This window comes from Streptomyces sp. NPDC005566, from assembly GCF_040605575.1.
GTDB lineage: Bacteria > Actinomycetota > Actinomycetes > Streptomycetales > Streptomycetaceae > Streptomyces.
Genome location: NZ_JBEXDB010000014.1, coordinates 1 through 56,719 on the forward strand (window position 1 = coordinate 1; position 56,719 = coordinate 56,719).

The 56,719-nt window shown below is 69.4% G+C and carries 54 protein-coding genes, 1 tRNA gene and 3 pseudogenes; 39 read left to right on the forward strand and 19 right to left on the reverse strand.

Translation table 11 applies throughout. From position 1 onward, the window contains the following. The 3 genes and pseudogenes from ABZS61_RS22075 to ABZS61_RS22085 form a co-directional block, all read left to right on the forward strand. Positions 1-228: pseudogene (locus ABZS61_RS22075) on the forward strand (2-oxoacid:ferredoxin oxidoreductase subunit beta); the annotation flags it as partial. Between the two features lie 100 nt (positions 229-328). Next, entirely contained in the window at positions 329-976 is a 648-nt protein-coding gene (locus tag ABZS61_RS22080) for an SUMF1/EgtB/PvdO family nonheme iron enzyme (protein WP_356424311.1), read from the forward strand. A 216-nt stretch (positions 977-1,192) separates the two neighbouring features. After that, on the forward strand, positions 1,193-1,924 hold the full coding sequence (locus tag ABZS61_RS22085) for a hypothetical protein (protein WP_356423743.1): 732 nt from the start codon (positions 1,193-1,195) through the stop codon (positions 1,922-1,924). Positions 1,925-2,386: 462 nt separating this feature from the next. Here the strand turns inward: ABZS61_RS22085 and ABZS61_RS22090 are convergent, their stop codons facing one another. The 5 genes and pseudogenes from ABZS61_RS22090 to ABZS61_RS22110 all read right to left on the reverse strand — a co-directional run. Next, positions 2,387-3,376 carry an esterase family protein gene (locus tag ABZS61_RS22090; RefSeq protein WP_356423746.1) on the reverse strand — a complete coding sequence of 330 codons (990 nt, stop codon included), beginning with the start codon at positions 3,374-3,376 and terminating at the stop codon, positions 2,387-2,389. A 45-nt stretch (positions 3,377-3,421) separates the two neighbouring features. Beyond that, on the reverse strand, positions 3,422-4,135 hold the full coding sequence (locus ABZS61_RS22095) for a C39 family peptidase (RefSeq protein WP_356423749.1): 714 nt from the start codon (positions 4,133-4,135) through the stop codon (positions 3,422-3,424). A 157-nt stretch (positions 4,136-4,292) separates the two neighbouring features. Next, positions 4,293-5,294, reverse strand: coding sequence for a winged helix-turn-helix domain-containing protein (locus tag ABZS61_RS22100; protein WP_356423752.1), 1,002 nt, complete (start codon positions 5,292-5,294; stop codon positions 4,293-4,295). Between the two features lie 205 nt (positions 5,295-5,499). Continuing rightward, entirely contained in the window at positions 5,500-5,886 is a 387-nt protein-coding gene (locus ABZS61_RS22105; protein WP_356423755.1) for a hypothetical protein, read from the reverse strand. Positions 5,887-6,368: 482 nt separating this feature from the next. Continuing rightward, positions 6,369-6,627, reverse strand: a pseudogene (locus ABZS61_RS22110) (helix-turn-helix transcriptional regulator); the annotation flags it as partial. Positions 6,628-6,848: 221 nt separating this feature from the next. Between ABZS61_RS22110 and ABZS61_RS22115 the strand changes: the two are divergent. Next, positions 6,849-7,706: a hypothetical protein gene (locus tag ABZS61_RS22115; protein ID WP_356423758.1), complete on the forward strand. Its 858-nt coding sequence runs from the start codon at positions 6,849-6,851 to the stop codon at positions 7,704-7,706. A gap of 185 nt (positions 7,707-7,891) precedes the next feature. Here ABZS61_RS22115 and ABZS61_RS22120 read toward each other — a convergent pair whose 3' ends face one another. The 4 genes from ABZS61_RS22120 to ABZS61_RS22135 all read right to left on the reverse strand — a co-directional run bounded on the left by ABZS61_RS22120 (position 7,892) and on the right by ABZS61_RS22135 (position 10,378). Continuing rightward, positions 7,892-8,548 carry a contact-dependent growth inhibition system immunity protein gene (locus ABZS61_RS22120; protein WP_356423761.1) on the reverse strand — a complete coding sequence of 219 codons (657 nt, stop codon included), beginning with the start codon at positions 8,546-8,548 and terminating at the stop codon, positions 7,892-7,894. Between the two features lie 14 nt (positions 8,549-8,562). Next, entirely contained in the window at positions 8,563-8,862 is a 300-nt protein-coding gene (locus ABZS61_RS22125) for an RNase A-like domain-containing protein (RefSeq protein ID WP_356423764.1), read from the reverse strand. A 58-nt stretch (positions 8,863-8,920) separates the two neighbouring features. Then, on the reverse strand, positions 8,921-10,195 hold the full coding sequence (locus ABZS61_RS22130; protein WP_356423767.1) for an RNase A-like domain-containing protein: 1,275 nt from the start codon (positions 10,193-10,195) through the stop codon (positions 8,921-8,923). A 111-nt stretch (positions 10,196-10,306) separates the two neighbouring features. Beyond that, positions 10,307-10,378 (reverse strand) — tRNA-Arg (locus ABZS61_RS22135). Between the two features lie 254 nt (positions 10,379-10,632). Between ABZS61_RS22135 and ABZS61_RS22140 the strand changes: the two genes are divergently transcribed. From ABZS61_RS22140 to ABZS61_RS22275, 28 genes and pseudogenes are all read left to right on the forward strand, one after another. Continuing rightward, positions 10,633-11,067 (forward strand): response regulator, encoded by a 435-nt coding sequence (locus ABZS61_RS22140; RefSeq protein WP_356423770.1) that lies wholly within the window; start codon positions 10,633-10,635, stop codon positions 11,065-11,067. A gap of 102 nt (positions 11,068-11,169) precedes the next feature. Beyond that, a complete protein-coding gene (nrtL, locus tag ABZS61_RS22145; protein ID WP_356423773.1) occupies positions 11,170-12,231 on the forward strand; it encodes an ArgS-related anticodon-binding protein NrtL in 1,062 nt (353 codons plus the stop codon). A gap of 19 nt (positions 12,232-12,250) precedes the next feature. Beyond that, a complete protein-coding gene (lysA, locus tag ABZS61_RS22150) occupies positions 12,251-13,642 on the forward strand; it encodes a diaminopimelate decarboxylase (RefSeq protein WP_356423776.1) in 1,392 nt (463 codons plus the stop codon). A gap of 95 nt (positions 13,643-13,737) precedes the next feature. Next, complete coding sequence (locus ABZS61_RS22155; protein ID WP_356423779.1) at positions 13,738-15,093, forward strand: homoserine dehydrogenase; 1,356 nt, start codon at positions 13,738-13,740, stop codon at positions 15,091-15,093. Positions 15,094-15,099: 6 nt separating this feature from the next. Beyond that, a complete protein-coding gene (gene thrC, locus ABZS61_RS22160) occupies positions 15,100-16,170 on the forward strand; it encodes a threonine synthase (protein WP_356423782.1) in 1,071 nt (356 codons plus the stop codon). Positions 16,171-16,458: 288 nt separating this feature from the next. After that, positions 16,459-17,376 carry a homoserine kinase gene (gene thrB / locus ABZS61_RS22165; RefSeq protein ID WP_356423786.1) on the forward strand — a complete coding sequence of 306 codons (918 nt, stop codon included), beginning with the start codon at positions 16,459-16,461 and terminating at the stop codon, positions 17,374-17,376. 390 nt (positions 17,377-17,766) lie between these two features. After that, positions 17,767-19,857: a transcription termination factor Rho gene (gene rho / locus ABZS61_RS22170; RefSeq protein ID WP_356423789.1), complete on the forward strand. Its 2,091-nt coding sequence runs from the start codon at positions 17,767-17,769 to the stop codon at positions 19,855-19,857. Positions 19,858-20,066: 209 nt separating this feature from the next. After that, positions 20,067-21,830, forward strand: a complete 1,764-nt coding sequence (locus ABZS61_RS22175; RefSeq protein WP_356423792.1) for a trypsin-like serine protease — start codon at positions 20,067-20,069, stop codon at positions 21,828-21,830. 249 nt (positions 21,831-22,079) lie between these two features. After that, a complete protein-coding gene (locus ABZS61_RS22180; RefSeq protein ID WP_356423795.1) occupies positions 22,080-23,183 on the forward strand; it encodes an LCP family protein in 1,104 nt (367 codons plus the stop codon). Between the two features lie 179 nt (positions 23,184-23,362). Further along, positions 23,363-23,584, forward strand: a complete 222-nt coding sequence (rpmE, locus tag ABZS61_RS22185; RefSeq protein ID WP_356423798.1) for a 50S ribosomal protein L31 — start codon at positions 23,363-23,365, stop codon at positions 23,582-23,584. A gap of 156 nt (positions 23,585-23,740) precedes the next feature. Next, positions 23,741-24,817, forward strand: a complete 1,077-nt coding sequence (gene prfA, locus ABZS61_RS22190) for a peptide chain release factor 1 (RefSeq protein ID WP_356423801.1) — start codon at positions 23,741-23,743, stop codon at positions 24,815-24,817. A 42-nt stretch (positions 24,818-24,859) separates the two neighbouring features. Next, positions 24,860-25,705 carry a peptide chain release factor N(5)-glutamine methyltransferase gene (gene prmC / locus ABZS61_RS22195; protein WP_356423804.1) on the forward strand — a complete coding sequence of 282 codons (846 nt, stop codon included), beginning with the start codon at positions 24,860-24,862 and terminating at the stop codon, positions 25,703-25,705. Positions 25,706-25,772: 67 nt separating this feature from the next. Next, complete coding sequence (locus ABZS61_RS22200; RefSeq protein WP_329207325.1) at positions 25,773-26,420, forward strand: L-threonylcarbamoyladenylate synthase; 648 nt, start codon at positions 25,773-25,775, stop codon at positions 26,418-26,420. Then, the gene (locus ABZS61_RS22205; protein ID WP_356423808.1) at positions 26,417-27,058 is read left to right on the forward strand and encodes a protein-tyrosine-phosphatase; all 642 of its coding nucleotides are present in this window, start codon (positions 26,417-26,419) and stop codon (positions 27,056-27,058) included. Before ABZS61_RS22200 ends, ABZS61_RS22205 begins: the two co-directional genes overlap by 4 nt. A 171-nt stretch (positions 27,059-27,229) precedes the next feature. Beyond that, positions 27,230-28,510 carry a serine hydroxymethyltransferase gene (glyA, locus tag ABZS61_RS22210; RefSeq protein ID WP_356423811.1) on the forward strand — a complete coding sequence of 427 codons (1,281 nt, stop codon included), beginning with the start codon at positions 27,230-27,232 and terminating at the stop codon, positions 28,508-28,510. 96 nt (positions 28,511-28,606) lie between these two features. After that, a complete protein-coding gene (locus ABZS61_RS22215) occupies positions 28,607-29,980 on the forward strand; it encodes an MraY family glycosyltransferase (RefSeq protein ID WP_356423814.1) in 1,374 nt (457 codons plus the stop codon). 265 nt (positions 29,981-30,245) lie between these two features. Beyond that, positions 30,246-30,683, forward strand: coding sequence for a hypothetical protein (locus ABZS61_RS22220; RefSeq protein WP_356423817.1), 438 nt, complete (start codon positions 30,246-30,248; stop codon positions 30,681-30,683). 225 nt (positions 30,684-30,908) lie between these two features. After that, positions 30,909-31,736 (forward strand): F0F1 ATP synthase subunit A, encoded by an 828-nt coding sequence (gene atpB, locus ABZS61_RS22225; RefSeq protein ID WP_356423820.1) that lies wholly within the window; start codon positions 30,909-30,911, stop codon positions 31,734-31,736. Positions 31,737-31,808: 72 nt separating this feature from the next. Then, on the forward strand, positions 31,809-32,039 hold the full coding sequence (atpE, locus tag ABZS61_RS22230; RefSeq protein ID WP_250967599.1) for an ATP synthase F0 subunit C: 231 nt from the start codon (positions 31,809-31,811) through the stop codon (positions 32,037-32,039). Positions 32,040-32,084: 45 nt separating this feature from the next. Next, complete coding sequence (locus tag ABZS61_RS22235; RefSeq protein ID WP_356423824.1) at positions 32,085-32,630, forward strand: F0F1 ATP synthase subunit B; 546 nt, start codon at positions 32,085-32,087, stop codon at positions 32,628-32,630. Next, the gene (locus ABZS61_RS22240; RefSeq protein ID WP_356423827.1) at positions 32,627-33,442 is read left to right on the forward strand and encodes a F0F1 ATP synthase subunit delta; all 816 of its coding nucleotides are present in this window, start codon (positions 32,627-32,629) and stop codon (positions 33,440-33,442) included. Before ABZS61_RS22235 ends, ABZS61_RS22240 begins: the two co-directional genes overlap by 4 nt. Positions 33,443-33,585: 143 nt before the next feature. Beyond that, positions 33,586-35,157, forward strand: a complete 1,572-nt coding sequence (atpA, locus tag ABZS61_RS22245; RefSeq protein WP_329207311.1) for a F0F1 ATP synthase subunit alpha — start codon at positions 33,586-33,588, stop codon at positions 35,155-35,157. A 3-nt stretch (positions 35,158-35,160) separates the two neighbouring features. Further along, the gene (locus ABZS61_RS22250; protein ID WP_329207309.1) at positions 35,161-36,078 is read left to right on the forward strand and encodes a F0F1 ATP synthase subunit gamma; all 918 of its coding nucleotides are present in this window, start codon (positions 35,161-35,163) and stop codon (positions 36,076-36,078) included. Beyond that, positions 36,078-37,520, forward strand: a complete 1,443-nt coding sequence (gene atpD / locus ABZS61_RS22255; RefSeq protein ID WP_356423832.1) for a F0F1 ATP synthase subunit beta — start codon at positions 36,078-36,080, stop codon at positions 37,518-37,520. Before ABZS61_RS22250 ends, atpD begins: the two co-directional genes overlap by 1 nt. A gap of 109 nt (positions 37,521-37,629) precedes the next feature. After that, entirely contained in the window at positions 37,630-38,004 is a 375-nt protein-coding gene (locus ABZS61_RS22260) for a F0F1 ATP synthase subunit epsilon (protein WP_329207305.1), read from the forward strand. A 140-nt stretch (positions 38,005-38,144) separates the two neighbouring features. Beyond that, positions 38,145-38,591, forward strand: coding sequence for a DUF2550 domain-containing protein (locus ABZS61_RS22265; protein ID WP_351165883.1), 447 nt, complete (start codon positions 38,145-38,147; stop codon positions 38,589-38,591). Between the two features lie 95 nt (positions 38,592-38,686). Then, a complete protein-coding gene (locus ABZS61_RS22270) occupies positions 38,687-39,214 on the forward strand; it encodes a DinB family protein (protein ID WP_356423836.1) in 528 nt (175 codons plus the stop codon). A 2-nt stretch (positions 39,215-39,216) separates the two neighbouring features. Next, positions 39,217-39,351: pseudogene (locus tag ABZS61_RS22275) on the forward strand (IS5/IS1182 family transposase); the annotation flags it as partial. 176 nt (positions 39,352-39,527) lie between these two features. On the opposite strand, the gene ABZS61_RS22280 reads toward ABZS61_RS22275, so the two are convergent. The 3 genes from ABZS61_RS22280 to ABZS61_RS22290 all read right to left on the reverse strand — a co-directional run bounded on the left by ABZS61_RS22280 (position 39,528) and on the right by ABZS61_RS22290 (position 43,430). Then, positions 39,528-41,414: a glycoside hydrolase family 18 chitinase gene (locus ABZS61_RS22280; RefSeq protein WP_356423838.1), complete on the reverse strand. Its 1,887-nt coding sequence runs from the start codon at positions 41,412-41,414 to the stop codon at positions 39,528-39,530. Positions 41,415-41,586: 172 nt separating this feature from the next. Further along, a complete protein-coding gene (locus tag ABZS61_RS22285) occupies positions 41,587-42,237 on the reverse strand; it encodes a response regulator transcription factor (protein WP_356423841.1) in 651 nt (216 codons plus the stop codon). Further along, positions 42,234-43,430, reverse strand: a complete 1,197-nt coding sequence (locus tag ABZS61_RS22290; protein ID WP_356423844.1) for a histidine kinase — start codon at positions 43,428-43,430, stop codon at positions 42,234-42,236. The genes ABZS61_RS22285 and ABZS61_RS22290 overlap by 4 nt, the downstream gene beginning before the upstream one ends. Positions 43,431-43,581: 151 nt before the next feature. Here ABZS61_RS22290 and ABZS61_RS22295 point away from each other — a divergent pair, with 151 nt between their 5' ends. Then, positions 43,582-44,148, forward strand: coding sequence for a hypothetical protein (locus tag ABZS61_RS22295; RefSeq protein WP_356423847.1), 567 nt, complete (start codon positions 43,582-43,584; stop codon positions 44,146-44,148). Between the two features lie 28 nt (positions 44,149-44,176). Here the strand turns inward: ABZS61_RS22295 and ABZS61_RS22300 are convergent, their stop codons facing one another. Continuing rightward, positions 44,177-44,749 (reverse strand): cob(I)yrinic acid a,c-diamide adenosyltransferase, encoded by a 573-nt coding sequence (locus ABZS61_RS22300; RefSeq protein ID WP_356423850.1) that lies wholly within the window; start codon positions 44,747-44,749, stop codon positions 44,177-44,179. A 41-nt stretch (positions 44,750-44,790) separates the two neighbouring features. Here ABZS61_RS22300 and ABZS61_RS22305 point away from each other — a divergent pair, with 41 nt between their 5' ends. The 4 genes from ABZS61_RS22305 to ABZS61_RS22320 all read left to right on the forward strand — a co-directional run bounded on the left by ABZS61_RS22305 (position 44,791) and on the right by ABZS61_RS22320 (position 49,411). After that, complete coding sequence (locus ABZS61_RS22305) at positions 44,791-44,964, forward strand: hypothetical protein (RefSeq protein WP_356423853.1); 174 nt, start codon at positions 44,791-44,793, stop codon at positions 44,962-44,964. 323 nt (positions 44,965-45,287) lie between these two features. Further along, complete coding sequence (locus tag ABZS61_RS22310; RefSeq protein WP_356424314.1) at positions 45,288-46,136, forward strand: 3-hydroxyacyl-CoA dehydrogenase family protein; 849 nt, start codon at positions 45,288-45,290, stop codon at positions 46,134-46,136. A 244-nt stretch (positions 46,137-46,380) separates the two neighbouring features. Next, a complete protein-coding gene (locus ABZS61_RS22315; RefSeq protein WP_356423856.1) occupies positions 46,381-46,704 on the forward strand; it encodes an STAS domain-containing protein in 324 nt (107 codons plus the stop codon). Between the two features lie 214 nt (positions 46,705-46,918). Further along, the gene (locus tag ABZS61_RS22320) at positions 46,919-49,411 is read left to right on the forward strand and encodes an ATP-binding protein (RefSeq protein ID WP_356423858.1); all 2,493 of its coding nucleotides are present in this window, start codon (positions 46,919-46,921) and stop codon (positions 49,409-49,411) included. Between the two features lie 207 nt (positions 49,412-49,618). Here the strand turns inward: ABZS61_RS22320 and nucS are convergent, their stop codons facing one another. Beyond that, positions 49,619-50,290: an endonuclease NucS gene (gene nucS, locus ABZS61_RS22325; RefSeq protein ID WP_356423860.1), complete on the reverse strand. Its 672-nt coding sequence runs from the start codon at positions 50,288-50,290 to the stop codon at positions 49,619-49,621. Between the two features lie 263 nt (positions 50,291-50,553). On the opposite strand from nucS, the gene ABZS61_RS22330 reads away from it, so the two are divergent. After that, the gene (locus ABZS61_RS22330) at positions 50,554-50,946 is read left to right on the forward strand and encodes an SCO5389 family protein (RefSeq protein WP_356423862.1); all 393 of its coding nucleotides are present in this window, start codon (positions 50,554-50,556) and stop codon (positions 50,944-50,946) included. Between the two features lie 97 nt (positions 50,947-51,043). On the opposite strand, the gene ABZS61_RS22335 is transcribed toward ABZS61_RS22330, so the two are convergent. Beyond that, positions 51,044-52,075, reverse strand: a complete 1,032-nt coding sequence (locus ABZS61_RS22335; RefSeq protein ID WP_356423865.1) for an LLM class flavin-dependent oxidoreductase — start codon at positions 52,073-52,075, stop codon at positions 51,044-51,046. Positions 52,076-52,284: 209 nt separating this feature from the next. Between ABZS61_RS22335 and ABZS61_RS22340 the strand changes: the two genes are divergently transcribed. Then, the gene (locus ABZS61_RS22340) at positions 52,285-52,614 is read left to right on the forward strand and encodes an ATP/GTP-binding protein (RefSeq protein WP_329207283.1); all 330 of its coding nucleotides are present in this window, start codon (positions 52,285-52,287) and stop codon (positions 52,612-52,614) included. 16 nt (positions 52,615-52,630) lie between these two features. Here the strand turns inward: ABZS61_RS22340 and ABZS61_RS22345 are convergent, their stop codons facing one another. The 4 genes from ABZS61_RS22345 to ABZS61_RS22360 all read right to left on the reverse strand — a co-directional run bounded on the left by ABZS61_RS22345 (position 52,631) and on the right by ABZS61_RS22360 (position 56,676). Continuing rightward, the gene (locus ABZS61_RS22345) at positions 52,631-53,527 is read right to left on the reverse strand and encodes an ABC transporter permease subunit (RefSeq protein ID WP_356423869.1); all 897 of its coding nucleotides are present in this window, start codon (positions 53,525-53,527) and stop codon (positions 52,631-52,633) included. Continuing rightward, positions 53,524-54,711 (reverse strand): ABC transporter ATP-binding protein, encoded by a 1,188-nt coding sequence (locus ABZS61_RS22350; protein WP_356423871.1) that lies wholly within the window; start codon positions 54,709-54,711, stop codon positions 53,524-53,526. The genes ABZS61_RS22345 and ABZS61_RS22350 overlap by 4 nt, the downstream gene beginning before the upstream one ends. Positions 54,712-54,883: 172 nt before the next feature. Next, positions 54,884-55,663, reverse strand: a complete 780-nt coding sequence (locus ABZS61_RS22355; RefSeq protein WP_356423874.1) for an ABC transporter permease — start codon at positions 55,661-55,663, stop codon at positions 54,884-54,886. Positions 55,664-55,668: 5 nt separating this feature from the next. Continuing rightward, complete coding sequence (locus ABZS61_RS22360) at positions 55,669-56,676, reverse strand: ATP-binding cassette domain-containing protein (protein WP_356423876.1); 1,008 nt, start codon at positions 56,674-56,676, stop codon at positions 55,669-55,671. Positions 56,677-56,719: the final 43 nt, after the last annotated feature.

Genomic DNA, 56,719 nt, shown 5'->3' on the forward strand with positions numbered 1-56,719 from the left:
CTCGTCCACGACGCCCACAACCCCAGCCCCACCACCGCGTTCGCCCTCTCCCGCCTCGCCGACGCCGACACCCTCCACCACACCCCCATCGGCGTCCTGCGCAGCGTCGAAAGACCCGTCTACGACACCCTCATGTCCGACCAGCTCGACACCGCCATCGAACAACACGGCAAAGGAGAACTGGACACGCTCCTCGCCGGAAAGGACACCTGGACCGTCGTGGGCTGACCCGCTTCTCCGTATCGTGGGCCCCGGCGGCCTGTCGGCCCCCGCGAACAGAGAGGCCCACGGCGTGCACCCGCTCACGGACGACCCGATGACCGTCGCGATGGCCGAGATCCCCGGCGGTACCGTCGGCCTCCGGGACGACCGCCGGGGCACCCGCTGGCAGGCGGAGATCGCGCCCTTCCTGCTCGGCCGGTACCCGGTCACCGCCGGGCAGCACGGAGACGTCACCGGAACGGTCCCCGCCCCCTCCGCGAGCGGCGCCGTACCCGTCACGAACATCAGCTGGCTCGACGCCATCGAGGTGTGCAACCTGGTCTCGGCGCGGGCCGGGCTGGACCCGGCCTACTCCCGTGACGTGCGGAGTGGCGAAGTGACCTGGGACCGGGCGTCCGACGGCTACCGCCTGCCGACCGAGGCCGAGTGGCAGTACGCCTGCAGGGCGGGGACCACCGGATACCGGTACGGCGAGATCGACGAGATCGCCTGGTACGAGGCCAACTCCGGGGGCCGCGCCCACGACGTCGGCGGCCGGACGCCCAACGCGTGGGGGCTGCACGACATGCTGGGAAACGTCTGGGAGTGGTGCTGGGACCTCTACGACGAGGAGATCTACGGCGCGTACCGCATCTTCCGCGGAGGCGGCTGGGCCGAGTCGGAGCGGGGCTGCGGCGCGACGGTACGCCGCCGCAGCCACCCCACGTTCGCCATCGACGACCTCGGCTTCCGGCTGGCCCGCGGAGCTGCCTGAGGTCCGGTGGGCCGGGGCTCGAGAAGGTCTGAGCTGAGCTCAGCCCGTCGCCCCGTCGCCCCGTCGGCCGGAGCGAATCGCATGCCGGTTGTCTGCTGCCGCACCACCGTGCCGCGCGCCGCGGGAGGGGCCGAGCCGATCCGTCCGACGACGCGAAAACCATACGGACGATCGAGTCCCGGTGAGGTACGTTCCTCTCGTCCGAAGGGGGGCGAAGTGGCGAAGCTCAACCAGATCATCGCCGTGGAAAAGGGTGTCAAGAGCAAGTCGCTCCAGGACATCACCGCGGCCCACCACAAGGTGCAGAAGCCCGTACAGCTGGCCGGTATCTCGCGTACGTACCAGCCGAAGGACGAGGAGGGCGAGCAGCTGCCGCCCGAGTCCACGCGCGTACAGGTCAAGACCGAGGACGTGCTGCGTGAGATGTCCGCGTCGCTGACCCGGCTGTTCGACGTGACCGCCACCAAGGACTGGGCCAACTGCTCCGCCCGCGCCGACGTCACCGTCGACGGACGGACGATCGTCCGCGAAGTGCCGGTCAGCTACCTGCTCTTCCTGGAGAAGCAGCTCACCGACCTGCACACCTTCGTGAAGAAGCTCCCCGTGCTCGACGCCTCCGAGTCCTGGTCGCTCGACCCGTCGACGGACTGGTGGAAGACCGAACCGGTCCGCACGATCCGGACGAAGAAGGTCCCGCGCAACCACGTCAAGGCCGAGGCGACCGAGAAGCACCCGGCGCAGGTCGACGTGTACTACGAGGACGTGCCGATCGGGTACTGGACGACCGTGAAGTTCTCCGGATCGCTTCCGGCGAAGCGGGTGAACGAGCTGCTGGAGCGGGTCGAGAAGCTGCAGCACGCGGTCAAGTTCGCCCGCGAGGAGGCCAACAGCGCCGAGGTCACCGACCAGCGGGTCGGCGACGCGGTGTTCGGCTACCTGTTCGGCTAGCCCCGGACGCAGGTAGCATCCACAATCGCCCCCACGCAATGTCGTGGGGGTGCGCACCATCACGCGGCCGGTTGAGGTCCGGTCCGTGTGACGAGCGCAAGCTGAAACTGACGTTCAGCCTGAAGACGCGGTCACGGTGAAGGTTCGAGTCCTTCCCCCGGCACCACCTGCCGGGGTAGCCCAACATGGCAGAGGCAGCCGCGATCACACTCAGACTCTCGCTCAAGCTTCAGCATCGCCACCGACTGCCAGATCGACCGGGTACGGACGAACACCGTTGAATGCTGGTTCGAATCCGGCCTGCACCTCTACATGGCGCGGTAGTTCAATGGAAGAACGCGACGGTCTGACGACTGATCCGCACTCTTAAACGGCGCTGGCAAGCGCAATTGGGTGGCATCCCCAGGGGCCCGGGAGCTGGATACGACTCCCGGGCTCCGCCACGTCCGGTGGGAGGTGGCGCTACGCTCTGCGCAGCCGGGCGATGATGCCGTCCAGGTCCCTTCGGAACAGGTCGGGGCGCACGAAATGCCCGCCGGGCACCTCGTGCCACTCGTGAGGGATACCGGCCGCGCCGAGGCCGGCCCGGAACTCCCGCTGGCCCGCGAGCACCTGCGTCTCGTTGACCGTGTCGAACCAGTTGACCGGGTCGGGACTGGTGCCGGCGACCAGGAAGACCCGCTTGTTCCGGTAGCTCTCGACGCGCTGCACGGGATTGTCGGCGCTGACCCTCGCCTCGTCCCAGAGCGGCGCACCGTAGACGGTGCCCCCACCCAGCTCCACGGCCGCTGAGGAGGCGTTGGCCCAGTGGGTGACCAGGCCGAAGTCGCGGCGCAGGCTGGCCGGCCCGGAGTGGGCGCTCACCGAGGCGAAGTGGCCGTAGTACTTCGCCGCGTACTTCAGCGCCCCGAAGCCGCCCATCGAGAAGCCGGAGACGGCTCGGCCGTCGTACTCGGCGTACGTCCGGAAGTTGGCGTCGATCCACGGGAGCAGCTGGGCGATGTGGAAGGTCTCCCAGTTGCGGGGGCCGGTGCGGGAGCTGACCGGGTTGGAGTACCAGCCCGCGTGGCCACCGTCGGGCATCACGACGATGACCGGCTTTCCGGCGGTCCAGGCGCGGATGCCCATGCGGTCGAAGGTGATGAAGTCCTGGTCGGTGCCTCCGCCGTGGAAGAGGTAGAGGACCGGATAGGTGCGTCCGCCGGTGTGGTAGCCGTCGGGGAGCAGGACGTTGACGCCCGGATCCCAGCCGATCGCGTCCGTCGCGAAGCGGTAGTACCACATACGGGGGTCGCTCTCGTTGCGGTCAACGATGCGTAACCCGAAGCCGTCGCCCGCGGCACCGGCCGCCGATGCCGACGCCAGGACGCTCCCTGCGCCGAGGGCTGTCGCCGTGGTGAGTCCGGCGACGGCCTTGATGACAGTCCTGCGGGTGGGGCGGTGCGTACTCAACATGATCTCCTGGGGGGAAGTGGAGCAGGCCGAGTCAGGCGCGAGTCAGGCGGAGTACCCCTTCGGCGGGATCAGCGTGGCGAGCTGGTCGAAGGAGATCCAGTAGATCTGGTTGCCGCTGAAGGAGGCGGGGTCGGCGATGAGGACGGTGCGGTCCACCTCGTCGTAGCCGAAGACGGTGAAGTAGTGGTAGATCGTCTGGTCCGACGGGTACCCGGGCGGCTGGTTGCCCGGCGGGGCGACGATGTTGGCCACCAGCGGATAGTTGCGGTCGATGTCGAACACGATGTCGTACCAGAGCAGGTCCCGCTGTCCCTCGGTGGGCGGATCGTTCGGCATCTCCTTGGTCTCGTACCAGCCCCCGCCCAGGTTCGCGTTGAGGACGCGCGTCACCTGGCCGATGTGGTCGGTACCCGCCTGGGTGGTGCCGAGCTGCCACGCGAGATCACCCTGGCTGGGCGGGGCGGTCCGGGCGGAGAGAGCGATGCGGGTGGCGGCCGGACCGCACCAGTAGCCGGTCTCCTGGACCTGGTAGTCGATCTGGAGCCAGTGCGCGCTCCGGGTGCGCCCGGCGTCGACCTTCAGCCGGCTGCCCGGCTCGTCGAACCCGCTGACGACGGCCGTGCCGGCCCTCGAACCATGGGCGAGTACGGACACCTGAGGGACGGACGGTGCGGGCGACGCGTGTGCCATGCCGGGCTGCAGGAGAGCTCCGACGGCGACGGCTGCGATCGCGGCGGACACAAGTCTCTTACGCATGAAGGCTCCTGGGGGACGGGCCCTTGCGGGAAGTGGCGATGTGGGGGGATTCCCGGTTCGTGTGCGACAGCGGGGACCAGCGTGATTGCCGACCCGTTACGGACGCAAGCGCCGAAAGCTCAGGCTTACCGCGGGACTTGGGCTGCCGGCGACGCTGCTAGGGCCTCGGCCCGCCCCGGGCCTCGGTGGCGAGCAGGGCGCGGCCTTCCGCCGTCGCGACGTGGAAGGACCGGCCCGCCCTGCGGACCGTGGTGATCAGACCGGCCGCGCGCAGCACGTTCACGTGCTGGCTGACGGCGGGGTGGGTCACCTGGAGGAGACGGGCGGCCTCGCCGGTGGAACAGCCGGTACGGGCCGCGCGCAGAAGGCCCGCACGGGTGTGCCCCAGCAGCGGCCCCAGAGGGCCGGTGCCTCCTGGGGTGCGGACATCGGGAGCGGGCTCGGCCCAGTCGGCGGCGTGGTGGATGGGGTACACGAGAACGGGTGGCAGGTCACCGTCCGCCAGCGTGGTCGGCGTGGGCCAGCAGAAGAAGGACGGCTGCAGCACGAGTCCCCGTCCGCCCAGATGAAGCTGCTGGTCGACCGGGTACGTGACTTCCAGTACGGGCGCCCGCCAGCGGATGTGCGGCCCCAGACCGGTCAGCAGTCCCTCGGTGCCCCGGTCGAGGAGGCTGTCCAGCCGGACCGCACGGTCGGCGTCGATGTGTGCGTGGACACGCGGCCAGTACGGGGCCAGCGCCTCCAGCTGATAGGTGTGGAGGGCATCTCCCAGACGTCGGAGGGCGTCGCTGTCGCCCGCGGCCAAGGAGCTGACCCAGCCGGGCACGTGCGGCGTGGACGCCAGGTGCGCCAGGTCGGTGCGCAGCCGAGGGTGCGGAGTGCTCATCAGGGTGTCGAGGGACGTCTGCAGGGTGGTGCGGTCGCCCGACGTGGGGGTGAGGAAGTCGGGCGAGTAACCGCGGGGCGGCAGCAGGCCGGCCAGCAGTGTGCGGCTGCCGGAGAGCCTCGGCCGCGCCCAGTGGCGCCACGCCCCGAACACCCTCTCGCCGTCGCGGCGCTGGAGGGTCTGCACGCTGTTGCTGATCTCCCAGAGGAAGTCGGGTCCTGGGGCCACCCGAACCCGCGCCAGGTCCTCGGATGTGAAGTACACCCGCAACATGGTCCCTCCAGCGAGAGATGAAGGTACGCCGATGCCGACCGTGGGCACTTCGGCGGGTCAACCAGCATGCGCACAACGGGAGTTCCCGCAGCCCGCCGGGTGCTTTCGGGCAGCGTACCCTCGCGCGATCGCCGCGTGCCCCGGGCGGGGCAGCAGCTGTTCGCGCCTGACGTCCGCCACGTTCAGCACGTGCCCCGGCCTGGGGTCAGGCCGGTCGGCCCGGCCAGCGTGCCCAGCGCAGGGACTCGGCCTCCTCGGGGGGCAGGAGGCCCGAGGCGATCAACGCCGCCCGGCCGGCCTGCCGGCCCGCGATCCGGTAGCCGTACTCGGACGAGTCGACCTCGCTGAACGAGCCCGCCGTGATCAGGACCGCTGCCGCCACCCCGTCCAGCCCTTCCAGCAGCCCCGCCCGCAGGGCCGGCAGGTACTCCGCGGGCAGCTGCGTCTCCGGGGCCACGCTCACCAGCTCGAACGCGCCGCCGGGGCCGGGCGGTTCGAAGTGCGCCACGACGTGCGCGTACGGCCCGCAGGCGCCGATGCTCATCAGCACGCGGACGCACACGTCGGGTACGGGGGAGGGGAGGCTGGTCATTGGCGGGCACCGTGGATTCGGAGGCCTCGGGGGATCCGGGGAACGAAAAGACCTTCCGATCAGTATGGTCACTGGTCAGAAGGTCTTTTGGCGCTTATCGCGAAGTGCCCCCGGCTGCGAACCCTGCCTCCAGACCGTACCGGGGCGAGCCGCATCGGCCTGTCGCCCAAACCCGGCGAGTCCGGGGCGCACGCGTATCAGGGCGGCGTACACCGGTCACGTGGGGGAGGTGCGGCACGTGGAGCCATTGCGGGACGACGATCCGAAGATGATCGTCGGGTACGCCCTGGTGTGCTGGATCGGGTCTGGCGGCACGGGGCAGGTGCATCTCGGGGAGTCCGTAGCCGGTCCTCAGGCGGCCGTGAAGGTCATCAAAGCCTCCGTGCTCGACAAGGACACCCGTGCCCGTTTCCTGTCCGAAGTGGACAGGATGCGCACCGTGTACGGGCCGTTCGTCACGGGTTCCGTAGGTGCCGACGCGGGCGCGCCCACTGCCGGAACCAACTCGCAAGTCCCGCCTGCCGCGACGGGTGCGGCGCGGCCTTGCGCAGCGCCCCCGTTCCCCAGTGCCGCCTCCGCGCGTTCGACGAAGTCGCGGTCCGGCATCCGGCGGCCCTGCTGGATCGAGGCGACCGTGCGCTTGGAGAAGCCGACCTGGTCCGCGAACTCCTCGCGGGAGAGCCTCGAGTGCTCCCGTAAGGCATGGAGGAACGCGCCGAACGTGCGCAGGCTGTCCGACATGCCGGGCTCGGCGCCGGCTCCCGCGCCCGTTTTGCCCGCCGCCGTACCCGTGACGCCGTCGTCCGTGTTCTCGTAGTCCCACTCCGCGTACACGTATGCTGACGCAGCGTACGCACCGTGAGGGCGGCACGATCACCAACTCCGGCTCCCAGAGGCACGATCCGCGACCGCGATGACCGATTCGAGGGATACGAGTCACCCGCCTGCTGTACTTTCCTGGCATGGTCACGGGCGAAATGAGCGAGAACGCGGAGTCCCGCTTCTCCGCTCTTCTGGCGGGCGCGGCGAGGTTTCCTGGTGTGCGGGTCGACAGGGAGGCGTACCTCCGGACGGCGCTGGCCCGTCATTGCTCGGAGGATCAACTGCGCCAAGCGATGGAAGAGAACCCCGCGGCGGCGGGCATCCCTCTTGACGTTCTGGACAGGGTGGCCGACGCCTCCATTCGCTATGAAACCGCCAAGGTGAGCGCGGTCTCCGCGGCTGCCGGACTTCCTGGAGTCCTCGCCCTGCCCGCCACGGTGCCGGCCGATCTGGCCCAGTACGTCGCCCACATGCTGCGCATCGCGCAGAAGCTCGCCTACCTCTACAGCTGGCCCGACCTGTTCTCCACCGACGGCGACGACCTTGATGACGCCACCAAGGGCGTTCTCACGCTCTTCTTCGGGGTGATGTTCGGAACCCAGTCCGCGAACGCCGCCGTGGGGAAGGTGGCGGGGATGATCTCCGAGCAGGTCGCCAAGAAGCTGCCCCAGCAGGCGCTGACCAAGGGTGTCGTCTACCCCATCGTGAAGAAGGTCGCCCAGTACCTCGGCGTCGAGATGACGAAGCAGACCTTCGCCAAGTCCGTGTCGAAGGCCATTCCCCTCGTCGGGGCCGCGGTGTCCGGCGGGCTCACGTATGCGACCTTCCGCCCCATGTCCAAGAGGCTCAAGACTCATCTCTCCGGCCTGGAACTCGCCAAGCCGGTCGGGGGTCAGGTCATCGTGGGTGAGGTCATCCAGGACGAGGACCGTCCGGCCGCGGACGAGGCGAAGATCCCGAAGCCGGGCCGTGACTGGCGTGTCCTGAAGCGTCGATAGGTCGCGGTTCGGTCCCTGCACGAGGGCGATCGGGCTTCGTCGAGTTCACCGCGATCCCGTGGCGGTGGTGCGGTCGCCGCGCCGGCGCTCGGGTCTTGAATCTCGGGGTTCGAGCGTCGTGGAGCCCTCCCTCACTCGTTCGGGTGCCCAGGGGAGGGTCCCCGGCCGACGCTTGAGCACCCGGATCAGGCGCCGGACAGCGTGTCCGCCAGCGACTGGAACCAGGCGCCGTGGGAGAACGGCTCCGGCGGGCCCACCTCCATGCCGAGTTCGGCGGCAGCCAGGGCGTAGTCCCCCTCGTCCAAGGGAAGCGCGAGCAGCTCCTGCAGTTCGCCCACGAGTCGGGCGACCAACTGCGGGTTGGTGGTGGCGGCGTAGTCGGCGACGGCGGCATCATGACCGGGGAACTCGTCGACGATGTCCTGTGAGAACCAGCCACCCAGTAGTTGCGCGGTTTCCGGGAACCGCGCGTGCCACTCCCAGTGCGTCCGCGGGGACGACGGTTCCGGGACGTCGCCCTCCTCGATGCTCTTCTTCAGGTGGTCGGCCAGCACCATCAGCCAGTCGCCGATGTCCGACTGAGGCTTTCCGGTGTCCGGGATCGAGTAGAACTCGCCCAGCTCTTGCCGGATGCGGCCCGGAGGATTACGGCTGTACTCCCGCAGCTGGCGCTCCGCCTCCGCGATGGCCGAGGGGCGGGCATGCCAGGTGTGACGGAGATACGCGTCCAGGGCGCGACTGCGCCGCTCCGGGATGTCGTCGGCCGGCTGCCCCAGATACGCGCGCATCACCTGGTCCAGCTCGCCGTAACGCCGGTCGTGTTCGAGGGGCTTCATGGACATGTGCGTGTGAACCTCTACAGGTAGAACGGCACGGTCGTGTGGACGACGAAGCCGAGCGGACTCGACGGCTCGCGGCGAAGCACCACGCGCGCCGCGCGGACGTCGACGGGCCCGCGCCCGGCCAGCAGGTCGCCCTCCAGCTGGACCCGGCCCACGGGCTCCTCGCGGGACGGCCAGGCGGCCTCGACGGTGAGGCGGGCCCGGGTGTTCTGGGCGAGCCAGCGGTGGATGGCCTGTTCGTTGGCGGTTACCACCTGCTGGGTGGCCCACTGGGCAGACTCCCGGTCGGGGTAGGAGGCGGAGCGGGTCAGCACAAGGGCATCCTCTCAAATCACCTGGTCAGAGCTTGCGCTCGTACGGGTGGTGGGCGGTTCAGTAGTCGGAGAAGTTCCAGAACATGCCGACCTCGGTGTCTGAGACGACGATCAGGCCGTAGTCCTCCGAGTACTCGCTCAGCGGGCTGTACGCCCAGCTCGATGATGTGAAGTCGAGTGTGCCGCTCACTCGGCCGGGCCTGTTGACGTTGGTGTGGTACCTGGCCTCGTCTCCGAAGCGCTCGAGGATCGTGCGGGCCATCGCGCGCAGCTCATCCGGGCCTTCTGTGAAGCGTGCCAGGTTGGACAGGGTGCACTTGTCGTCCGTGAGGGCCAGGAGCAGGTTCTCGGCGCTGTCCCGGTCGATCTCCTTCAGCCGCTCCGCGACGTACTCCGACGGGTGGGCGACGAAGGGGTACGTGGGGGACGCCTCACGCTCCGGATCCTGCGCCGCGTCATCGAGACCTGCCCAACCGCGGGGATCCGGGACCCGCGCCATCAGCGTGATCACGTCGAGGATCCAGTTCTCGTGGCGGCGTGGACCCGTGGCGTCATAGGGGCACGCGTCCTCGTACAGGTGGCGTACTGCGGCTTCCCAGGACTTCTGGTCGACGGACATGTGGTGCTGGCCTTTCTCGCCCGGTCGCCAAGACTTGGAGGGCATCGACGTCATGACGGTGAACGGTGGATTGCGGCTGCTGTCGTAACGGAGCCGTGTGTCGACGCCGGTCACGTCATACGCTTTGGCGTTCAGGCCGCCCTGCTTGTACCCGGACAGCGGGTCGCCGGAGTCCACCGGCTGCTTGCTCACGCTGCGGCCGCTGGTCTCACCGCTGGGCACCGTGTCGTAGAAGGACTTGACCTCGCCATCGGACGCCGGCGGAGGCCCTTTGATCCATGCCTCGATGGCGGCCTTGTTCGTGTTCAGGTTGCGCTCGGTCAAGTCCTCGGCGCGTTGGTAGTTCGGGAAGGCGGAGGAACCGCTGGGCATCGGCTTGCCGTATGGCCAGGCCGTCGTCGGGCCGTTCGACTGCTGGTCACGCAGGCGCTGCGCCAACTGCTCGTTACTCTTGCCGACGTGCTTGTCCAGGGTATGGCCGTCTGCCATGTACTCGTTGGCGGCGAGGTTGAGGTCGTAGTTGCCGTTCGAGTCGACCTTCAGCCAGACCTTCGAGTCCTTGAACTCCTCCAGGGCCCGGGTACCGAAGCCGTGCGCACGGGCGACGCCGGCCTCGAACTTGGGGGCGCTCCGGTATGCCTCGTCCAGGGGCCCCTTTTGCGGGTCGTCGCCGTTGAAGATGACCTGGACTACGTAGTAGTTCGCGACACTCACTCACGATCACCGGTGGACAACGACAAAGAACCGGACCCAGTAGGACTGGGTCCGGCTCTTGAAGTCCGGCACTTCGCCTGCTCAGCGAGTTGATCGCGCTGCTGGCGGAAGTGCCCCCGGCAGGATTCGAACCTGCGCACCCGGCTCCGGAGGCCGATGCTCTATCCCCTGAGCTACGGGGGCGAAATCGCTGCACTTGGCGGCGACGAGTGAAACCCTACCAGCTTCGGTGGGGTGTCCGGGAACAGGTATTTCCGCGTCGGCGCACCGGTTCGCCGACGGTCGGCCGAGGGCTCGGCGGACGGGTCACCGAGACCGTGTGTCGCCTGCCGGGCACCGCGCGCCGAATCAGGGCCGTGGGGTGCCCGGCCACCCCTCCGAGGGCGGAAGTGGGCAAAACCCGGACGCAGCCCCTCCGGCGGACCTACTCTCGAAGGGTGTCAGGGGCGTACGGCCGCGTGCTTGTTGTGGACGACAACAAGGTCATCCGGCAGCTGATCAGGGTCAATCTCGAGCTGGAGGGCTTCGAGGTCGTGACCGCGGCCGATGGTGTCGAGTGTCTGGATCTGGTCCACCGGGTCTGCCCGGATGTGATCACGCTCGATGTGGTGATGCCCCGACTCGACGGAATCCAGACCGCTGTCCGACTGCGCGCCGATCCGCGGACGCGCCATCTGCCCGTCGCCGTGGTGAGTGCCTGCACGCCGTACGAGGTGGACTCGGGGGTGGCCGCCGGGATCGACGCCTTCCTGGCGAAGCCGTTCGAGCCGAGCGAGCTGGTGCGGATCGTCCACCGCCTGATGCGCAGGAAGGACTCGCCGTCGGTCGACGGCAGACACGGTGCCGGGAGGGCCGGGAGCACGGCCGGATGACGGTACGACCGGCCACTGCCCGCCCGCATCCCGGAGTGCGCGGGTGACCGGATGGCGAAACGGGGTCGCGAAGTGCCCCCCTCCCTCCCATACGCTTGTCCCGTGACCCCCGCAGATCTCTCCCGAACCGTGCTGCGCGCTGTGCGCCGCGCGGTCGACGAGGACGTCCTGCACGCGCCCGTGCCCGCGCGCGTGCGGGTGGAGCGGACACGGCCCGGCGGCACCGGCGACTACGCCTGCGCCGTAGCCCTCCAGCTGGCCGGTCCTGCCGCGCTCCCCGCCCGGGAGGTCGCGAGCATCCTGCGCGACCGGGTGGCGGCGGTGCCCGGCATCGGACGGGTCGAGATCACCGGGCCCGGGTTTCTGAACTTCACGCTCGACGCGTCCGCCGACACGGCCGCCCGCGCCGCGCTCGTACACGACGTACGGGAGCAGGGCCTCCGGTACGGATGGCGCAGCACCGACGCCGGGCGGCTCCACCGCCTCCACCACCCGCCCGAGGTCCGGGCCGCGGTCCACGCCCAGGCGGTCGGTCGCCTCCTGGGGACGCAAGGCGCCCGGGTACTCATCGGCTGCACCGGAGCGGCCGACCGGGACTGGGAGCGTCTGGGCGTCGTGGCCGGCCCTCGCCGTGGGCCGGAGGAGAGTTTCGAGATCCGTCCCGTGCCCGCCCGCGCCACCGCCGCCGAACTGCTGGAGCACCTCGGACGGGACGCCGCGCTGTGGGGCCTGCTGCGGCCCGCGGCCCATGACCACGCCCCGCTGGGCGACGAGCTCCTCGTACAGGGCGAGGCCAACCCGCTCTTCCTGGTCCGCTACGCCCACGCGCGTGCCCGCGCACTCACACGGAATGCGGAGCAGCTCGGCTTCGCCGGCGCGTACGAGGAGGACGTGGACGCACCCGCACTGCACGCCGCGCTCGCCGACCACCCCGGCGTACTCGCCTCAGCCGCCCGCCACCACGCTCCCGACCGGGTCGCCCGGCACCTGGAGACGGTGGCGCGCGCCTTCTTCGACCTCCACGACACGAACCCGCCGCTCCCCGTCGGCGACGAGAAACCCTCGGCCGCCCACCGCTCCCGGCTGGCTCTTGCCGAAGCCGCCGGGACGGTGCTGGCAGGCGGCCTGTTCCTGCTCGGCATCAGCGCGCCCGAACACCTCTGAGACCTGAGAGAACAGAACGATGAGCCGATCCGCACACCCCGCCGGGCCCCGCCACGCCGATGTCTACACCGAGGGCCACTACAGCGCTCCGGCGACCGACCTGAACGTGCTGGACGACAAGGTCTGGTCCCGCACCGTCACCCGCGACGCGGACGGTGCCCTCACCGTCGGCGGGATGGAAGTCGCCCGGCTGGCCGAGGAGTTCGGCACCCCGGCGTACTTCCTCGACGAGAGCGACTTCCGGGCGCGCTGCCGCGCCTGGGCCGATGCCTTCGGGCCGGACGCCGATGTGTTCTACGCCGGGAAGGCCTTCCTGTCGCGTGCCGTCGTGCGCTGGCTCCAGGAAGAGGGGCTGAACCTCGACGTGTGCTCCGGCGGCGAGCTCGCCACCGCGCTGGACGCCGGGATGCCCGCCGAGCGCATCGCCTTCCACGGCAACAACAAGACCGTCGCCGAGATCGAGCGGGCCATCGCAGCCGGTGTCGGGCGGATCGTGCTCGACTCCTTCCAGGAGATCGTCCGCGTCTCGCACATCGCCCAGCAGCTCGGGAAGCGCCAGCGCGTACAGATCCGCGTGACGGTCGGCGTCGAGGCCCACACCCACGAGTTCATCGCGACCGCGCACGAGGACCAGAAGTTCGGCATCGCGCTGGCCGACGGACAGGCCGCCGAAGCGGTGCGCAGGGTGCTCACCCTCGACGGGCTCGAACTCATCGGCATCCACTCGCACATCGGCTCGCAGATCTTCGACATGGCCGGCTTCGAGGTCTCCGCGCGGCGCGTGGTGCAGCTGCTCGCCGAGATCCGCGACGAACACGGCATCGAGCTCCCCGAGATCGACCTCGGCGGCGGCCTCGGTATCGCGTACACCTCCGAGGACGACCCCCGCGAGCCGCACGAGATCGCCAAGGCGCTCAGCGACATCGTGACCCGCGAGTGCGAGTCGGCGAAGCTGCGGACGCCGCGGATCTCCGTCGAGCCGGGGCGCGCCATCGTAGGACCCACCGCGTTCACGCTGTACGAGGTCGGCACCGTCAAGCCCCTCGAGGGCCTGCGCACGTACGTCAGTGTCGACGGCGGTATGTCGGACAACATCCGCACCGCGCTGTACGACGCCGAATACAGCGTCTCCCTCGTCTCGCGCAGCTCCGACGCCGATCCCATGCTCGTGCGCGTCGTCGGCAAGCACTGCGAGAGCGGCGACATCGTGGTCAAGGACGCTTTCCTGCCCTCGGACCTGGCTCCCGGCGATCTGATCGCCGTGCCGGCCACCGGAGCGTACTGCCGCTCCATGGCGAGCAACTACAACCACGCCCTGCGCCCCCCGGTCGTCGCCGTGCGGGACGGCGAGGCGCGGGTGATCGTCCGGCGCGAGACGGAGGAAGATCTTCTGCGTCTCGATGTCGGCTGATGAAATAAGGGTCTCAGGATCCGGACGGGTGACAGAAACTCCCGTCCGGTGAGTGAGACTGTTCCACACATCTGAAGTATGAGAAACGAGGTCGGATGATGCGTACGCGTCCGCTGAAGGTGGCGCTGCTGGGCTGTGGAGTGGTCGGCTCAGAGGTGGCTCGCATCATGACGACGCACGCCGACGACCTCGCCGCGCGCATCGGTGCGCCGGTCGAGCTCGCGGGTGTCGCCGTGCGCCGTCCCTCCAAGGTGCGGGAGGGCATCGACCCCGCGCTGATCACCACCGATGCGACCGCCCTGGTCAAACGGGGTGACATCGACGTCGTCATCGAGGTCATCGGGGGCATCGAGCCCGCCCGCACGCTCATCACGACCGCCTTCGAGCACGGGGCGGGCGTCGTCTCGGCCAACAAGGCGCTGCTCGCCGAGGACGGCTCCGCCCTCCACGCCGCCGCCGAGAAGCACGGCCGGGACCTCTACTACGAGGCGGCCGTCGCCGGCGCCATCCCGCTCGTACGGCCGCTGCGCGAGTCCCTCGCGGGGGACAAGGTCAACCGGGTGCTCGGCATCGTCAACGGCACGACCAACTTCATCCTCGACAAGATGGACACCAGCGGCGCCGGGTACTCCGAGGCGCTCGACGAGGCCACCGCGCTCGGCTACGCCGAGGCCGACCCGACCGCGGACGTCGAGGGCTTCGACGCCGCCGCGAAGGCCGCGATCCTCGCCGGGATCGCCTTCCACACCCGGGTGAAGATCGGCGAGGTGCACCGCGAGGGCATCACCGAGGTCACCGCCGCCGACATCGCCTCCGCCCGCCGCATGGGCTGCACCGTCAAGCTCCTCGCCATCTGCGAGCGCGCGGCCGACGGCAGGTCCGTCACCGCCCGCGTGCACCCCGCGATGATCCCGCTCAGCCACCCGCTGGCCTCCGTCCGCGAGGCGTACAACGCCGTCTTCGTCGAGGCCGAGGCCGCCGGGCAGCTGATGTTCTACGGTCCCGGCGCCGGTGGCGCCCCGACCGCGTCCGCGGTCCTCGGCGACCTGGTGGCCGTCTGCCGCAACATCATCGGTGCGACCACCGGTCCCGGTGAGTCCGCGTACACGCGTCTGCCGGTCAGCCCCATGGGCGATGTCGTCACGCGCTACCACATCAGTCTCGACGTGGCCGACAAGCCTGGCGTACTCGCCCAGGTCGCGACGGTCTTCGCCGAACAGGGCGTATCGATCGATACGGTCCGACAGCAGAGCCGACATTCGAGCAGCGGCGACGAAGTTGCCATCGAGCAGGGTGGCGGCGGGCGACGGGTGGGCGGAGACGGCGAGGCATCCCTCGTCGTCGTCACCCACCGCGCGCCCGACGCAGCCCTCTCCGGGACCGTCGAAGCGCTGCGCAAGCTGGACACCGTGCGCGGTGTCGCCAGCATCATGCGTGTTGAAGGGGAGTAAGGACCCATGACCAGCAAGGGCACCCACCAGTGGCGCGGCATCATCGAGGAGTACCGGGACCGTCTTCCGGTCACGAGCACGACGCCGGTCGTCACGCTCCGTGAGGGCGGCACTCCGCTCGTCCCGGCGCAGGTCCTCTCCGAGCGCACGGGCTGCGAGGTGCACCTCAAGGTCGAGGGCGCCAACCCCACGGGGTCGTTCAAGGACCGCGGCATGACGATGGCGATCACCCGGGCCAAGGAGGAGGGCGCACAGGCCGTCATCTGCGCCTCCACCGGCAACACCTCCGCGTCCGCCGCCGCATACGCGGTGCGGGCCGGCATGGTCTGCGCCGTGCTCGTACCGCAGGGCAAGATCGCGCTCGGCAAGATGGGGCAGGCCCTCGTCCACGGCGCGAAGATCCTCCAGGTCGACGGCAACTTCGACGACTGCCTGACCCTGGCCCGCAGCCTCTCGGACAACTACCCGGTGGCGCTGGTCAATTCGGTCAACCCGGTCCGGATCGAGGGACAGAAGACCGCCGCGTTCGAGATCGTCGACGCGCTCGGTGACGCCCCCGACATCCACGTCCTGCCGGTCGGCAACGCGGGCAACATCACGGCCTACTGGAAGGGCTACAAGGAGTACGCGGGGGACGGACTGTCCACGCACACCCCGCGCATGTGGGGCTTCCAGGCATCCGGCTCCGCGCCCATCGTGCGCGGCGAGATCGTCAAGGACCCGGCGACCATCGCCACCGCGATCCGCATCGGGAACCCGGCCTCCTGGCAGTTCGCCCTGGACGCCCGGGACGAATCGGGTGGTTTCATCGACGAGGTGACGGACCGACAGATCCTGTCCGCCTACCGCCTGTTGGCCTCCCAGGAGGGTGTGTTCGTCGAGCCCGCGTCCGCCGCCTCCGTCGCCGGTCTTCTCAAGGCCGCCGAGGAGGGCAAGGTCGACCCCGGCCAGAAGATCGTCTGCACCGTCACGGGCAACGGCCTCAAGGACCCCGACTGGGCCGTCGCGGGCGCTCCGCAGCCGGTCACGGTGCCCGTGGACGCGGTCACCGCCGCCCAGAAGCTGGGTCTGGCGTAACCCGGCACTTCGCAGCTCAGTCGCCCTTTTCGGGCGGAGAGCGCATAGGAGGCGTGCGACACGCATCGTGCGCCTCCTGTGCGCCCTATGTCGCCACAGAACCTTCCTTCGATAAGCTGTGGTCAACCCGCCCCGCGCATGCGCCGCGGTGCAGTCGCCGTCATGGCTGCCGGGTACCCCATTCCGGCACCTCGGCGCCCCACGCACGCCGAGGTCCCGCCCGCATCACCCCGCCCGCATCACCCCGCACGACATCCCCGCCGCCGTACAGGAAGAGTCGTCCAACCGATGGCCGGTCCCGCGTTCCGAGCTGCCGCCGTCCGGGTGCGCGTCCCCGCAACCAGCGCCAACCTCGGCCCCGGTTTCGACGCCCTGGGCCTTTCGCTGGGGCTCTACGACGACGTCGTCGTCCGGGTCGCCGACTCCGGGCTGCACATCGACATCGCGGGTGAGGGCGCCGAGACGCTGCCCCGCGACGAGAGCCACCTGCTCGTGCGCTCCCTGCGCACGGCCTTCGACCTGCTCGGCGGACAGCCCCGCGGCCTCGAGATCGTCTGCGCCAACCGCATCCCGCACGGCAGGGGCATGGGCTCCTCGTCCGCCGCGATCTGTGCCGGCATCGTCGCCGCGCGTGCGGTGACGACGGGCGGCGACGCCCGCCTCGTCGACGCGGCCCTGCTGGAGCTGGCCACCGAGATCGAAGGGCACCCCGACAACGTCGCGGCCTGCCTCCTCGGCGGTTTCACGCTCGCGTGGATGGACGGCGGAGCGGCCAGGGCGATCAGGATGGATCCCGCGGATTCCGTCGTTCCGGTGGTTTTCGTCCCTGCCACGCCGGTACTCACCGAGACGGCACGCGGTCTGCTGCCGCGCACGGTTCCGCACGTGGACGCCGCTGCCAACGCCGGTCGTGCGGCCCTCCTCGTGGAGGCCCTGACCAGGCGCCCCGAGCTGCTGCTCGCCGCCACCGAGGACCGGCTCCACCAGGAGTACCGGGCGCCCGCGATGCCGCAGAGCGTGGAACTCGTGAACCGGCTGCGCGCCGACGGCGTCCCTGCTGTCATCTCCGGAGCGGGGCCGACCGTGCTCGCGCTGACGGAGGAGGGCTCGGCCGACAAGGTCACCCGGCTGGCGGGTGAGGGATGGGCCGCGAACAGGCTCGCGCTCGACACCACGGGCGCGAGCGTGCTGCCGCTCGCCGCGTAAGCGCACGTGATTGCCGGTGCATGAGAGGGGGAATGTTTGTTGGAGCCGGTAGTGTTAACCTCAAGTCAGCAATCGACGTCTTTGTGGCGCGTTGCTTCGTGTCCCCCTTCGGGACCACCACTCTTCCGGGAGCCTCCCCGACTGCCTGAGCAGCCTGCCTGAGCAGCTTCGAGCACGCTCCGGAACCGGCACGACACCCTCTTGCTCGTCCAGGAGTGGGCCGAGCAGGGGGATCTCGAGCCGGAACCCCGCACATTCATCTCTCCGCCGTACCCGGCGGACCACCGCCCCGGCAAGGTCCGCGATCAAAAAGATCAACAGACCGTAGCCGGACAGCACAACCGGTCGCCGAGCCAGAAGGCCGACGTCCGCTCCAGGGAAGGACCCTTCGTGAGCGACACCACCGATCTGATGGGCGTGACTGCCGACAAGAGCGTCGACAGCTCTGCGCCCGCCGAAGGTGCTGCCACTGGCACCACCGCACGGCGCCGCCGCTCCGGCACCGGCCTCGAGGGCATGGTCCTGGCCGAGCTGCAGCAGGTCGCGTCCGGCCTCGGCATCAGGGGGACTGCGCGGATGCGCAAGAGCCAGCTGATCGAGGTCATCAAGGAGGCGCAGGCCGGGAGCTCCTCCGCACCCAAGACTGCCTCCAAGGCTGCTGCCGCCACCGCCGGTACGGACGCCGAGAGCAAGCCCAAGCGGCGTGCCACGTCCAAGTCGCGTACGGGGGACGAGTCCGCCGCCGCGGCCGAGAAGCCCGCGGCCCAGCAGCAGATCGACATCCCCGGTCAGCCGGCCAGCGACGACCAGCCCACGGGCGAGCGCCGTCGTCGCCGGGCGACCGCGCAGGCGGGCAGCCCCGACACCAAGGGCGACGTCAAGGCCGAGGCCAAGGCGGAGTCGCAGGCCGCCGAGCCGAAGACCGAGGGCCGCCAGGACCGCGGCGACGAGCGCGGCGAGGCGAAGGGTGACGCGAAGGCCGAGTCCGCCGCCGACACCGCCGAGGGCCGCCGCGGGGACCGTCAGGACCGCGGCCAGCGCGGTGAGCGTGGCGACCGCGGTGACCGCCGTGACCGCCAGCGCGACCGGCGCGGCAAGGGCGACGACCAGGGCCAGCAGGGCGGCGGCCAGCGCCGTCAGGGCCAGGGTCAGAGCCAGAGCCAGAGCCAGGGCCAGGGTGGTCAGGGCCAGAGCCAGGGCCAGGGCCAGCAGGGCGGCGGCGGTCAGCAGGACGACGCCTACGACGACGAGGGCGGCCGGCGTGGCCGTCGGGGCCGTTACCGCGACCGCCGTGGCCGTCGCGGCCGCGACGACTTCGCGACCGACGTCCAGGTGGCCGACGACGACGTCCTGATCCCCGTCGCGGGCATCCTGGACATCCTCGACAACTACGCGTTCATCCGGACCTCCGGCTACCTGCCGGGACCGAACGACGTGTACGTCTCGCTCGCCCAGGTCCGCAAGAACGGCCTGCGCAAGGGTGACCACGTCACCGGTGCGGTGCGTCAGCCCAAGGACGGCGAGCGCCGCGAGAAGTTCAACGCGCTGGTCCGCCTCGACACGGTGAACGGCATGGCGCCGGAGACCGGCCGCGGCCGCCCCGAGTTCCAGAAGCTGACCCCGCTGTACCCGCAGGACAGGCTCCGTCTGGAGACCGACTCCAACATCCTGACCACCCGGATCATCGACCTGGTCGCCCCGATCGGCAAGGGCCAGCGAGGCCTGATCGTGGCCCCGCCGAAGACCGGTAAGACCATGATCCTGCAGGCCATCGCCAACGCGATCACGGTCAACAGCCCCGAGTGCCACCTGATGGTCGTCCTGGTCGACGAGCGTCCGGAAGAGGTCACCGACATGCAGCGGTCGGTGAAGGGCGAGGTCATCTCCTCGACCTTCGACCGTCCCGCCGAGGACCACACCACGGTCGCCGAGCTGGCCATCGAGCGCGCGAAGCGTCTCGTGGAGCTGGGTCACGACGTGGTCGTCCTGCTGGACTCGATCACCCGTCTGGGCCGCGCTTACAACCTGGCGGCGCCGGCCTCGGGCCGCATCCTGTCCGGTGGTGTCGACTCGACCGCGCTGTACCCGCCGAAGCGCTTCTTCGGTGCCGCGCGGAACATCGAGGACGGCGGCTCGCTGACGATCCTGGCGACCGCGCTCGTCGAGACCGGCTCGCGCATGGACGAGGTGATCTTCGAGGAGTTCAAGGGCACCGGCAACATGGAGCTCAAGCTCGACCGGAAGCTCTCGGACAAGCGCATCTTCCCGGCGGTGGACGTGGACGCGTCCAGCACCCGTAAGGAAGAGATCCTGCTCGGCAGCGACGAGCTGGCGGTTGTCTGGAAGCTGCGCCGGGTGCTGCACGCACTCGACCAGCAGCAGGCGATCGAGCTTCTCCTGGACCGCATGAAGAAGACGCAGTCCAACGCGGAGTTCCTGCTCCAGATCCAGAAGACGACGCCGGGTAACAGCAACGACTGACGTCGCATCACAAGTCACGCAGAACTGCCCTCGTCACACCGGTGACGAGGGCAGTTCTGCGTTGTAGGATCAGCTGGCTGTATGTGGGGGGGAACGTATTTTCTATACGCCCACTGTGTCGCGTTCCAGTGGGATCTTTTTCTCCCTTTTGAGTGCAACTACCCGGCGCCGTAATTTCGTTGCGCCGTGTCGATCGAAGGGATTCTTGAGTGACATCTGGCAGACGGAAGGGCTTTATCACCTTCCCCGCGGCGGTCGCCGCGCTCGCGCTGGGAACTGCGGCACTGTCCGCTGTACCCGCGCAGGCCGCCGACACGCCTCCGCTTCCGGAGAATCAGAGCGTTCAGAAGCGTGCCACGGCCTCACAGGCCGAGCTGCTGCAGACGGTCAAGGGATCGGCCGCAAAGCTCAAGCAGGGCGAATCGGGCGTGCCGGGCGCCGATCCGGAGTCCACTGCGGACGTGCCTGAGCGCACCGTGGACCCGAAGATCATCGGCGGCGTCGCCGCGACGATCACCGAGGCGCCGTGGATGGTGCAGCTGCACTACTACGACGACAAGGGCACCGCTGACACGGCGGACGACGACGGCTACTTCTGCGGTGGGACGCTCGTCGCCCCGGCAAAGGTCCTCACCGCCGCGCACTGCGTGGACGGCCTTGACTGGGCGGCGAACGGTGCTGTCGTCGGGGGGACCAGCCAACTGCCGGTCTCGGGCGACCTGCACGGTGGCCGGGCGGTCTCGGTCTGGCGGCAGTGGGTCAACCCGTCCTACAACGACGCCGCTATCAGCGGTGACGTCGCCGTACTGACGCTGGGCACGGCACTTCCGTACAAGACGCTGCAGCCGGCGTCGGGAACGGACACCGCCCTCTACGCGGCGGGCACACGCGCCACCGTCTACGGCTGGGGGCGCACAAGCTCCACCAGCCAGGACATCTCCGAGACGCTGCGCAAGGCCACCGTGCCGATCCAGTCCGACTCGACCTGCAAGTCCACCTACCCGGTGGACTTCGTGGCCGGTCAGATGACGTGTGCCGGTGTTCCGGCATCCGGCGAGGACAGCGGGACGGTTTCGCCGTGCAACGGTGACTCGGGTGGCCCGATGGTCGTCAACGGCCGGATCGCGGGCGTTGTGTCATGGGGCATGAAGGACTGCGTGGAGAAGGGCTCGTACAGCGTTTACGCGAAGACGAGCACTCTGTTCCCCAAGATCAACCCGCGGATCGACGACGCCAACCTGAACGGTGACTTCAAGGCGGACCTCTTCGCCCGCAAGTCGGCCGGTACGGCGTACAACTACTACTCGACCGGCCAGTCGTTCAGCGGAGCCGAGTCGCTCGGGGACTGGGGCGGGACCAACCTGGTCCGCCAGGTCGACTGGAACCGGGACGACTACCAGGACTACGTCTACCGCATCGGCAACGGCGACCTCTACTGGCTCCGTTTCGACGGTGTGGGCGAGTGGGTCGAGACGAAGATCGGCAAGGGATGGTCCTCCTGGAAGAACATCCTCTTCCCCGGTGACGTCACGCGTGACGGCAATCCGGACCTGGTCGGCATCGACAAGGACGGCAAGATCTGGACGTACCCGGGTCGTGGCGACGGCACCTTCGGTGCCCGCGTCGGCGGGGGCACCGGCTGGGGCAGCGTCATCGTCTTCGGCAAGGGCGACTACAGCGGTGACGGCAAGCCCGACCTGTTGACGCGTGACAGCCTGGGCCGCGTGTGGCTCTACGCGGGCCGGGACATTCCTGCCTCGCCGTACGCGCCCAAGGTCCAGGTCGGCAAGGGCTGGGGCTTCACGGCCTATGCCGGTACAGGTGACAACACCGGTGACGGCATCGCGGACGTCATCGTCCGCGACAAGGCGGGCGATCTGTGGATCTACCCGAGCCGTGGCTCGGCCACCGCGCCGTTCAGCGCACGGTACAAGGCCGGCAAGGGCTGGAACGGCTTCAACCTCCTCGGCTGATCCGGAGACGTTGACCACATCCGCCGTGATCGGGCAGCTGCCCGGGCGGAGTGGCCACCGGCCCCGAAACAGCAGGTGAGCCACCGGTTTCCGTAGGCTCGCCCGCATCATCTGTGGCCCCCGTCCCCGGACGGGGGCCACAGCTCGTTGTGCAACGCTTCTCGCTGCTCCGGCGTCCCACCGAGTGACGCCGGACCGTGCCAGTGAGTCACGGCAGGGGGTAGCAGCAAGCAACAGCGAGGGAGCCGCATGAGCGATCAGGGCAGGAGCACCGGCCGAATACGTGGCACCGGCAGCCGCCGCAGGAAACCCTCGCGGGGCCGCCGGGTGAAGACCGTGGCGCTGTGGACCGCCGCCGCGGTGGTCGTGGCCGGAGGATCCGGGCTCGGCTACGCGTACGTCAAGCTCAACGGCAACCTCGAGGGCGTCGACATCAACGCCGCACTGGGCGCGCAGCGCCCCGCCGACGTGGACAACGGTTCGCAGGACATCCTGGTGCTGGGATCGGACTCCCGCTCCGGCGCGAACTCCGGGTACGGCGCGGACGAGGGCTCCGCGCGGGCGGACACCGCGATGATCGTCCATGTCAACGAGGGGCACTCCTCCGCGAGCGTGGTCTCGGTCCCGCGGGACACCCTCGTCGACCGTCCCGCCTGCACGAGCGACACGACCGGGAAGCAGGTCGGCGCGGAGCAGGGGACGATGTTCAACTCCGCCTACCAGGTCGGCGGACCCGCCTGCGCGGTGAAGACCGTCGAGTCGATGTCGGGCATCCGCATGGACCACTACGTCGAGGTCGACTTCACCGGGTTCAAGAAGCTCGTCGACGAGCTCGGCGGCGTCAGGATCACCACCTCGCAGGCGATCGACGACCCCGACAGCCATCTCGCGCTGAAGCCCGGTCCGCACACCCTGAGCGGGGAGCAGTCGCTCGGCCTCGTCCGTACGCGCCACGACGTCGGCGACGGCAGCGACCTGGGCCGCATCCAGCTCCAGCAGGCCTTCGTGAAGGCGCTGATGGACCAGGCGAAGAGCGTCGGGGTGTTCTCGAACCCCAAGACGCTCTTCGGCCTCGCCGACACCGCGACGAAGGCCGTCACCACCGACTCGGAGCTGGCATCGGTCAAGAAGCTCACCGGCTTCGCTAACGGCCTGAAGGGCCTCGGCTCCGAGGACGTCCGGATGGTCACGCTGCCCGTCGAGTACGACCCGGCCGACCCGAACCGTGTGCTGCCGCAGGAGAAGGCGGGCCGGCAGGTGTGGGCGGCGCTCAAGCAGGACCTGCCGATCCCCGCGTCCGCCACCGCGAAGTCGGCGGGCGACAAGGGCGAAGCGGGAGACGTCGTACGGTAACGGCGCGTTCCGTCACCGTCCGGTCGCGCAGTGTTCCCGGAACACGCGGGGAATATGCGCGGCCGGTCCTCCGTTTTGGGAGATACGGCCGGTCCTGGCAGACTGGTACGTCGGCCCCGGTTCACGGACGCGCAATCCGCGCGTACGACCCGGTGCCCTCCCGAAACTAGGAGAAACCCTTGAAGCGCGAAATTCACCCCGAGTACGTCGAGACCCAGGTCAGCTGCACCTGCGGTGCGTCGTTCACCACCCGGAGCACCATCGGCAACGGCGCGATCCGCGCCGACGTCTGCTCCGAGTGCCACCCGTTCTACACGGGCAAGCAGAAGATCCTCGACACCGGCGGCCGTGTGGCACGCTTCGAGGCCCGCTTCGGCAAGGCTGCCGCTTCCGCCAAGTAGCGAGCCACTGCGCCGGTTCCCGGCGCCCTCTTGCGGGGGCGCCGGGGCCGGCGTTTTTTCCGGCTGTGCGGCCCGGGCGTCCTTGGGACGCACGGCCGGCAGCACGCCGTCCAGCAGGCCCGCAGACGTACGACGCACGGAACCAGGAGCCCGAAGATGTTCGAGGCGGTCGAGGAACTGATCGGTGAACACGCCGATCTCGAGAAGAAGCTCGCCGACCCGTCGGTCCACACCGACCAGGCCAACGCGCGCAAGCTCAACAAGCGCTACGCGGAGCTGACCCCGATCGTCGCCACGTACAGGTCCTGGAAGCGGACCGGTGACGACATCGGCACCGCACGCGAGTTCGCCGCCGACGACCCCGACTTCGCCGCCGAGGTCAAGGTCCTGGAGAAGCAGCGCGAAGAGATCACCGAGAAGCTCCGGCTCCTGCTGGTCCCGCGCGACCCCAGCGACGACAAGGACGTGCTCCTGGAGATCAAGGCGGGCGCGGGCGGCGACGAGTCCGCCCTGTTCGCCGGCGATCTGCTGCGCATGTACCTCCGCTACGCGGAGCGCGTCGGCTGGAAGACCGAGATCATCGACTCCACCGAGTCCGAACTCGGCGGCTACAAGGACGTCCAGGTCGCCGTGAAGACCAAGGGCGGCAACGGTGCCACCGAGCCCGGCCAGGGCGTCTGGGCCCGGATGAAGTACGAGGGCGGCGTGCACCGCGTGCAGCGCGTGCCCTCCACCGAGTCCCAGGGCCGTATCCACACCTCCGCCGCCGGTGTGCTCGTCACGCCCGAGGCGGAGGAGGTCGACGTGGAGATCCACGCCAACGACCTGCGCATCGACGTCTACCGCTCCTCGGGACCCGGCGGACAGTCCGTCAACACCACCGACTCCGCGGTCCGCATCACGCACCTGCCGACCGGCGTCGTCGCCTCCTGCCAGAACGAGAAGAGCCAGCTCCAGAACAAGGAGCAGGCCATGCGCATCCTGCGGTCCCGGCTGCTGGCCGCCGCCCAGGAAGCGGCCGAGCAGGAAGCCTCCGACGTCCGCCGCAGCCAGGTCCGTACCGTCGACCGGTCCGAGAAGATCCGCACGTACAACTTCCCGGAAAACCGGATCTCGGACCACCGCGTCGGCTTCAAGGCGTACAACTTGGACCAGGTGCTCGACGGCGAACTCGACGCCGTCATCCAGGCCTGCGTGGACGCCGACTCCGCCGCCAAGCTCGCCGCCGCATAAGCTGCGCCCCGCCCCGCACGTGAACCTGTACGGAGAACCGCGATGAACCTGCTGCTCGCCGAGGTGGCCCAGGCCACCCAGCGGCTGGCCGACGCCGGTGTCCCCTCGCCGCGTTTCGATGCCGAGGAACTCGCCGCATTCGTGCACGACGTCAAGCGGGGCGAGCTGCACCATGTGCCGGACGCCGACTTCGACGCCCGCTACTGGGAGACGATCGCCCGCCGCGAGGCCCGCGAGCCGCTCCAGCACATCACCGGCCGCGCCTTCTTCCGCTACCTGGAGCTCCAGGTCGGCCCCGGCGTCTTCGTGCCCCGCCCGGAGACCGAGTCGGTCGTCGGCTGGGCGATAGACGCAGTCCGTGCGATGGACGTCGTCGAGCCGCTGATCGTCGACCTCTGCACGGGATCGGGCGCCATCGCCCTCGCCATGGCACAGGAGGTGCCGCGCTCGCGCGTGCACGGCGTGGAGCTGTCGGAGGACGCCCTGCGCTGGACGCGGAAGAACGCCGAGGGGTCCAGGGTCACCATCCACCGGGGAGACGCTCTGAGCGCCCTTCCCGAGTTCGACGGCCAGGTCGACCTGGTGATCTCCAACCCGCCGTACATCCCGCTCACCGAGTGGGAGTACGTGGCGCCCGAGGCCCGCGACCACGACCCGCAGATGGCGCTGTTCTCCGGTGAGGACGGCCTCGACACCATCCGGGGCATCGAACGCACCGCGCACCGCCTGCTGCGGCCCGGTGGTCTCGTCGTCATCGAGCACGCCGACACCCAGGGCGGCCAGGTGCCGTGGATCTTCACCGAGGAGCGGGGCTGGGCCGACGCGGCCGACCACCCCGACCTGAACAACCGGCCCCGGTTCGCCACGGCACGCAAGGCCATGCCGTGACCACCGGGACACCGGAAGCGCACCACCCCTACCCGCCAGACCCGTACATGTCCGAGGAGGCCGGCTGATGGCACGGCGATACGACTGCAACGACGCGACCGACCGTACGACCGGCCTGCGTGAAGCCGCGTCCGCCGTCCGCCGCGGCGAACTGGTCGTGCTGCCCACGGACACCGTGTACGGGATCGGCGCGGACGCCTTCAGCTCCGAGGGTGTCGCCGACCTGCTCGACGCCAAGGGCCGTGGCCGCAACATGCCGACGCCCGTGCTGATCGGCTCCCCGAACACCCTGCACGGCCTGGTCACCGACTTCTCCGAGCAGGCGTGGGAGCTCGTCGACGCCTTCTGGCCCGGCGCCCTCACCCTCGTCGCCAAGCACCAGCCCTCACTGCAGTGGGACCTTGGCGACACCCGGGGCACCGTCGCGATCCGGATGCCGCTGCACCCGGTCGCGATCGAGCTCCTCACGGAGGTCGGCCCGATGGCCGTCTCCAGCGCCAACCTCACCGGACACCCCTCGCCCGAGGACTGCGACGCGGCCCAGGAGATGCTCGGCGACTCCGTGTCCGTCTACCTCGACGGCGGTCCGACCCCCGGAATCGTCCCGTCCTCCATCGTCGACGTCACCGGCAAGGTCCCGGTGCTGCTCCGGGCCGGCGCGCTGTCCGTCGAGGACCTCCGGAAGGTAGTACCTGACCTCGAGGTGGCCAATTGACCGCCCCTGAGGGGCGTGGCATAGCGGGGCGACACGACACTTTCCGCATCCTCCACGTCAGCACCGGCAACGTCTGCCGCTCGCCCATCACCGAGCGGCTGACCCGCCATGCCCTGGTGGGCCGCCTCGGCGATCCGCTCAGCGGCGGCCTGATCGTGGAGAGCGCGGGCACCTGGGGGCACGAAGGTGCGCCCATGGAGGCCAACGCCGAGGTGGTTCTCGCCGACTTCGGCGCCGACGCCACCGGGTTCGTCGGCCGCGAGCTGCTCGACGAGCACGTGATCCGCGCCGACCTGGTCCTCACCGCCACCCGCGACCACCGCGCCCAGGTGATCTCCATGGGCCACTCGGCGGGCCTGCGGACCTTCACCCTCAAGGAGTTCACCCGGCTCGTCCGGGCGATCGACCCCGCGACGCTGCCCGACGCCCGCGAGGAGGGCGTCGTCGAGCGCGCCCGCGCACTGGTGCGCGCCGCGGCGGCACTGCGCGGCTGGCTCCTGGCACCCACCGCCGAGGCGGACGAGGTCTACGACCCGTACGGCGCCCCGATCACGTTCTTCCGCTCCATCGGCGACGAGATCAACCAGGCGCTCGATCCCGTGGTGACCGCCCTGACGGGCGTGCGCGACCCGCACTGACACCGCCGGGCGCCGCGGGATCCGCAGGAACCGGCCCCGCGCCGGCGGACACCCCGGGCCCCGAGTGCGCCCGACCGGCGTACGGGGCCGCACGGCGGCAGGCAAGGGGCGCGGAGCGGGCCTACATTGGATCTGAAGCCAGCGCCCCCTCCCCAGGCCCGGAGCCGTCAGATGCCGGTCACCACTCCAGCCGCACCCGCAGCCGTGCCCCCGTCCGACACCGCGCTGCCGCAGGACTTCGGCGCGCTGGCCCGACAGGATCCGGAGATCGCCGGGATCCTTCAGGGGGAGGTCCGGCGGCAGTCGACCACGCTGCAGCTCATCGCCGCCGAGAACTTCAGCTCGCCCGCGGTCCTCGCCGCCCTCGGCTCCCCGCTCGCCAACAAGTACGCAGAGGGCTACCCGGGCGCCCGCCACCACGGCGGCTGCGAACAGGCCGACGAGGCCGAACGTGTCGCGGTCAGGCGTGCCATGTCGCTCTTCGGCGCCGAGCACGCCAACGTGCAGCCCCACTCCGGCTCCTCGGCGGTCCTGGCCGCCTACGCGGCGCTGCTGCGCCCCGGTGACGCGGTGCTGGCCATGGGACTCCCGTACGGCGGGCACCTCACCCACGGCGCCCCCGGCAACTTCTCCGGCCGCTGGTTCGACTTCACCGGATACGGCGTCGACCCCGACAGCGGACTCATCGACTACGCGCAGGTCCGTTCCCTGGCCCGCGCCCACCGCCCCAAGGCGATCGTCTGCGGCTCCATCTCCTACCCGCGCCACCCCGACTACGAGACGTTCAGGGAGATCGCCGACGAGGTCGGTGCGTACCTGATCGCCGACGCCGCCCACCCGATGGGCCTGATCGCCGGGGGAGCGGCGCCCAGCCCCGTCCCGTACGCGGACGTGGTGTGCGCCACGACGCACAAGGTGCTGCGCGGGCCCCGCGGCGGCATGATCCTGTGCGGCGCGGAGCTGGCCGAGCGGATCGACCGTGCGGTGTTCCCGTTCACCCAGGGCGGCGCCCAGATGCACACCGTCGCGGCCAAGGCCGTCGCGTTCGGAGAGGCGGCGACCCCGGCCTTCGCGCTCTACGCCCACCAGGTCGTCGCCCATGCGCGGGTGCTCGCCGCCGGACTGGAGGCCGAGGGCTTCGAGATCACCACGGGCGGTACGGACACCCACATCGTCGTTGCCGACCCCGGCACGCTGGGCGTCGACGGCCGCACGGCCAGGGAGCGGCTCGTCGCCGCGGGCATGGTGCTCGACACCTGTGCCCTGCCGTACGGGGACGCCCGCGGGATCAGGCTCGGCACCGCGGCCGTCACCACTCAGGGCATGGACGAATCCGACATGGCGCGGATCGCCGCGCTGTTCGGCGCTGCGGTGAGGGACGGGGCGGACGCCGAACGCCTGCGGGCCGAGGTGCGTCAACTCACAGAGCGGAATCCGCCGTACCCGGGGTAGGCGATGTCTGTGCAACCATCACCCGTACCTTGGAGTCCTTGCTCATGAGACTAGGGTGTGGGGCTGAGATGGCCGGCGAAATCTGTGGGGCAGCCCGTGCGTGATTACCTGCTGACGCTCTGTGTCACGGCCGCAGTTACCTATCTGCTGACGGGACCGGTGCGGAAGTTCGCCATCGCGGTCGGGGCGATGCCCGCGATCCGTGCGCGCGACGTACACCGAGAACCGACACCGCGGCTCGGTGGCATCGCCATGTTCGGCGGACTGTGTGCGGGACTGATCGTCGCGGACCACCTGTTCAACCTGAACGGTGTCTTCGAGCTCTCCAACGAACCGCGTGCGCTGCTGTCCGGCGCGGCCCTGATCTGGCTGATCGGCGTCCTGGACGACAAGTTCGAGATCGATGCGCTGATCAAGCTCGGCGGACAGATGATCGCCGCCGCGGTCATGGTCATCCAGGGTCTGACGATCCTGTGGCTGCCCATCCCCGGCGTCGGCACGGTCGCCCTCACCCAGTGGCAGGGCACGCTGCTCACGGTCGCGCTGGTCGTGATCACCATCAACGCGGTCAACTTCGTCGACGGCCTGGACGGTCTCGCGGCCGGCATGGTCTGCATCGCGTCCGCGGCGTTCTTCCTGTACACCTACCGCCTCTGGTACGGGTACGGAATCGAGGCGGCGGCCCCCGCGACGCTCTTCGCCGCGATCCTGATGGGCATGTGCCTGGGCTTCCTGCCGCACAACATGCACCCGGCCCGGATCTTCATGGGCGACTCGGGGTCGATGCTGATCGGTCTCGTGCTGGCAGCGGGTGCGATCTCCGTCACCGGGCAGGTCGACCCGGACGCGATGAAGCTCTTCGAGGGCAGTGAGCGCCAGGCGACCCACGCGATGCTGCCCGTCTTCATCCCGCTGTTGCTGCCGCTGACGATCATCGCGATCCCGGCTGCCGACCTGGTGCTCGCGATCGTGCGGCGTACCTGGAACGGACAGTCGCCGTTCGCGGCCGACCGCGGGCACCTGCACCACCGGCTGCTGGAGATCGGGCACTCGCACAGCAGGTCCGTGCTGATCATGTACTTCTGGTCCGCGCTGATCGCGTTCGGCGCGGTCGGCTACTCAGTGCACTCGGCGTCCCTGTGGATCGTTCTGGTGATCGTGGGCCTCAGTGCCGTCGGTCTGGTGCTGCTGCTCATGCCGCGCTTCACCCCGCGCGCGCCCCGTTGGGCGGAGGCCTTCGTGCCGCCGCGCTACCGGCGCCGCAGCAGTGACGGGGCGGATGAGCAGGGCTCGTACACCGTTTCGGGGGAGGCCCCGAAGGACCAACAGGGGCCCGCAGGCTCGCAGATGGCCGCCGGGACCCCGGAACAGGTCCCGGTCGCCGTGGGCGTCTCCGGCGTCAACGGGGCGACCGCGATCGGCTCCCGTTCTCGGTTCAGTCATCGCGACCGCGCCGATTCGCCGCGTTGACGATTCGGACGCCGAGGCTCATTACCAGGCAATGTGCCGTGTTGTCCTGCACACACGCGCGGACTAACTCTCATGTGTGACAGTTGGCACACTTTCCAGGTAAAGACCTCATCAAATAGTTTGTGATACCGTTCACTAAGCCCGGTGACGGAGCCGAAGGACCCTAGTGAGACGGTCCATTGGCCCGAGGCATCGACTCGGACCGGGCCTACGCTCGTCCATGACGACACCACTGCCCACCCCCTGCACAAGCGGAGTTGCCGCCATGCCGTCCAACGACGTCCGGACTCTCCTCCAGGCCGCCGTGCCCACCGCTGTCGCCGGCGCTGTTGCCGCCGCGATCAGCGCCGGCATCGCCGGTGGCAAGGGAGCCCTGGGCGCGGTCGTTGCGACGCTGGTGGTGATCCTCTTCATGGGGATCGGACTGCTGGTCCTGCAACGGACCGCGAAGTCCCTCCCGCACTTGTTCCAGGCAATGGGTCTGATGCTGTACACAGCACAGCTCCTGTTGCTGTTCATCTTCGTCGCCGTGTTCAAGGACACCTCGCTGTTCAACCCGAAGGCCTTTGCGATCACGCTGGTTGCGACGACTCTCGTGTGGATCGGCGCACAGGCGCGTGCGCACATGAAGGCCAAGATCCTCTACGTCGAACCCGAGTCCAGCAAGGGTGACAAGCCCAAGAAGACGGGCCCGTCGGCGTGAAGGGTAGGGGCGGAATAAGGGCGCTCCCCGGACCCTGCTATCGTCCGGTTTCAACTGCGGCACTGCGGGCGCGGGCATGTGAGCTGACGCCTGCTCGATCGCGAGGCTCAATGCCTGACTGCCGCTCACACATTCGTAACACCAGTCCAGTGCCGAACCGCGGCCGTGCGCCGCGCCGACACATCGAGGTTGCCGTACCTATGCGCCACGCTGAAGGAGCCCGCGGTGAGTGCTGACCCGACACAGGTGCTCGCCTTCGAGACCGATTGCCACATCTTCGAGAATGATGGTTGTGGCTTCCCGGCACCCGGCTTGCACTCGTTCCTGTTCGAGCCCCTGTGGGGTGACCCGGACAGCAACTTGTACTTCAACAAGCCGATGCTGCTGGCGCTCCTCGGCTCGCTCATCATCGTCGGTTTCTTCTGGGCGGCGTTCCGGAAGCCCAAGATGGTCCCCGGCAAGCTGCAGTCGATCGCGGAGATGGGCTACGACTTCATCCGTCGCGGCATCGTCTACGAGACCATCGGCAAGCGCGAGGGCGAGAAGTACGTCCCGCTGGTCGTGTCGCTGTTCTTCTTCGTCTGGATGATGAACCTCTGGTCGATCATTCCGGTCGCCCAGTTCCCCGTGACGTCGATCATCGCGTACCCGATCGTTCTGGCACTGATCGTGTACGTGCTCTGGGTCAGCCTGACCTTCAAACGTCACGGGTTCGTCGGCGGGTTCAAGAACATCACCGGTTACGACAAGTCGCTCGGCCCGGTGCTCCCGCTGGCGATGCTGATCGAGTTCTTCTCGAACCTGCTGGTCAGGCCGTTCACGCACGCGGTCCGACTCTTCGCGAACATGTTCGCAGGTCACACCCTCCTGCTGCTGTTCACGATCGCCAGCTGGTACCTGCTCAACGGCATCGGTATCGCTTACGCCGGCGTCTCGTTCGTGATGGTCATCGTGATGACCGCGTTCGAGCTCTTCATCCAGGCGCTGCAGGCGTACGTCTTCGTACTCCTGACCTGCACCTTCATCCAGGGCGCGCTCGCAAAGCACCACTGAGCACCGCGCACCGACCCTTAGTCGTCCGGTGGCCAACCCCCACCGGTCCGTGAAAGAGAAGGAAGAACTGGCATGTCCCAGACCCTTGCTGCCGTCACCGGCTCCCTCGGCTCCATCGGTTACGGCCTCGCCGCCATCGGCCCCGGCGTCGGCGTCGGCATCATCTTCGGTAACGGCACCCAGGCTCTTGCCCGTCAGCCCGAGGCTGCCGGTCTCATCCGCGCCAACCAGATCCTCGGCTTCGCCTTCTGTGAGGCGCTCGCCCTCATCGGTCTGGTCATGCCGTTCGTCTACGGCCAGTAGTGATCCTCGGATCCACGACCAGCCACCTAGACGAAAGGCACTGATGTGAGCCAGCTGCTTACGGTCGCGTCCGAGGAGATGGAAAATCCCCTCGTCCCGCCGATTCCAGAGCTCGTCATCGGCCTCATCGCCTTCGTCATCGTCTTCGGCTTCCTCGCCTGGAAGCTCCTCCCGAACATCAACAAGGTTCTGGAAGAGCGTCGCGAGGCCATCGAAGGCGGTATCGAGAAGGCCGATGCGGCCCAGACCGAGGCCCAGAGCGTTCTTGAGCAGTACAAGGCTCAGCTCGCCGAGGCCCGCCACGAAGCCGCCCGTCTGCGCCAGGAGGCGCAGGAGCAGGGTGCCGTCATCATCCAGGAGATGAGGACGGAAGGTCAGCGGCAGCGCGAAGAGATCATCGCCGCCGGCCACGCCCAGATCGAGGCCGACCGCAAGGCCGCGGCTTCCGCGCTGCGCCAGGACGTGGGCACGCTCGCCACCGCCCTGGCCGGCAAGCTCGTCGGCGAGTCCCTCGAGGACCACGCCCGGCAGAGCGGCACCGTCGACCGTTTCCTCGACGAGCTCGAGGCGAAGGCCGAGGCTGTCCGATGAACGGAGCGAGCCGCGAGGCACTGGCTGCCGCACGTGAGCGTCTCGACGCGCTGACCGACAACACGTCGGTCGACGCGGCGAAGCTCGCCGAGGAGCTGGCAGCCGTCACCGCGCTGCTCCACCGCGAGGTATCGCTGCGCCGGGTCCTCACCGACCCGTCGCAGGGCGGCGAGGCGAAGGCCGAGCTGGCCGGACGGCTGTTCGGCGGTCAGGTGGGCGGCGAAGCCGTGGACCTGATCTCCGGCATGGTCCGCTCCCGCTGGTCGCAGTCGCGTGACCTGGTCGACTCGGTCGAGGAACTGGCGAACACCGCAGACCTCACCGCCGCCCAGCGAAGCGGCGCTCTCGACGACGTCGAGGACGAGCTGTTCCGGTTCGGCCGGATCGTCGGTTCCGACAAGGGACTGCGTTCCGCCCTGACCAGCCGGACCGCGTCCGCCGCCGCCAAGGGCGAGCTGCTCCGCAGCCTGCTCGGCGGCAAGGCGCAGCCCGTCACGGAGCGCATCGTCACGCGTCTCGTGACCCAGCCCCGTGGACGTAGCCTGGAAGCGGGACTCGACTCCCTGTCCAGGCTCGCCGCGGAGCGCCGGGACCGCATGGTCGCCGTCGTCACCTCGGCGGTGCCGCTGTCCGATCGCCAGAAGCAGCGCCTCGGCGCCGCCCTGGCGAAGATCTACGGCCGGCAGATGCACCTGAACCTGGACGTGGACCCCGCGGTCCTCGGCGGGATCTCGGTGCGCGTCGGTGACGAGGTCATCAACGGCACGATCGCGGAGCGCCTCGAAGAGGCCACCCGCCGGATGGCCGGCTGACAGCGAGCAGCGCAACCGCACCAACTGAACGAGCAAGAACAGCGGCCCGGTTGGGCCGTGCAGAAATTGCAGAAGATTCCTGGGGGTCGCCCCCAGACCCCCTTAAGAAACTTCGGGCCCAACAAGGAGAGCAGGGAACCCAGATGGCGGAGCTCACGATCCGGCCGGAGGAGATCCGGGACGCACTGGAGAACTTTGTCCAGTCGTACCAGCCGGACGCGGCCTCGCGCGAGGAGGTCGGAACGGTCAGCGTTGCCGGCGACGGCATCGCGAAGGTGGAGGGCCTGCCCTCCGCCATGGCGAACGAGCTGCTGAAGTTCGAGGACGGAACCCTCGGTCTCGCCCTCAACCTCGAGGAGCGCGAGATCGGTGCGATCGTCCTCGGCGAGTTCAGCGGAATCGAGGAGGGCCAGCCGGTGCAGCGCACCGGTGAGGTGCTCTCCGTCGGCGTCGGCGAGGGCTACCTCGGCCGTGTCGTCGACCCGCTCGGCAACCCGATCGACGGTCTCGGCGAGATTGCGACCGAAGGACGCCGCGCCCTCGAGCTGCAGGCCCCTGGCGTCATGGTCCGCAAGTCGGTGCACGAGCCGATGCAGACCGGCTACAAGGCCGTCGACGCCATGGTGCCGATCGGCCGCGGCCAGCGTCAGCTGATCATCGGTGACCGTCAGACGGGTAAGACCGCTCTGGCCGTCGACACGATCATCAACCAGCGCGACAACTGGCGCTCGGGCGACGTGAACAAGCAGGTGCGCTGCATCTACGTCGCCATCGGTCAGAAGGGCTCCACCATCGCCTCAGTGCGAGGTGCCCTGGAAGAGGCCGGCGCGCTCGAGTACACGACCATCGTCGCCGCCCCGGCGTCCGACCCGGCCGGCTTCAAGTACCTGGCGCCGTACACCGGTTCGGCCATCGGCCAGCACTGGATGTACGACGGCAAGCACGTCCTCATCATCTTCGACGACCTTTCGAAGCAGGCCGACGCCTACCGCGCCGTGTCGCTTCTGCTGCGCCGTCCGCCGGGCCGCGAGGCCTACCCGGGCGACGTCTTCTACCTGCACTCGCGTCTGCTGGAGCGCTGCGCCAAGCTCTCCGACGACATGGGCGCCGGTTCGATGACGGGCCTCCCGATCGTCGAGACCAAGGCGAACGACGTGTCGGCGTTCATCCCGACCAACGTCATCTCCATCACCGACGGCCAGTGCTTCCTGGAGTCCGACCTGTTCAACGCGGGTCAGCGTCCGGCGCTCAACGTCGGTATCTCGGTCTCCCGAGTCGGTGGCTCCGCCCAGCACAAGGCCATGAAGCAGGTTTCCGGCCGTCTGCGCGTGGACCTCGCCCAGTACCGCGAGCTGGAGGCGTTCGCCGCCTTCGGTTCCGACCTGGACGCGGCCTCCAAGGCGTCGCTGGAGCGCGGTAAGCGCATGGTCGAGCTGCTGAAGCAGCCCCAGTACGCCCCGTTCCCGATGGAGGAGCAGGTCGTCTCCGTCTGGGCCGGCACCACGGGCAAGATGGACGACGTCCCGGTCGAGGACATCCGTCGCTTCGAGGGTGAGCTGCTGGAGTACCTGCGCCGTGAGCGCAAGGACCTCCTGACCAGCATCGCCGAGGGCGGCAAGATGTCCGACGACACGCTGCAGTCGATCGCTGACGCGATCGCCGCCTTCAAGCAGCAGTTCGAGACCTCGGACGGCAAGCTTCTGGGCGAGGGCTGATCGATGGGCGCTCAGCTTCGCGTTTACAAGCGCCGCATCCAAGCCGTCACCGCTACCAAGAAGATCACCAAGGCGATGGAGATGATCGCCGCCTCGCGCATCGTCAAGGCGCAGCGCAAGGTGACGGCGTCGATGCCGTACGCGACCGAGCTCACCCGCGCGGTGACCGCGGTGGCGACCGGCTCCAACACCAAGCACCCGCTCACCACCGAGGCCGACGCCCCGGTGCGGGCCGCGGTCCTGCTCCTCACGAGCGACCGCGGTCTGGCCGGCGGCTACTCCTCCAACGCCATCAAGGCGGCGGAGCGGCTGCGTGAGCGGCTGGCGGCCGAGGGCAAGGAGGTCGACACGTACATCGTCGGCCGCAAGGGTGTCGCCTACTACGGGTTCCGCGAGCGCAAGGTCGCGGAGTCGTGGACCGGCTTCACCGACAGCCCGGAGTACGCGGACGCCAAGAAGATCGCCGCGCCCCTGATCGAGTCCATCCAGAAGGACACGGCCGAGGGTGGCGTCGACGAGCTGCACATCGTCTACACCGAGTTCGTGTCGATGATGACGCAGAACGCGGTCGACGGCCGGATGCTGCCGCTCTCGCTCGACCAGGTCGCGGAGGAGAGCGGTGCGAAGGACGAGATCCTTCCGCTGTTCGACTTCGAGCCGTCGGCCGAGGACGTCCTCGACGCTCTTCTGCCGCGCTACGTCGAGAGCCGCATCTACAACGCACTGCTGCAGGCAGCCGCTTCCGAGCACGCTGCCCGCCGCCGCGCGATGAAGTCGGCGACCGACAACGCCGGGGATCTGATCAAGAGCCTCTCCCGGCTTGCCAACGCGGCCCGCCAGGCCGAAATCACCCAGGAAATCAGCGAGATCGTCGGCGGTGCAGGTGCGCTGGCCGACGCGTCCGCGGGGAGTGACAAGTAATGACGACGACAGTTGAGACGGCCGCTGCCACGGGCCGCGTCGCCCGGGTCATCGGCCCGGTCGTCGACGTGGAGTTCCCCGTCGACGCGATGCCGGAGATCTACAACGCCCTGCACGTCGAGGTCGACGACCCGGCCGAGGCCGGCGCTCGTAAGACGCTGACCCTCGAGGTCGCCCAGCACCTGGGTGACGGCGTGGTCCGCGCGATCTCGATGCAGCCCACCGACGGTCTGGTCCGCCAGGCCCCGGTGACCGACACCGGCAAGGGCATCATGGTGCCGGTCGGTGACATCACCAAGGGCAAGGTGTTCAACACCCTCGGTCAGATCCTGAACGAGCCCGAGGCCGAGGCGCAGATCACCGAGCGCTGGCCGATCCACCGCAAGGCCCCGGCCTTCGACCAGCTCGAGTCCAAGACCGAGATGTTCGAGACCGGCCTGAAGGTCGTCGACCTGCTGACCCCGTACGTCAAGGGCGGCAAGATCGGTCTGTTCGGTGGTGCGGGCGTCGGCAAGACGGTCCTCATCCAGGAAATGATCATGCGTGTGGCGAAGCTGCACGACGGTGTGTCGGTGTTCGCCGGTGTCGGCGAGCGCACCCGTGAGGGCAACGACCTCATCGACGAGATGACCGACTCGGGCGTCCTGGAGAAGACCGCACTGGTCTTCGGCCAGATGGACGAGCCGCCGGGCACCCGTCTCCGGGTCGCGCTGTCCGCCCTGACCATGGCGGAGTACTTCCGCGATGTGCAGAAGCAGGACGTGCTGCTCTTCATCGACAACATCTTCCGCTTCACGCAGGCCGGTTCCGAGGTCTCCACGCTGCTCGGCCGCATGCCGTCCGCAGTGGGTTACCAGCCGACCCTGGCCGACGAGATGGGTGTGCTCCAGGAGCGCATCACCTCGACGCGTGGTCACTCGATCACCTCGATGCAGGCGATCTACGTCCCCGCGGACGACCTGACCGACCCGGCTCCGGCCACCACGTTCGCCCACCTCGACGCGACGACGGTTCTTTCCCGTCCGATCTCCGAGAAGGGCATCTACCCGGCCGTGGACCCGCTGGACTCCACGTCCCGCATCCTGGACCCGCGCTACATCGCGCAGGACCACTACGACACGGCCAGCCGCGTCAAGGGGATCCTGCAGAAGTACAAGGACCTCCAGGACATCATCGCGATCCTCGGTATCGACGAGCTGGGCGAGGAGGACAAGCTCGTTGTCCACCGTGCCCGTCGCGTCGAGCGCTTCCTGTCGCAGAACACCCACGCCGCCAAGCAGTTCACCGGCCTGGACGGTTCGGACGTGCCGCTCGACGAGTCGATCGCCGCGTTCAACTCGATCTGCGACGGTGAGTACGACCACTTCCCCGAGCAGGCGTTCTTCATGTGCGGTGGCATTGAGGACCTCAAGGCCAACGCCAAGGAGCTCGGCGTCTCCTGAGCCTCCGGCTCACCGAGGGGGGTGGGTGTGTCCCGCCCCCCTCACCACGCCCCGTAGAATTGACCCAACACCCGGCATGACCGCCGGGTGGTGACCCGAGGAGCCACCCTTGGCTGCTGAGCTGCATGTCGAGCTGGTCGCCGCGGACCGCAGTGTCTGGTCCGGCGAGGCCACCCTCGTTGTCGCACGTACCACGTCCGGCGACATCGGCGTCATGCCCGGTCACCAGCCGCTCCTGGGTGTGCTGGAATCGGGCCCGGTGACGATCCGTACGAGCGACGGCGGGACTGTTGTCGCCGCTGTGCACGGCGGTTTCATCTCGTTCGCCGACGACAAGCTCTCGCTTCTGGCGGAGATTGCCGAACTTGCGGACGAGATCGACGTCCAGCGTGCCGAGCGCGCGCTGGACCGTGCGAAGTCGGACACGGACGCCGCCGCCGAGCGGCGTGCGGATGTGCGACTGCGTGCGGTGGCGGTGCACTAGCACCCCACGATGTGTTTTTTACTCAGCCGCGGCCCGAGCTGGAATTATCCAGACCGTGTCGCGGCTGAGGCGATGCAGGTGCAGTTCGGTTCGGCTCGGTTCGGTATCCGTTACTCGACGATGCGAGGAGGTCGGTGGAGATGGTCCTCGCTTTGTGGGTGGGCGGTCTGGTAGTCGTACTGGTCGCGGTGGGGCTGTTCGTCTTCGGTCTGCGCAGGCGGCTGATCCAGCGTTCCGGCGGGACCTTCGACTGCAGTCTGCGCTGGGACGTGTCGCAGGAACCGGATCCGTCCGGCAAGGGCTGGGTCTACGGCGTCGCGCGCTACAGCGGTGACCGCGTCGACTGGTTCCGGGTCTTCTCCTACGCGCCTCGTCCGCGCCGCGGCCTGGAGCGCTCCGCGATCGAGGTGGTCGCGCGCCGGCTGCCCGAGGGCGAGGAGGAGCTCGCGCTCCTGTCCGACTCCGTCGTGCTCGGCTGTCTCCACCGGGGGATCCGCCTGGAGCTGGCGATGAGCGAGGACGCGCTGACCGGCTTCCTCGCCTGGCTGGAGGCGGCTCCGCCCGGCCAGCGGGTCAATGTGGCTTAGACCGACCGGCAACAGGCGCCCGGAGGTGGCGAGGGTCGGCCGCGCTGCCATGCTGCCTGCCGGGCCCCTTCCAGGTGGCGGTGCAGGGTGGATCCATGACGTGGACAGCACTACCGGTCGAGCGCACCAGGCAACTGGGCGACCTGGGTACGGTAGCTGAGCGTCAGATGCTGGAGGGCTGGCTGAGCTGGCACCGGGAAACCTTGCTGGCCAAGTGTGCCGGGCTTGGGCCGGCCCAGTTGGCCCGGGCGACCGTGGAGCCGTCGGACCTCACCCTCCTTGGCTTGGTCCGGCACATGGCGGAGGTGGAGCGATGGTGGTTCCGGCGAAGCTTCGCAGGTGAGACTGTTGGCGATGTCTTCACCGGCCCGTCAGACGGCAATGAAGGACTCGACGGAGCTCACGCAGCCGATGCGGAGAGAGACTTCGAATTGTTCCGGACCGAGGTCAAGGCGTGCGAAGCGGCGGCGGCCGGGCGCGGCCTCGACGAGACCTTCATGTCCTCTCGCGGAGTTTCCCTCAGCCTGCGCTGGGTCTACGTGCTGATGATCCAGGAGTACGCCCGCCACAACGGACACGCCGACTTCCTGCGGGAGCGGACCGACGGGGCAACAGGCGACTGAGTTCCGCGAAGAACAGCACCGTCGTCGGCTTCCACCTCCACCTGGCCGCAGCCTTCGTCACTCTCCGCATGCTGATCCGCCACGCCACCACTCACCACCGCTGGGAGCAGCGTCCCACCACACGCCGTCTCCATTGATCCATGTGCAGGTCGGTCCTGGACAGGAAGTGCCCGCTGGTTGAGGGGCCCGGACGGAGTCCGGGGGAGTGTGAACGTGGTCTGAGGGCCCGCAGACATGCGAAAACCGGGGAGACAGGGGGCGGACCTGTCTCCCCGGCGCTTTTTCGGGGCGTGCGTGCTTACAGCGTGGGGATCTAGTTGAGTCCGCTGTCCATGGCGTTCACGAGCTCGCCGTTGGCGGTGTCACCGCTGAACTCCCAGAAGAACGCGCCTCCCAGGCCCTGGCTGTTCGCCCAGGCCATCTTGGACGTGATCGTCGCCGGGGTGTCGTAGCTCCACCAGTTGGTACCGCAGTGGGCGTACGCGGTGCCGGCGATGGTGCCGGTGGCGGGGCAGGTGTTCTTGAGGACCTTGTAGTCCTCGTTGCCCGCTTCGTAGGTGCCCGGGGCCGCGCCGGTCGCCGTGCCGCCGGGGGCGGACTGGGTGACACCGGTCCAGCCGCGGCCGTAGAAGCCGATGCCGAGGAGCAGCTTCGAGGCCGGGACGCCCTGGGCCTTCAGCTTGGCGATCGCCGCGGCGGAGTTGAAGCCCTCCTGCGGGATGCCGGAGTACGAGGTCAGCGGCGAGTGCGGGGCCGTGGGGCCCTTCGGTGCGAAGGCGCCGAAGAAGTCGTACGTCATCACGTTGTACCAGTTCATGGACTGTGCGGCGCCGGCGTAGTCGGCCGCGTCGATCTTGCCGCCCGTCGAGCCGTCCGCGGTGATCGCCGCGGTGACCAGGTTGTTGGCGCCGAACTTGGTCCGCAGCGCGGAGGCGACGTTCTTCAGTGCCGCCGGGCCGCTGGTGTCACAGGTGAGACCACAGGCGTTGGGGTACTCCCAGTCGATGTCGATGCCGTCGAAGACATCGGCCCAGCGGGGGTCCTCGACCAGGTCGTAGCAGGACTGCGCGAAGGCGGCCGGGTTCTGGGCTGCCTGCGGGAAGCCACCGGACCAGGTCCAGCCGCCGAAGGACCAGAGGACCTTGATGTGGGGGTACTTGGCCTTCAGCTTGCGCAGCTGGTTGAAGTTGCCGCGCAGGGGCTGGTCCCAGGTGTCGGCGACGCCGTCGACCGCCTGGTCGGCGGTGTAGGCCTTGTCGTAGTCGGCGTAGGAGTCACCGATGGTGCACTTGCCGTTCTGGACGTTGCCGAACGCGTAGTTGATGTGGGTGATCTTGGCTGCGGAGCCGGAGGTCACGAGGTTCTTCACGTGGTAGTTGCGCCCGTAGACGCCCCACTCGGTGAAGTAGCCGAGGTTGATCTTGTCACCGGTGCCGGGGTTGCCCGGGTCGGTGGTCCCGGTGGTGCGGACGGCGACCGAGGAGCTGACCGGACCGGTCTGGTCGGCGGTGTCGCGGGCCTGCACCGTGTAGGAGTAGTCGGTGCCCTTGGTGAGACCGGTGTCGGTGTACGTCGTCGTGGTGACCGTGGCGACCTTGGCGCCGTCGCGCAGGACGTCGTAGTTCTTGATGCCCTTGTCGTCGGTGGCGGCGCTCCAGCTGAGCTTCGCCGAGGTGTCCGTCACGTTGCTCGCGGTGGGGGTGCCGGGCTTGGACGGGGCGGTGTCACCGGGGACGGTGGGGCCGCCGTCGCAGGAGGCGCCGTTCAGCTTGCAGCCGGAGGGGGAGCCGGTGCCGGTGCCGTTGAAGCCGAAGCTGATGCTGGCTCCCGGGGCGACCGTACCGTTCCAGCTGAGGTTCTTGGCGGTCCAGTGGGTTCCGGAGCTGGTGACGGTGGCGTCCCAGGCGGAGCCGACCGCGGTGCCGGAGGGGAAGTCCCACTCGATCGTCCAGGACGAGAGGGCGGTGGTGCCGGTGTTCTTGACCGTCCACGACCCCTCGAAGCCGGTGCCCCAGTCGGACTTCTTGGTGTAGGTGGCCGTCGCGGAGGTGGCGGCCTCGGCGGGGGAGGCCAGGCCGACCATCGCGGCGAGCGGCAGGAGCAGCGCGGTGAAGCCCGCGACCGCCTTCGATCTGGTGGCTCCGCCGACTCCGAGTCTCCATCTGAGTCCGGATCGGCGTAGGGGGGTTTCAGTGCTCAACGGTGCTCCTCGGGTGAGGTCCGACAAACGGGGGTGGTCCGTGGACTGCAAACCCTGCGTCGCCCTGAGAGCGCCTTGTCATGGCGTACTCACCGCAGCGTGCTTGTTCGGTGAGATTAGGAAGGTCTGGACCAATCGTCAAGAGGTCCAGACCAAAGATCAGAGGTAAACCTCAGAGATCCAACTCCTGCGCGAGTACGGCGGCTTGGACCCGGCTCCGCAGTTCCAGTTTCCCCAGCAGCCTGCTGACGTGCGTCTTCGCCGTCGCCTCCGCCATCGAGAGCCGCGCAGCGATCTCCGCGTTCGACAGCCCTTCACCGAGAGCGCCCAGCACCTCGCGCTCCCGCCGGGTCAGCGCATCGAGTACGGCGGGATCCGGTGCGCCCGGCCGGCGCGCGGGGGCGGTCGCGGCGAACTCCGCGATCAGACGCCGCGTCACGGCCGGCGCGATCAGCCCCTCGCCGCGCGCCACGGTCCGTACCGCGTCGAGCAGGTCATGCGCGTCGGTGTCCTTCAGCAGGAAGCCCGCCGCGCCCGCCCGCAGCGCCCCGAAGACGTACTCGTCCAGATCGAACGTCGTCAGCACCAGTACGTCGGCGAGCTGCTCCGCCACGACCTGCCGCGTCGCCGACACCCCGTCGAGCCGGGGCATCTGGACGTCCATCAGGACCAGATCCGGGCGCAGTTCGCGGGCCAGGCGCACGGCGCTCTCTCCGTCACCCGCCTCGCCCACGACCTCGATGTCCGGTGCGCTGCCCAGGATCAGTACCAGCCCCGCGCGCACCGCCGCCTGGTCCTCGGCGACCAGTACCCGGATCGTCATGTCCCCAACGCTCCTTCCTCGACGGGCAGTTCCGCCCGTACCTGCCAGACCTTCGTGCCGTCCCCCGCGGGAACGGGCCCTGCCTCGATCCTTCCGCCGAGCAGGGCCACCCGCTCCCGCATCCCCACGAGGCCGGCTCCCGAACCGGGCGCACGCGGTCCGGGGCGGCTGCCGAACACACTGGTGACCTCCACCGTCAACAGGTTCCCCGAGCGCCCGAGGCCGACCGTCACCGGGCCCGGCGCCGCATGCTTCAACGCGTTCGTCAGGGACTCCTGGACGATGCGGTACGCGGCCAGCTCCACCGGTGCGGGGAGCCGCCCCGGTTCCTCGCGGGTGTCGGTGAGCGTGACGGCCAGTCCGCTGGACGCGGAGTTCGCCCCCGCCTGATCGACGAGGGTGTCCAGGGACGCCAGGGTCGGTGCCGCGCTCGGCCGGGTGTCGGCGCCGCCGGCGCGCAGCAGCCCGATCAGCCGCCGCATCTCCGCCAGGCCGTCGACGCTGTTCTGCCGGATCACCCCGAGGGCGTTGCGCGAGGTGTCCGGATCGTCGATGGCGAGCGCGGCGGTGGAGTGGATGGCGATCGCGGAGAGGTGGTTGGCGACCATGTCGTGCAGTTCACGGGCCATCCGGGAGCGCTCGGCGGTCACCGCCTGGGCCCGGTCCATCTCCGCCAGCAGCGCGGTCTGGTCGGCGCGCAGCCGGGCGGTCTCGGCGGCTTCGCGGTGGTTGCGGACGCTGACGCCGGTGATGGCGGGGCAGAACGAGACCAGCCCGGTGACGACGCCGATCAGCAGCGCCTCGGCGGTGCGGAACCAGGCGAGGAAGCCGATCGTGACCGCGACCGTGACCAGGAACGTGGTCACCGGGATCCGGCGGGCCGCGGCCGGCGTTCCGTACAGCACGGCGGCGTACATGATGTCGGTGAACATCAGCACGGTGGCCAGACTGCCCGTCGTGAACTGATCGGCGACCAGGGTGAGCGTGCCGATGACCAGCGCGGTCTGCGGTGCGCTCCGGCGAAGCAGTTCCAGCCCGGCCATCACCGCGAGCGGTACGAGGGCCACCCAGTGGGCGCCGAGGAGCCGGCCGCCCTGGGTGTGCAGGCCCGCCAGCCAGAGCACCAGGCCGCCGCACAGCCCGATGACCGCGATCAGTACGTCGTGGCGGTGCGGGCGCGCAAAGGTGGACACCCGTCCATCCAACACGTCGGGGCAGCGCCGGACGTCCGTACGAGGAGTGAGGCGCGGCTACATCGAAGGATGCAGTCACGATTCGTCACTGCCGACGACGACCCGGGGCCCCGCGGACGGGAGGCTGGAGGGGACCGGGAGGAGAAGTGCCGTGATCGTCACACTGATCGTGCTCTGCGAGGTCGGCTTCTGGGTGCTGCTCGCCGCCGGACTGGCGCTGCGGTACGTCGCGAGGAAGCCCCGGCTGGGTGCGGCCGTGCTGCTGTGCGAGCCCCTGCTGGAGGTCGTCCTGCTGGTGGTGACGGCCATCGACCTGAAGAACGGCGCGGAGCCGGACTGGAAGCACGGCCTGGCCGCCGTCTACATCGGCTTCACCGTGGGACTCGGCCACTCCACCATCAAGTGGGTCGACGCCAGGGTCGCCCACCGCTTCGCGGGCGGCCCGCCGCCGGTGAGGCCCCCGAAGTACGGGATGGCGCGGGCCGCCCACGAGTGGCGCACCGCGGCCCGCTGGACCGTGGCCGCGGTGACGGCGACGGCCCTGCTCCAGCTGGCGGTCTGGTACGTGGGCGGCGACGGGGACATCGGGTCGCTGCGGATGTGGCAGCAGAAGATGCTCTGGGTGGTCGGGATCAACGTGATCATCGCCGGGAGCTACACGCTCTTCCCGAAAGCGGAACCTGACCACCCGGCGAAGCGGATGAAGGCGGACGGCTGAGCGCCCGGGCGCCGTCCGGCGAGCGGGCTCAGCGCTCGCCGCCCGGCACCCAGAGCACGTCCCCGACCTCCTTGTTCGCCGTCCTCGCCAGGATGAACAGGAGGTCGGAGAGGCGGTTCAGATACGTCGCCGTCAGCGCGTTCATCGAGTCCCCGTGCACCTCGAGCGCCGACCAGGTGGACCGCTCCGCCCTCCGCACCACCGTGCAGGCCTGGTGCAGAAGGGCAGCTCCGGGGGTGCCGCCCGGCAGGATGAAGCTGCGCAGCTTCTCCAGGTCCTCCAGGAAGGTGTCGCAGTCCCCTTCCAGCTTGTCGATGTAGGACTGCTCGACTCGCAGCGGCGGGTACTCGGGGTTCTCCACGACGGGCGTGCACAGATCCGCGCCCACGTCGAACAGGTCGTTCTGGACGCGGACGAGGACCTTCACGACGTCCTCGGAGAGCTGCCCGAGCGCGATCGCGGCGCCGATGGCGGCGTTGGCCTCGTTGGCGTCGGCGTACGCCGAGATCCGCAGATCGGTCTTGGCGGTCCGGCTCATGTCGCCGAGGGCGGTGGTGCCCTGGTCGCCGGTACGGGTGTAGATGCGCGTCAGATTGACCATGCGGCCAGCCTAGTTACGGCCACGCCCTGCCGGAGACGCGTGTGCCGACCGTCACGGCCAGGAGGGCGAAGCCGAGCGGCACCGGTACCCCGTGGAAGCACCGGGCCAGGCAGCACATCTCGGACCTCGCGACGGTGCCTTCCCTGAAGCGCGGCTTCGTGACGGTGACCGTCCAGTGCGTCGCCCGGTCCGTCCGCGCCCGCGACAGGTGGTGAGCCGGCGGCCGGAGCGGTCCTGCCGGAGCTGCGGAAAGTCGGGGTCGCCGTATCGCCGGAGCCCGGGCACAGGGACGGCTTCGCCGACTTCAGGCACCCACCGTTCCCCGGACGCGCTCGCCGTGCTCGACGACATCGAGGGACTGCTCGGCACGGGCGTACTCAACTACGCGCGACGCGCCGCCGAATGACCTCCGGCGGTGTGATGTCCGTCATGTGAGACGTGACGCGCATCTCTTCGCAGCCCCAGGGCCCCTCACGGGTACTAATCTCCGCCGGAGAGCATGTGGAAGAACCGTTGTTGAATGCATAGGGGTGCGAACGTGGCCAGGAAGCTCGCCGTCATCGGCGCCGGACTCATGGGGTCCGGTATCGCGCAGGTCTCCGCCCAGGCGGGCTGGGACGTCGTGCTGCGCGATGTCACCGACGAGGCCCTGGCCCGTGGTCGCGGCGGCATCGAGGCCAGCTACGACCGGTTCGTCTCCAAGGGCAAGCTGGACGCGGCCGACGCCGGAGCCGCACTCGCCCGGATCACCACGACCACCGACCTCGACGCGGTGGCGGACGCCGATGTCGTCGTCGAGGCCGTCTTCGAGAAGCTCGAGGTCAAGCACGAGATCTTCCGGACGCTCGACAAGGTCGTCCGGGAGGACGCCGTCCTCGCCTCCAACACCTCCGCCATCCCGATCACCAAGATCGCGGCCGTGACGGAGCGCCCGGAGCGCGTCGTCGGCGTGCACTTCTTCTCGCCGGTGCCCATGATGCAGCTCTGCGAGCTGGTGCGCGGCTACAAGACGAGCGACGAAACCCTCGCCACCGCGCGGGAGTTCGCCGAATCCGTCGGCAAGACGTGCATCGTCGTCAACCGTGACGTGGCGGGCTTCGTCACCACCCGGCTGATCTCGGCCCTCGTCGTCGAGGCCGCCAAGCTGTACGAGTCGGGCGTCGCCTCGGCCGAGGACATCGACATCGCCTGCAAGCTGGGCTTCGGCCACGCCATGGGCCCGCTCGCCACGGCAGACCTGACCGGCGTCGACATCCTCCTGCACGCCACCGGCAACATCTACACCGAGTCGCAGGACGAGAAGTTCGCCGCCCCGGAGCTGATGCGCCGGATGGTCGATGCAGGTGACATCGGCCGCAAGAGTGGGCAGGGCTTCTACACCTACTGATCGTTTCCGGGTCCCCGGCCGCCTGATCTGTCGTCAATCAGGTCCGGGAGCCCAGGGGCCCGGTGCGCGGACCGGGACTCGGATCACGTAGCTCCGGCGGGCCACTGTCACCCCTCAGGGTGAATTCGGTATCGGTTCGCTTACAGACGGCAACTTCTCCGTCGCTGCGGCAGTCAGTGGTGGCAGAGGCAGACGAGAAAACCAGACAGACCGACCTTGCTACGGAGTCTTCCGGGGAGCGCATATGTACATCAGGGGCGACCATGCCGATCTGGTCGTCGGGGGCCGCCTCGACGTCCGAAGCGCGGCGGACGCCCGTACGGTTCTGCACTCGGCCGTCGACGGCGGAGCAGGCGATCTCGTGCTGGACCTGACCGAGCTGGACTCGTGGGACGCCACCGGACTCGGCGTCATCATGGGTGCGCACCGCAGAGCCGGCCGGGCAGGCCGACGGCTGGTGCTGCGCGGAGTGCCGCCGCAGATGCAGCGCCTCCTGGTGGCGACCAGACTGCACCGCATTCTGGCCATCGAGGGCGGAATCGCCGCAGACTCCCTGCCGCGCGTCTGAGGCGACCGCGCTGCGGTCCACGCACAATCCTCACGAGACTGTGATGTCCTGTGCGGCGCGGCCCCCCAGTCGTTCGTAGATACTGTGCGAAGGTTTAGGGTTCGGCCGTCTGTCGATCAACAAACCCGAACAACAGACACCGGACCGGAAGCGACAGCGGGCGTGCGAGGCCGGGAGGGGCAACCGCGCGCTACGCGTCTGGGGGACTTTGACGATGGACCCGACCAACCTGGGACCGGAAGAGTACGACCGTTCCGGGGAGGACGCCGCGCGGCGTCGGCAGTCCCGCGATCCTCTGACGCCCGACTTCGGGCACCAGACACCACAGCAGTCACGCACGGTCCAGCTCATATCCGGCGACTTCCTGCTCACGGTCAATCCGGTCGACGGCAGCGAGATCGAGCCCTGCAGGCCGGGCGAGCAGCCCGCCACGCCCGTACGGCACACGGCCACGGAACGCGCCGACCGCGAGCGCGCCACCGCACCGCCCGTACCGCCAGGGCCTCCGGGACCGCAGCTGCCCCTGCTGGAGCGCCAGGAGGAGCGGGAGCGGCTGGTGCGGCTGCTGGCACGGGGCCGCTCTGTGCGGCTGATCGGCCCGGCCGGCTCGGGCCGCACGGCCCTGCTCGGTGCCGTGGCCGCCGACTGCGCGGACCTGGCACCCGACGGTGTCGTACGCCTCTCCGGCTACAAGCGCACCACCACCGACCTGCTGTACAACCTCTTCGAAGCCGTCCACCAGGCTCCGCTGCACCGGCCCGACCGCGAAGGGCTCCTGGCGCTCGTCCACGGCATCGGCGCCGTCGTCGTCCTCGACGACCTGGAGTTCGGCGGCACCGCGCTGCAGGAACTCCTCGACGCGACGCCCGAGTGCGCGTTCCTGCTCGGCACGGCACCCGACATCGCCGCGCCCACCGCCGAGTCGAACCTCGAAGAGGTCTTCCTCGCCGGACTCGGACGCAGCTCCTCGATCGAGCTGCTCGAGCGCGTCGTGGAGCGCCCGCTCACCGACGACGAGGCGAACTGGGCGGGCGACCTCTGGTTCGAGTCGGAAGGGCTGCCGCTGCGCTTCGTCCAGGCGGGCGCGCTGTTGCGCCAGCGCGACGAGCTGCGCACCGACCCGAAGATCTTCGGCGACGATTTCGACGACGAGCCCGGCGACTCACCGTTCGGCCGGGCCGAGGCCCAGGACATGCCGTTGCCCAGCCTCGGGGAAGGCGCGGCGCCCGCCGCCCTGCTCGCCTCCCGGCTGAGCGAGGCCGCGCGGGACACCCTGCACTTCGCCGTCGCACTCGGCGGTGAGGTCCCGCACCAGGCGCACCTGCCTGCGCTGGTGGGGGACACCCACGCCGATGCGGCGATGGGCGAACTGGCCGCGTGCGGACTGCTCTCCCCGGCGGGCTCCCGCTACCGGCTCGCCGCCGGCGTCCTGGCCCAGCTTGAGGTGAGCGGATACGGCGAGGACGCGGACATACGCGCCCGTACCGCCGCCCAGCACTACGCCTGGTGGGCGGGTCACCCCTCCGTCACCCCCGAGCGTGCGGTCGCCGAGGCGGACGCGGTCCTCGCGGCCATGGCCCGCCTCGTCCTGGGCGACCGGGCAGGGCAGGCCAGCGCAGCGGTCCTGCTGGCCCGCAGCGCCTCTCCGGCCTTCGCGGCGGGAATGTACTGGGGCGCCTGGGAGAAGGCCCTCAGAATCGGCCAGGAGGCCGCCAGGATCGCCGGAGAGGTGGCCGAAGAGGCCTACTTCCACCACGAGTTGGGCGTCCTGGCACTGTGCAGCGGCAATCTGGACAGGGCCAGGGCCGAGCTGGAGGCCTCCATCGGCATGCGCGGCGCACTCGCCGACAAGTCCGGCGCGGTCGCCGGACGCAGGGCGCTCGCCCTGGTCGCGGACCGCTCCGGCGGTCCGGGGCAGAGCGAGCGCACACCCGCGGGCGAGGAGATACCCGCCGCGCGTCACGACGAGTCGGCCTCACCGCCCGGCGGCATACCCGCGGCCATGCCCCTGTTCCCCCGCCAGGCGGAGGAGCCGACCACGCTGGTGTCCCGGCAGAGTGCCCCCGCGCCGGGCAGGGGCGGATTCGGCGCATTCGGCGGCCGTGTCGCGGTACTCCAGGGCGCCCGGCGCAATCTGGTCGCCGTGGGTGCCGGCGCACTGCTGGTCGCCGTACTCGGCACGGTGGTGACCCTGGGCGCGACGTCCGGCAGCGAGGACCCCGAGGGCCAGAACGTCACGACCGAGCAGTCGGCGAACGAGGACGACAGCGAGAGCGGCCTCTCCGCGGACGAGCCGACCGACGGTACGGCCTCCGGCGACGCCAAGCCCGGCAAGGACAAGTCCCCGGGCGCATCGGGCCGGCCCACCCCGTCCGGCGGCGACACCCCGTCGCCGGGCACATCGGGTTCGGACTCGGGCCCGACGACGGGCGCCACGTCGAGCGGCAGTCCCAGCGGCCGGCCCACGTCCGGGAACCCGTCGCCGACGAAGACGAAGCCGACGAAGACGCCGACCACTTCGCCCACCACGCCGACGACTACTCCGTCGCCGACTCCCACGCCGACGGAAACGCCGACCACGGAGCCCCCTACCGAGCCGGATACGTCCGTCTCCGCGACCGGCCCCGCGGAAACGGCGACGGCCTCGGCGACGAGTCCGGCGACCGGCCAGGCGGAGACGCCCGACAGCACCCCCACGATGGCCTGACACCGGAACATCGCCGGACGGACACTCAGGCCGTCCGGCGATCGAAGGCCCCCGCCCGTTCGAGGCCCTTTGCCCGGCGCTCAAGGGCTCCGGTCCGGTCTTCGAGGACACCCGTACAGGCGCCCCCGGCCCGGCGGTGGCCGGGACCCGTATCGCCGGACGGTCCGGAGTTCAAGCCCGCCCGGCGACCGAGAGCCCCGCAACGGCTCAGAACAGTCGCAGCTTGTCGTCCTCGATGCCCCGCATCGCGTTGTAGTCGAGGACCAGACACCCGATCCCGCGGTCCGTCGCCAGCACGCGGGCCTGCGGCTTGATCTCCTGGGCCGCGAACACGCCCTTGACGGGGGCCAGATGAGGGTCCCGGTTGAGCAACTCCAGGTAGCGGGTCAGCTGCTCCACCCCGTCGATGTCGCCCCGCCGCTTCAGCTCGACGGCCACGGTCCCCCCGTTCGCGTCCCGGCAGAGGATGTCGACCGGGCCGATGGCGGTCGGGTACTCGCGGCGGATCAGAGTGAAGCCCTCGCCGAGGATTTCCATCCGGTCGGCGAGAAGTTCCTGGAGGTGCGCTTCCACACCGTCCTTGATGAGCCCTGGATCGACACCCAGCTCATGGGACGAGTCGTGGAGGATTTCCTCCATCGTGATGATCAGTTTCTCGCCCGCTTTGTTCACCACGGTCCAGACGCCTTCGTTGTCGTCGGCGCCCTCCTTCAGGGTGCACGGCGGGGACATCCAGTTGAGGGGTTTGTAGGCCCGGTCGTCGGCGTGGATCGAGACGCTGCCGTCCGCCTTCACCAGGATCAGACGGGGGGCGGAGGGCAGGTGGGCGGTGAGCCGGCCCGCGTAGTCGACGGAGCAACGGGCGATGACGAGACGCATGGTCGGCAACGCTACTCGACTGCGGGCGGTCCACGCGATTCCCGTACCCGGCAGCCGGCACACCCCTTGACGGACGCGCATCTGGCTTGCCCCTCTTTGCAACCGTTCGTAATTGGCCGGTTGTGTTCCCAATCTCCTGGTGCGGCCCGGACTGCGCCCTTAACGTGGAAGCAGGAGGTCGCCGTCTGTGTACACAGCGTCGCCGTCCTCCTTCCCTGCCCGTAAGGCCCTGGACACCTGCCGGGGTCGCGAGAGGAGAACCCATGTCGCTCGACGTCTCACCGGCGCTGTTGGAACAGGCCGAGCGAGGCGAGGTCGACGAAGCCGACTTCGTCGACTGCGTCCGGACTTCCCTGCCCTACGCATGGGAGATGATCAGCTCTCTGGTGGCCCAGCTGAAGGTCGACGGCGGTCAGTTCGCCGACAACCAGACGCCGCCGCCGGACGAGCAGGCACGTGGTCAGCTGCTGCGCGCGCTCGCGAGTGATGCGATACGCGGCGCGCTGCAGCGGCACTTCGGGGTGCGTCTGGCATTCCAGAACTGCCACCGCGTCGCGGTGTTCCCGCTGGACGCCTCGGTCGACGAGCGCTTGGCCCGATTCACGTCGATGAGGGGCCAGTTGCTCAACCAGTCGCCCGAACTACGGGACTGCTGAACGCTCCTGCTGCCGCTTCGGGCCGCGGGAGGTGCAACTGGCTCCGGGGCGGCAGCTCCCGTACCACCGCACCACCAGGACGACCTGCATGACCGGATCACTTCAGCAACGGCAGCACTTCGGTGCCCAGCCGTTGCACGTTCTCCTCCGTCGCCGCGAGATCGCCCGAGCCCTCCACCAGGAGTGCGAAGCGCGTGATGCCCGTGCGCTCCGCCGTGGCCGCGAGCCGGTCGGCCGCGAGCCGGGGCGGACCCACCGGATGCAGACCGCACAGGAACTCCGTGTACGCGACGGGGTCGCGCATCACCCGGTGCCTGCCGTCGACCGTCACGTGGGCGTCGAGGCCCTGCCGCAGCCAGCCCGGCATCGCCTTCACGAGGGTCTCCACCGCGTCGGCGGAACGGTCCGCGATCTGGGCCACCCCTGCGGACACATGTCCGACCGTCTCCACCACGTCCGCCGGCTGACCGGCCTCCCGGGCCGCCGACCGCCACAGGGCGATCATGTCGGCTTTCTCCTCGTCACCGCAATGCATGCCGAGAAGCATGGGCAAACCCTTCCCAGCGGCGAGTTTCACGCTTTTTGGCGAGGTGCAGGCCACGATCACCTCGGGGCCCGCGGGACCGTCTCCGAGGAGCTCGTCCGCCCGCGGCACGACCGCCACCTCGCGGAAGCCGTAGCGCTCCCCGCGACCCGCCACCCGCGGCTTGCCCAGCCAGTCGAGCAGCAGCTCCAGCGACTCCGGGAAGCCCTTCTCGTACGCCTCGAGGCCGCCTCCGAACACCTCCAGATCCACCCAGGGCCCGCCGCGCCCCACGCCCAGCGTGAAGCGGCCGCCGCTTGTCAGGTGCAGCAGTGCCGCCTGCTCGCCGAGCGCGACGGGGTGCTGGGACGGCAGCACGCTCACCGCCGTACCCACGCGGATTCTGCGGGTGCGGCCGAGCAGCAGCGCGGCCAGTGTCACGGCCGACGGGCAGACCCCGTACGGCACGAAATGGTGTTCGGCCAGCCAGACCGAATCGAGTCCGGATTCCTCCGCGACCTCGGCGGACCGGACGGCCCGGTGCAGGGCTTCTCCCTGTCCCTGGCCCGGAAACTGGGCTGCCAGTACAAATGTTCCCACGCGCATCGCCTATTGCCTCCTTGCGGCCGACGCGGCTCCCCCTACCCGCAACAACGTCTGACACGTGCCAAAGGCACGGTCCGGGGAGAAGTTGTTGCGATTTTCCGGTAACTCACCCGTCTCGCGGGTGCGCTCACGCCACAACCGGACACGAAGGCTCTTCCGATGGCTCTACGCTGGATGGGATCTGCCCGTACCGCCCCGTGAGGTGTCACGTGTCCCCGCGCCGAAACCGCCCCCGAGGCGGCGAGAGCCCCACCGGTAACGCACGCGAGGCTGCGGAACGGTACGGCGGGGGCGGAGACACCGAGAGCTGGCAGGGCGAGGAGTGGTCGGTGCGCCCGGTGAGCGGCGCGAGCGCGATGGGCAAGCGGTACCGCTGCCCCGGCTGCGACCAGGAGATCCCGTCCGGTGTGCCCCACCTCGTCGCCTGGCCGGAGTTCGGCGGGATCGACGACCGCAGGCACTGGCACAAGGCCTGCTGGAACGCGAAGGACCGCCGCACCACGAGGGTGCAGCGGTCCAGGAACGCGCCACGCTACTGACCGCGCGGAGCGTGCGTCACACGTCGCGCCGGTCCAGGGACGCGAAGGCGCCGGCCATGGCCACCGCGGTCACGCCGAGGATGATCCACAGCGGGTCCCAGCCGGTCGGTCCCGACGAGGTCATCGACTCACCGTAGAACGCGCTGAGCTGGCTGGGGATCGAGTACTCGAAGAGCGCCTTCTGGAGGTCGGCCAGCGTCTCGGAGAACATGAACATCGCCAGCACGAGCGGCAGCAGCACCACCGCGATCATGATCGTGATCGCGCCCGCGGAGTGCCGGATGAGCGCACCGAGCGCGAGCGAGAGCAGCCCGAGCGTCGCGATGTAGAGGCCGACACCCACCGTGGCGCGCAGCCAGTCGCTGCCGGTGGGCGTCCCGCCGTCCAGCATGGCCGTCTGCAGCACGCCGACGATTCCGGTGGTGACCGTGGTGATGGTGAAGGAGAGCAGGAAGAAGACGATCGACTTCGCGATCAGCACCCGCGCCCGGCTGGGGCAGGCGGTGAGCGTCGTACGGATCATTCCCGTGCCGTACTCGGAGGCGATGGTCAGCACCCCGAGGGTGATCACGCAGATCGAACCGAGCAGCACCCCGAAGAAGCCGAGGCTGAGCACCGGGGTGTCGCCGAGATCGGCGTCCGAGGCGCTGACGGCGAACGCGGACAGCAGCCCGATGCCGAGAAGCAGCACGATCATCACGCCCAGCGTCCACATCGTGGAGCGGACGGAGCGGATCTTCGTCCACTCGGAGGCGATCGCGTCCCCCAGGCCGGGAGCCCGCACGGGGATCGGTGAGGCGTACTGGCCGACCGGGCCGCCCCCCTGCCAGTTCTGCTGGGCCGGGGGCTGGTGCGGCTGCTGGTAGGGCGCCTGGGGCGCCTGGGGTGCCTGCGGGGACGGCGGCGTAGTCATCGGGAGTCCTCGCTGGTCTCGCTCTTGGTCAGGTCTGCGGGGGCGGCCGGAGCCGGAGCGGGCGCGGTCGGCGCGGGCGCCGGAGTGGCGGCGTACGGGTTCTGTCCGGGCGGCGGCGGTGCGTACCAGCCCTGCTGCGGCACCTCCACCGGCGGCTGCTGCGGATGGCCGGGCTGCTGTCCGTAGCCCCCGTACCCCGCCTGCGGACCGTAGCCCGGCTGGTGCCCGTACCCGGGCGGCGGCTGCTGGAGCCCCGCCTTCGCGTCGGCCGTCGAGCGGTAGTCCACGGCGCCCTGCGTCATCCGCATGTACGCCTCCTCCAGGGACGCCTGGTGCGGCGAGAGCTCCCACAGCCGGACGTCCGAGGCATGCGCCAGATCGCTGATGCGGGGCAACGGGAGCCCGGTGACCCGCAGGGCCCCGTCGGGCTCCGACATGACCTGGCCGCCCGCCTCCGTCAGCGAGGCGGTCAGCTTCTCCCGCTGCTCCGGCCCGTCCGCGGGAACCCGGACCCGGGCGAAGTCCGCGGAGTTGGCCGAGATGAAGTCGGTGACGCTCATGTCGGAGAGGAGCTGGCCCCGCCCGATCACGATCAGATGGTCCGCGGTGACCGCCATCTCACTCATCAGGTGGCTGGACACGAAGACCGTGCGCCCCTCGGAGGCCAGCTGCTTCATGAGATTGCGGACCCAGAGGATGCCCTCGGGGTCGAGGCCGTTGACCGGCTCGTCGAAGAGGAGCACCTGCGGGTCGCCGAGCAGTGCCGCAGCGATGCCGAGCCGCTGCCCCATGCCGAGCGAGAAGCCCTTGGACCGCCTCTTCGCGACATCCTGCAGACCGACGACACCGAGGACCTCGTCCACCCGGGCGCTCGGGATACCGGCCAGCTGGGCCAGCGACAGGAGGTGGTTGCGGGCACTGCGCCCGCCGTGCACGGCCTTGGCGTCGAGCAGCGCGCCCACCTGGCGCGGTGCGTTCGGCAGGCTGCGGAAGGCGTGGCCGCCGATCGTCACGTGTCCCGCGGTCGGCCGGTCCAGGCCGAGCATCATGCGCATGGTCGTGGACTTGCCCGACCCGTTGGGACCGAGGAACCCCGTGACAGCCCCCGGCCGCACCTGGAAGGAAAGGTTGTACACGGCTGTCTTGGCGCCGTAGCGCTTCGTCAGGCCGACTGCCTCGATCATTCTCCAGCCCCATCGACTTATCTGTCGGTCGGGGCCCAGGCCAACCGGCCGCACGCCCCCCGTAAGAGTTAGGAGGATAACCAGCCCGTGACGGTTCCGGCCAAGTCGTTGTGCGGAACATCGGATCTGCCCTCACGGCCCGTGCGGCCCGTGAGGGCTTCGTACTGCCGGGCTACGCGTCCCGCTTCTTGAGCACGAGATAGCCGCCGGCCACCGCCGCCACCACCCACAGGGCCATGATGCCGAGCCCGCCCCACGGCCCGTACGGTGCCGGATCGCTGTTCATGGCGTCCGGAACCACCTGCATGATCTTGGATCCGGCCTGGTCGGGGAAGTACCGGGCCACGCTCTTGGCACCCGGGACAGCCGACAGGATCTGCGAGACGAGGAAGAAGAAGGGCATCAGGATGCCGAGCGAGAGCATCGAACTGCGCAGCATCGTGGCCACGCCCATGGAGAAGACCGCGATCAGGCCCATGTAGAGCCCGCCGCCGACGACCGCGCGCAGCACGTTGTCCGCGCCGATCTCCGTACGGTGGTCGCCCAGCAGGGCCTGGCTCAGGAAGAACGTGACGAAACTGGTGGCGAGGCCGACCACCAGCGCCAGGACGCCGGCCACCGCGATCTTGCTGAACAGGAACGAGCCCCGCTGCGGTACGGCCGCGAGCGAGGTGCGGATCATGCCGGAGCTGTACTCGGTGCCGACCACCAGGACGCCGAAGACGACCATCGCGAGCTGGCCGAGGATCATCCCGGAGAAGCCGACGAACGTGGGGTCGAACGTGGCGCGCTCCGCATCGGACAGGTCGTCGAACTGGGCGTTCAGCAATGCGCTGAGCGCGGCCCCCATCGCGATCGTGACGGCGAACGCGGCGATCAGGGTCCAGGTGGTCGAGGAGACCGTACGGATCTTGGTCCATTCGGAGTTGAGGACCGCGGGCACCGATGCCATCGCCGTCACACCCCCTTCGCTTCGTCGCCGGACGCAACGCCGCCGGGCTGCTGGTTCCACTGGTCGCCCCAGTGCGGGCCCACGGGCGGGGGCTGCTCCTCGTCCCGGTCGGAATGTGCGTGGTACTCCACGGAGCCCGCCGTCATCTGCATGAAGGCCTCCTCCAGCGAGGCCCGCTGGGAGCTGAGCTCGTGCAGGACGAACCCGTGCCGGGCGGCGAACTCACCGAGCCGTTCCGTGGTCGCACCGTCGATCTCCAGCGTGCCGTTGCCCGACTCGACCGCCACGATGCCCTCGGCGTGCAGCGCGTCGCGCAGCCTTTCCTGCTCCGGGGAACGCATCCGCACATAACTGCGGGAGTTCTCCTGGATGAAGTCGGCCATGGAGGTGTCCGCGAGCAGTCTGCCCTGGCCGATGACGATCAAGTGATCCGCGGTGAGCGCCATTTCGCTCATCAGGTGGGAGGAAACGAAGATCGTCCGGCCTTCCGAGGCGAGGGCTTTCATCAGATTCCGGATCCAGTGAATTCCTTCGGGGTCCAGACCGTTGACCGGTTCGTCGAACATCAGGATCTCGGGATCGCCGAGCAGCGCCGCCGCGATTCCCAGCCGCTGGCCCATGCCGAGGGAGAAACCCTTGGACTTCTTCTTCGCCACGGCGCTGAGGCCGACCGTGTCGAGCACGTGGGAGACCCGGCTCGCGGGGATGCGATTGCTCTGTGCGAGACAGAGGAGGTTGTTGTACGCGCTGCGCCCGCCGTGCATCGACTTGGCGTCCAGCAGGGCCCCGATGTGCTTCAGCGGCTCCTGCAGCTCGCGGTAGTGCTTGCCGTCGATGAGCACCGAACCGCTGGTCGGATTGTCGAGGTCGAGCATCATGCGCATGGTGGTGGACTTGCCCGCCCCGTTCGGGCCGAGGAACCCCGTCACCATTCCCGGTCTGACTTGGCATGACAAATGGTCGACGGCAACCTTGTTGCCGAAGCGTTTGGTGAGGCCGTCGAGCTCGATCATGCGCTCACGCTAGAACGGCCGCGCGCCCGGCGCCACCACAAAG

Excerpts from the sequence above, each read along its gene's own strand:
- ABZS61_RS22080 (WP_356424311.1), top strand. The coding sequence starts at position 329 with ATGGCCGAGATCCCCGGCGGTACCGTCGGCCTCCGGGACGACCGCCGG.
- ABZS61_RS22095 (WP_356423749.1), bottom strand. The coding sequence starts at position 4,135 with ATGCGTAAGAGACTTGTGTCCGCCGCGATCGCAGCCGTCGCCGTCGGA.
- ABZS61_RS22100 (WP_356423752.1), bottom strand. The coding sequence starts at position 5,294 with ATGTTGCGGGTGTACTTCACATCCGAGGACCTGGCGCGGGTTCGGGTG.
- ABZS61_RS22105 (WP_356423755.1), bottom strand. The coding sequence starts at position 5,886 with ATGACCAGCCTCCCCTCCCCCGTACCCGACGTGTGCGTCCGCGTGCTG.
- ABZS61_RS22115 (WP_356423758.1), top strand. The coding sequence starts at position 6,849 with ATGGTCACGGGCGAAATGAGCGAGAACGCGGAGTCCCGCTTCTCCGCT.
- ABZS61_RS22120 (WP_356423761.1), bottom strand. The coding sequence starts at position 8,548 with ATGTCCATGAAGCCCCTCGAACACGACCGGCGTTACGGCGAGCTGGAC.
- lysA (WP_356423776.1), top strand. The coding sequence starts at position 12,251 with ATGAGCCGATCCGCACACCCCGCCGGGCCCCGCCACGCCGATGTCTAC.
- ABZS61_RS22155 (WP_356423779.1), top strand. The coding sequence starts at position 13,738 with ATGATGCGTACGCGTCCGCTGAAGGTGGCGCTGCTGGGCTGTGGAGTG.
- thrC (WP_356423782.1), top strand. The coding sequence starts at position 15,100 with ATGACCAGCAAGGGCACCCACCAGTGGCGCGGCATCATCGAGGAGTAC.
- thrB (WP_356423786.1), top strand. The coding sequence starts at position 16,459 with ATGGCCGGTCCCGCGTTCCGAGCTGCCGCCGTCCGGGTGCGCGTCCCC.
- ABZS61_RS22180 (WP_356423795.1), top strand. The coding sequence starts at position 22,080 with ATGAGCGATCAGGGCAGGAGCACCGGCCGAATACGTGGCACCGGCAGC.
- prfA (WP_356423801.1), top strand. The coding sequence starts at position 23,741 with ATGTTCGAGGCGGTCGAGGAACTGATCGGTGAACACGCCGATCTCGAG.
- prmC (WP_356423804.1), top strand. The coding sequence starts at position 24,860 with ATGAACCTGCTGCTCGCCGAGGTGGCCCAGGCCACCCAGCGGCTGGCC.
- ABZS61_RS22200 (WP_329207325.1), top strand. The coding sequence starts at position 25,773 with ATGGCACGGCGATACGACTGCAACGACGCGACCGACCGTACGACCGGC.
- glyA (WP_356423811.1), top strand. The coding sequence starts at position 27,230 with ATGCCGGTCACCACTCCAGCCGCACCCGCAGCCGTGCCCCCGTCCGAC.
- ABZS61_RS22220 (WP_356423817.1), top strand. The coding sequence starts at position 30,246 with ATGCCGTCCAACGACGTCCGGACTCTCCTCCAGGCCGCCGTGCCCACC.
- atpE (WP_250967599.1), top strand. The coding sequence starts at position 31,809 with ATGTCCCAGACCCTTGCTGCCGTCACCGGCTCCCTCGGCTCCATCGGT.
- ABZS61_RS22240 (WP_356423827.1), top strand. The coding sequence starts at position 32,627 with ATGAACGGAGCGAGCCGCGAGGCACTGGCTGCCGCACGTGAGCGTCTC.
- atpA (WP_329207311.1), top strand. The coding sequence starts at position 33,586 with ATGGCGGAGCTCACGATCCGGCCGGAGGAGATCCGGGACGCACTGGAG.
- ABZS61_RS22250 (WP_329207309.1), top strand. The coding sequence starts at position 35,161 with ATGGGCGCTCAGCTTCGCGTTTACAAGCGCCGCATCCAAGCCGTCACC.
- atpD (WP_356423832.1), top strand. The coding sequence starts at position 36,078 with ATGACGACGACAGTTGAGACGGCCGCTGCCACGGGCCGCGTCGCCCGG.
- ABZS61_RS22265 (WP_351165883.1), top strand. The coding sequence starts at position 38,145 with ATGGTCCTCGCTTTGTGGGTGGGCGGTCTGGTAGTCGTACTGGTCGCG.
- ABZS61_RS22270 (WP_356423836.1), top strand. The coding sequence starts at position 38,687 with ATGACGTGGACAGCACTACCGGTCGAGCGCACCAGGCAACTGGGCGAC.
- ABZS61_RS22285 (WP_356423841.1), bottom strand. The coding sequence starts at position 42,237 with ATGACGATCCGGGTACTGGTCGCCGAGGACCAGGCGGCGGTGCGCGCG.
- ABZS61_RS22300 (WP_356423850.1), bottom strand. The coding sequence starts at position 44,749 with ATGGTCAATCTGACGCGCATCTACACCCGTACCGGCGACCAGGGCACC.
- ABZS61_RS22315 (WP_356423856.1), top strand. The coding sequence starts at position 46,381 with ATGTACATCAGGGGCGACCATGCCGATCTGGTCGTCGGGGGCCGCCTC.
- ABZS61_RS22320 (WP_356423858.1), top strand. The coding sequence starts at position 46,919 with ATGGACCCGACCAACCTGGGACCGGAAGAGTACGACCGTTCCGGGGAG.
- nucS (WP_356423860.1), bottom strand. The coding sequence starts at position 50,290 with ATGCGTCTCGTCATCGCCCGTTGCTCCGTCGACTACGCGGGCCGGCTC.
- ABZS61_RS22330 (WP_356423862.1), top strand. The coding sequence starts at position 50,554 with ATGTCGCTCGACGTCTCACCGGCGCTGTTGGAACAGGCCGAGCGAGGC.
- ABZS61_RS22335 (WP_356423865.1), bottom strand. The coding sequence starts at position 52,075 with ATGCGCGTGGGAACATTTGTACTGGCAGCCCAGTTTCCGGGCCAGGGA.
- ABZS61_RS22345 (WP_356423869.1), bottom strand. The coding sequence starts at position 53,527 with ATGACTACGCCGCCGTCCCCGCAGGCACCCCAGGCGCCCCAGGCGCCC.
- ABZS61_RS22350 (WP_356423871.1), bottom strand. The coding sequence starts at position 54,711 with ATGATCGAGGCAGTCGGCCTGACGAAGCGCTACGGCGCCAAGACAGCC.
- ABZS61_RS22355 (WP_356423874.1), bottom strand. The coding sequence starts at position 55,663 with ATGGCATCGGTGCCCGCGGTCCTCAACTCCGAATGGACCAAGATCCGT.
- ABZS61_RS22360 (WP_356423876.1), bottom strand. The coding sequence starts at position 56,676 with ATGATCGAGCTCGACGGCCTCACCAAACGCTTCGGCAACAAGGTTGCC.